Origin of the sequence: Endozoicomonas sp. SESOKO2 (assembly GCF_024606245.1) — a bacterium.
Classification (GTDB): domain Bacteria; phylum Pseudomonadota; class Gammaproteobacteria; order Pseudomonadales; family Endozoicomonadaceae; genus Endozoicomonas_A.
This window is the reverse complement of the sequence record NZ_JAHHPQ010000612.1, coordinates 1-54,405: the sequence shown is the minus strand read 5'-3', so window position 1 is coordinate 54,405 and position 54,405 is coordinate 1. Positions and strand designations below refer to the sequence as shown.

Sequence of the window (54,405 nt, the reverse complement as noted above, 5' to 3'; positions counted from 1 at the left end):
CAACATGGTTTGGATCGCAGAGGGTGTCCGATATGTTCAGCTTGTCGATGCCCGTTACGCAGACGATGTCACCTGCACGAGCCTCTTCAACATCAACACGCTCCAGACCCAGATGACCCATTACCTTGAGAATTTTGGCATTGCGCTCACTGCCATCGGCACCAATCAGACGAATCGGAGTAGAAGGTTTGAGGACACCGCGGGTGATACGGCCAATACCGATAACGCCAAGAAAGCTGCTGTAATCCAGAGCAGAGATTTGCATCTGGAAAGGCGCATCCACATCCACCTTGGGAGAAGGTACATTGTTGACGATCATTTCAAACAGTGGCGTCATATCCTGCGCCATGTTTTCAGGGTCATCACCGGCAATACCGTTCAGTGCAGAAGCATAGATAACCGGAAAATCCAGCTGTTCTTCAGTCGCACCCAGACGATCAAACAGGTCAAAGACTTCATCCATAACCCAGTCAGGCCGGGCTCCGGGACGGTCAATCTTGTTGATAACCACGATGGGGCGCAGACCCTGCTCAAACGCTTTCTGAGTGACAAAGCGGGTCTGAGGCATGGGGCCGTCCACCGCATCCACCAGCAGTAGAACTGAATCCACCATGGACATAACACGTTCGACCTCACCACCGAAGTCGGCGTGCCCTGGCGTGTCCACAATATTAATGTGGTAGTCCTGCCAGTTGATGGCGGTGTTCTTGGCCAGGATGGTAATGCCCCGTTCCTTCTCCTGGTCATTGGAGTCCATGATCCGCTCGGCACCCTGATCCTTGCGGCCCAATGTTCCGGACTGCTGAAGCAGTTTGTCAACCAGCGTTGTTTTCCCGTGGTCAACGTGTGCGATGATGGCAATATTGCGTAACTTTTCTATCACTGTCTTTCTCTCTTGAAATCTTTCAGAGGCGCTGCATCACAGCCTCGATCTTGTCCACATCAACACCCGCCAGGCTGGCGTAGGTGGAACAAAATGCCTGATCCTTAATCAGATACTGAACATCCTGCTCATATCGAGCCAGATGGTGTAAATTCCTGAGCCTTAGCGCTTCTTTCAGAGGACTCCGGCTAAAGCGCATATCGGCAATGTCTATCAGTCCAAGAGCACCGTCGGGCAACTTAAGAATATTGCCCATGTGCAGGGAGCGAAAATAGATACCCTGTTCATGCAGGTGCGCAATATATTGAGCGACCTGCTCTGCCAGAACTCTGGTTCCATCTTCATCCAGAGCAGGAAAAACCTGCCTGAGGGTCCGACCCGGCAATGGCCGATAATGGACAGCCGTGTTTTTATAACTTTCAAGACGGTAGCAGCTTATGATGTCCACCGTTTGAATACCGCGCGCCATGAGTTCGGAGGCATTTCTGACAAACCGTACAGAATATGGCCTCAGCCACGCCGAGCTGATAGTACTTTTAACCCGAAACAGTTTCAGAAAAGTTTTATCTTTCAGCTTCAGAACCTTGTCGCCGAAATGGTCCTGCTCTATCACCTCAGCACCTTCGATCAGAGCTTGATAGGCCGTGGAAGATAACCGCTGTATACCACTCATGTGTGTCGAATACTCATTATTTCCACTATAAAAAAGGCGGCCAATGATACCTTAGCCCGGAAAATTCATAAAGCTGCTTTGATCCGGGTGCAGGCTATATTGCTACTCATGCTCAGTATTCACACTCTCTCTGCTATGTAAGAAACTCAATCGGAGTGTGTACTCGGCAGTAAGGCCGACCTTACAGGGTAACAACACTTCAGATCATTTTCGTGACGTCACGAAAATGATCGAACCGGGTACAATTAAGGAGGGCAACGCAAGGTAGAGCTTTGCTAAAAACGTCATTTTACGGTAAAAACCATGGTTTTAGAGGCACTTTCCATTGAGCCTGCAGCCGGATTCATCCAGAATAGCCCCTCATTTTTTAACTGATTACAGTGGCCATGTCAGAACAAGCCAAGGCGGGGAGTCTGCAGATCTACCTGCGCCTTCTTAGCTATGTGAAGCCCTACTCGGGCTTTTTTGCCCTCAGTTTACTGGGCTATGTCATGTTTGCACTCAGCCAGCCTGCCTTTGCCCGTTTGCTGGAATATTTTGTTGAAGCACTTGAAGGCAGCTTTAACACCATAAACAAGGACCTTGGCAGTGTTCTCCCTGCTTCTATCATGACTTCGGCGGTCCTGATTCCCGTCGTCATGTTATCTATTGCCATATTCAGAGGGATTGGTTCCTTTTTGGGTAATTACTTTCTGGCTAAGGTGTCTTTATCAGTTGTGCACGATCTGCGCTGCCTGATGTTTAACCGAATGATTCAGCTGCCCAACAACTATTTTGACAACAATAACTCCGGTCACCTGATTGCCAGAATCACTTACAACGTGGGTATGGTGACCACCGCAGCCACCGATGCCGTCAAGGTGGTTGTGCGGGAGGGCCTGACTGTTGTTTTCCTGTTCGGATATCTGATCCTGACTAACTGGAAGCTCACTCTGGTATTCATCGGTGTTGCACCCATCATTGCCTTAGTGGTCAGCACGGCCAGCAAACGCTTCCGTAAGCTGAGCTCCAGGATCCAAACCTCCATGGGCGATCTGACCCACGTCAGCTCCGAGTCGATCAATGGCTACCGGGTAGTCAGAGGCTTTGGTGGTGAGAGCTATGAAAGCCACCGTTTCTTTACTGCCAGTGATCGCAATACTCGCCAGGGTCTGAAAATGGTCAAGGCTTCCGCTGTCCATACACCTACCCTTCAGTTTCTGGTAAACAGCGCCCTCGCCATCCTGTTCTTCCTGGTGTTGTGGTTAAAAGGAGATGCAACCACAGCTTCTCTGGTGAGCTTTGTCACTGCCGCTGCGCTGCTGCCAAAACCTATTCGTCAGCTGAGCGAAGTCAATGCCAATATCCAGAAAGGTATTGCCGCGGCAGAAAGCATTTTTGACATGGCTGACCAGCCATGTGAACCCGATAATGGCACCTTTGAGAAGAAAAGAGTTGAAGGCAAGCTGGAGTTTCGAAATCTGGTTTTCAACTATCAAAATGCCGACAAACCCGCTCTGAACAACATTAATCTCGTCGTTAATCCGGGTGAGACAATTGCCCTGGTGGGCCGCTCCGGATCAGGAAAAACCACCCTGGCCAACCTGATTCCCCGTTTCTATTCCCATGAGCAGGGTCAAATCCTGCTGGATGACACACCTATTGATGAATACGGTCTGAAAAACCTCCGTAGTCATATCGCTTTGGTGGACCAGAATGTCACTCTGTTTAATGATACCGTAGCTCGCAATATTGCCTATGGTGACCTGCGGGAAAAAGATGATGCTGACATCCATCTGGCTGCCGAAGCCGCCCATGCCAACGAATTCATCAAAAATATGGCTCAGGGCATGAATACGCTGGTCGGTGAAGATGGCGTGCTGCTCTCGGGTGGTCAGCGTCAACGTTTGGCGATAGCCAGGGCTATTCTGAAAGACGCTCCTGTTCTGATTCTCGACGAGGCGACTTCTGCCCTGGATACCGAATCCGAGCGTCATATTCAGGCGGCGCTGGATGAAGTCATGAAGAATCGAACAACACTGGTCATTGCACATCGGCTCTCCACCATTGAGAATGCAGACCGTATCGTTGTGATGGATAAAGGCGAAATTGTAGAGAGCGGCACCCATGCCGAACTGCTGGCCAAAAAAGGTCATTATGCCAAACTGCACCAGATGCAGTTTCAGGAAGAACAGGAAGAAGCCGTAGAGGTAACACCTCTGGCTTCTTCAAAGCCAGTATAAAACTGAACTCTTTGAAAAAGCGGAGGTCTTGCCATGATTACCCCTAAGGATAATTTCGTGGTAAACCTATCGGAAGCCCGGCCATCTCGCTTGGCAGGATTCTATGATACCCGAGTGGAAAAGACTGAATGAAACTGACTCTGCCACGATTCAATCAAGCCAGGGTACTGGTGATCGGCGATGTCATGCTGGATCGCTACTGGCATGGCGGCACCACCCGAATCTCTCCTGAAGCGCCAGTACCTGTCGTCCGCGTCAACCAGATAGAAGATCGACCCGGTGGTGCTGGCAACGTAGCCCTGAACATTGCCTCTCTGGGCGCTCCAGCCTGGCTGGTAGCCGCTACCGGAGACGATGAAGCAGCCGACTCCCTGCAGACCCGTCTGGAAGCGGCCGGAGTCTACTGCGATTTTGCCCGGCTGAAAAACATTCCTACCATCACTAAGCTCAGGGTCATCAGTCAACATCAGCAGCTGATTCGTCTGGATCAAGAGCAAGCTTTCTCCAGTCTGAGCAGTGATATTCTGGAAGAAAAAGTAGCGAACCTGTTAAAAAACATGGGAGCAGTCATTCTTTCCGATTACAACAAGGGCACTCTCCAGAACCACCAGCAGCTAATCAAAATGGCACGTACAAAAGGCATTCCGGTAGTTGTTGACCCCAAAGGTACCGACTTTAAGCGTTATCGTGGTGCTACGCTCATTACCCCTAACCTGCATGAGTTTGAAACCGTTGTCGGCCACTGCAAAGACGAGCATGAGCTGATCACCAAAGGTCATCAGTTATTGGACGAGTTGGAGCTTGAGGCCATGTTGATCACCCGCAGTGAGCATGGCATGACCCTGATTCGCAGAGACGAACAGGAACTGCACCTGCCAGCCAGAGCCCGTGAAGTCTTTGATGTGACCGGTGCCGGAGATACCGTTATTTCCACCTTGGCTACCGCACTTGCAGCCGGGGCTGAACTACCCAAAGCAGCCGCTCTGGCTAATATTGCCGCAGGCCTTGTGGTCGCCAAGCTGGGTACAGCAACGGTCAGCATGCCCGAGTTACGCCGTGAGGTGAACAGAGAACTGGGAGCAGAGCGCGGCGTTATAACCCCTGATCAGCTTAAGATTGCCCTCGAAGATGCCCGGGCCCATGGCGAAAAGATCGTCTTCACCAATGGTTGCTTCGACATTATTCATGCTGGCCACGTGGGCTATCTGGAGCAGGCCAGAAAGCAGGGTGACAGGCTGGTACTGGCGATCAACAGCGATGCTTCGGTAAAAAGGTTGAAAGGTGAAGGCCGCCCCATCAACTCAGAAGATCGCAGAATGGCCGTACTCGCAGGCCTTGAAGCAGTGGACTGGGTGGTATGCTTTGAAGAAGATACCCCTGAAAAGCTGCTCAAAATGGTGAAACCGGACGTTCTGGTCAAAGGCGGTGACTACAGCATCGATGAAGTGGTCGGTGCCCCAATCGTCTACGAATACGGTGGTGATGTGAAGGTTCTGGCGTTCCTGGATAACTGTTCAACGACGGCTATTGTTGAAAAAATCAGGAAGGACAAGACTTCTGAAGAAACCGCCTGATGCTTTCACGCTCAACTTTCACCGTAATATAATGGCATTGCCGTCAACTTTTCGACAGTTGGCGGCCATCTTCCCTAAAATCCGAGGACAATCATTTACCCGAACTTTGCCCTCTATAATAAGTTGAAAGCACTCAAAGATTCAGGGATAGAGTAATGGGTATTATCAGCGGCGGTGAAAAGGTTTCTATCAGCCCGACGTGGTCTGAACATGGTCAACAGAACGTTAATAAACCTGTTAATAAACCTGAGGGACGCCACAAGGGCGTCTCAGTCTCCTCCATGGAAAACACGGTTCCTCAAAACGGGAAAGGCAAAAAGCTTCCAAAAAAAAGCCTCTTCTCCCGCCGCATAAGCAACCCTGACAAAGCCGCGGCTAAAGAGAGAAAAGCCACAGAGAAAAAAGCCATCAAAGCGTTTAAATTAGCCCTGAATGATCTCAAAAAAGCGGTAAACAGCAAAGAAAGCAGTCATGACTCAGTATTGAGAGTCATTGCTAAACACGTCAAAAACCAGAGCGAACTGGAAGACCTGCTGGCAAATCTTACCAGCAAATCCGGACAGGAACCCTTGAAACCACACGTTAAAGAGGCTTTCAAAAAAGTTGGCTTTACCATGATGGTTCGGAATGCACGAGATGACGCTCATCAGCCCTTAAAACAGGCACCAGACCTCGGTCAGTCTTTCAGAGAGGGGCTGGATAAAAGCATGGAAAAGCTCAGATCTCAGCGAGAACAACTTGCCGGTAGCACTTATCCTGACTCTATCAAACACCAGCTAAACACTCAGCCTGCGCTGGCCTCATGTTTGGTGGATGAACTCCCGAACACAAGGGGATATGCGCCTTCTGGCAGTCCACACCCTATCAATCAGGCTCAGATCATTCTTACCTGCCAATGCTTTGAGCAAGCTCATAAAATTAAGCAAGATCTGGAAAGGGCTTTAAAGTACCCGCAACAACTTCCAGCTGAGACAAAAGACAAAATCGAGAGCTCATTAAATGAGATTCAGGAGATTTTAAAAGCGACGCCAAAAGAGCTCGAGAAACTGGAGAAAAATCACGTTATGAAGGGAGAGGGCCCTTTCCTTAATACAAAATACCAACAGTATATAGAGGAAAGAAGTCAGGAAAACACGATCCGACCTCAAACGGAAGCCAAAGCAGCTCCAGAGAAACGTAAAAAAAGAGTCGCACCCGCCATTCCTTTCCAGGCTTCCCTTGCGGCCCTGAAAAAAGAAAAGCCAGAACGGACGAACGAAGCAGATTTATTACAGAACTACCTGAACGAACTGCTGGCTTTCAGTAATTCACCCGATTTAGTCAACCTGTTAGGTAAAGAGTTCTCCACTCACATCGACGCAGAATGGAGTTTTGACGAATATGCCTCTCTGTGTCAGTACGCTGCTGAAGCCATTGCCGACACCCCATCGCTCACCCCTGTTAAAGCGATGGATGTGGCGTATGGAAAGCTGGGAACCCCTCGCTAACTTAACTGAACCGGCGAAGACTCAGCTTTTAAGATGCCTGATTGTTGAGATGCCTGATGACTCTGGCGCACATCTCGGCATTACTCTTTAAATGCCCGGAATGAATGGTGCCAATCACTGCCGCCGAAGTAGCAGGATGAGAAAAAACCAACTCCATACTTTTTTGCACCGGATCCTCACCTTCCAGACAGGCATGACCACTGGCCAGCGCCTTCTTGATCAAAATGCCCTTACGGTTCTCCAGGGCGTAATCAAGAACCGGTTTCTCAGCCTGCTCCTTCAGGTTATAAGTCACCATGGCCATATCCGACCTTTCCAGAGCCATAATGCCGCCTTCAACGGTTTTGGTGGACATGCCTGACGCCAGAATCTTGCCTTCTTTTTTCAATGCTTCCAACACTTCCAGACAGCCATACTGCTGAATAATATTGACGTCATCACCATTGGAGTGGACCAGTACCATTTCAATCCGATCGGTATTCAGCCGTTTCAGACTTCTCTCGATGCTGAAACGAATGTGCTCCGGTGTGAAATCAAAATGAGACTCACCGTTCTCAAACTCCTCGCCGACCTTACTGCAAATAACCCAGTTGTCTCTCTGACCTTTTAGCAATGCCCCCAATCGCTCTTCGCTGTTCCCGTACGCAGGCGCTGTGTCCAGCAGATTAACACCCAAAGATTGAGCCAGTTTCAGTAATTCTCTAGCCTCGCGATCATCTGGAATCTTGAATCCGGATGGGTATTTCACCCCCTGATCTCTACCCAGCTTCACGGTTCCGAAACCTATGGGAGAAACCGCAATATCGGTGCCGGCCATCGTTCTTGTCTCAAGCCTGTCATCAGTCATGATCGGAAAATGCCCCACTCCAGAATGGTTCGCAGATATCAGGATGCTGAACATCCTCTGGCAAAACAAAACCTTGATTGCCAGATGGGGAAAGTTCCTGTCTGTTCAACACTTTAATGACCTCGTCTGATAGGTTGGGTGCCAACGCCAGCTTGGTCGGCCAGGAGACAATGCCGTTTTCCACATCATGAATGAAAGCGGCATCCGGTCTCAGTAGTTTGGTCTGCCTGGGTTCAGCCCGGTTTACAAACAAGGTCGCCCATTGAGCATCATCCAGATTAACCCATGGCAATAATGCTGCCAGCTCACTTCGGGCCACCCGGATCTGTTCTTCTGGTGTGCGCTTCATCCCGTCTTCTGCAATTTCACCACCCAGATACCAAACCCAGTGATCTTCTCCATCCGGATGGCTGGTTACCGTCATTCTTGGAACAGGTTTGGTACCCAGACAGTGTGCAAAGAGCGGCTCAGGATGACGATGCCGAACCATCACCATATGGAGCGGCCTTCTCTGCATTTCTGGCTGAGAAAGCCCCCAGAGCGTCATCAGATCCTCGGTGCCTTCACCCGCTGCGGTAACAAACTTGCGCGCCTTGATGTGAAAGGTTTTACCTCCAACTATATGTTCAATGAAAGCTATTTTCTTACCTTCAGTGACAATACGGGTGTTTTCTGACCAGTCCACCTTGAGAATCCGCTCCTTAAGACCGTTTACCAGCGCCTTGATAACCGTACGGATATCCAGCACGATCTCATTGAGCTGGTAGACTTTGCCCCGAAACCCTTCATGGCGAAAAATATCCGGAAAATCTGCCGTTTTCTTCAGCTGCTCCACCCGGCCCCGCAGTGCTTTGCTGGCAAAAAACGTAGTAAGCCTGGAGCCTACATCGCCGGGAGACCAGAGATACTGAGACTGAGAGAGTATAGCCGCTCCCGACAGGTCGACCTCGCCTTCTCCCCTGAGCGCCCGGCGCCAGCGATCTGGCATGCCAGCAATACACTCGGCCGACTTGGTCAGGGTGCCGGTCAGAGTGTACTTGGTTCCGCCATGAACGATCCCCTGAGACTTGATAGTCTGACCTCCACCGAGAGTGGCATTTTCCAGAAGAAGTACTTTATAGCCTTGCTGATTGAGGGTATTGAACAGCCAGAGACCGGCAATGCCTCCGCCAATTACGACAACATCTGTTTCTATGGTCTGAGTCATATAGAGTGGATCAGAGAGTAAGACAGGAAAAATAGAGAGCCAGCAGTATACGCCTCATCTCCTTCAGACACCAACATCGCCTGAAGCCTCTGAAAAAGTTCATGATTATGCAGACAGCTATATAGAAAAAGAGGCTCTGGCAAGTGGCTAATGGATGACGTTTTCTAACTCAACCCTATGTTAGAATCGAGTGCAAACTTTATGAATATGACAATAATATGAACCATCCCTGTGAGTGCTTCCCTCTGGGTGACTCGGCTCTGCTGCTATGTTTTGGTGACCGGATCAGTCCCAAAATAAACTTGATCGTCCATACAGCAGCAAAACAACTTCTCGAATTGGCCTATCCTGAAATCATTGAGATGGTACCAGCTTACACAACTCTGACCATCTATTATGACCCGTGCCGGATTCAATCAGCGACACCTTATGAAGCTTTAAAAGAAAAAATGCTCAACACCCTGAAAATACTCAAGGTGGATGACACCAGTGCCGGGAATCATGTCGAAATACCGGTCTGCTATGAAAGTGACTTTGCTCCGGATCTGGAGCGGGTGGCTAAACATTGTCGTTTGAGTCCTGAGGAAGTGATTGATCGCCACACTTCAGCTACCTATGACGTTTACTTTCTTGGCTTTACTCCGGGTTTTCCTTATCTGGGTGGAATGGACAAAAAGCTAACGACTCCCAGACTTGATCATCCACGCCTGACGATACCGGCTGGCTCCGTTGGCATTGCCGGTGAGCAAACGGGTATCTACCCTCTTTCTACTCCCGGAGGCTGGCAGCTGATAGGCCATACCCCTATTCCTTTGGTGGACTTCAGTAACGACTCGCCCACGCTGCTCAAACCAGGCGACAGAGTAAAGTTCACCGCCATTTCCTTCAAGGAACATCAGGAAATGGAGGCGCAAAGGTGAGCCTGATCATCAAACAACCCGGAATGCTGACCACCCTTCAGGACCTGGGTAGATACGGCCTTCGAAATTTGGGCTTCTCAACCGCTGGAGCCATGGACACTCTCGCAGCCAGAGTCACTAACCTGATATTGGGTAACCCGGAAAATGCTCCGGTGCTGGAATTCACCCTGACCGGACCCACTCTGGAATTTAATAAACCCACGATAATCTGTCTCAGTGGAGGAAGCGCTGATGCCACTGTAGGTAATCATTTCGTCGCCCCCAACTGCGTAACCCCCATTAAAGCAGGGCAAACGCTGAAGATTTCTGGTCTCAAGACAGGCTGCCGAGGCTACCTGGGGGTTAAAAATGGCTTTCAGGCCCTTGAAGTTCTGGGAAGTTGCAGTACCCATCTGGCAGCTGGCATCGGTGGCCTTAGCGGCCGTGCACTCAAAGAGAATGACCGGCTTGGCTTTAACAGCTGTTCAGCAAAGAAAGGTTTCCAGCCTGATATCGCTGTGGGCCGTGAGTTTACGCAGTATCTTGAGAATCAGGCAGACAGTCAGCCTGTTCGTTTTATCCGGGGTCCACAAGCGTCTTGGTTCTCCAGACAAAGTCTGCATCACTTTTATAGCCAAAGTTACTCTGTCCACCCGGATTCTGACCGGATGGGCTATCGTCTGTGTGGTCAAAAGATCGAAAGCAGCTATTCTGAAAACCTGATCACAGAGGGGACAACCACTGGCTCCATACAGGTCCCTCCAGATGGCCAACCCATTATTCTAATGAGTGATTGTCAGCCCACTGGCGGTTATCCCAAAATCGGGAATATTATCTCAGCTGACTTACCCAGAGTCGCACAACTAAAGCCCTCGGACACAGTGACTTTTCAGGAAGTCTCTGTTAGAGAGGCTCAACGGGAACTGATAGAACAGAGAATCAACCTGAATCGTCTGGCCATTGCTGCTGAACATTACTGGAATCACAATCAAGATGAATACTGATAACACTCCGACACTGGATCTGAACTGCGACATGGGTGAAAGCTTTGGCCATTATTCGCTGGGAAACGATGCCGGAATCATGCCGTATATCAGTTCTGCTAACATTGCCTGCGGCTTTCATGGAGGTGATCCGAATATCATGGCCAACACAGTAAAGCTGGCTTTGGAACACAATGTCGCTGTCGGCGCTCACCCCGGATTACCGGATCTTCAGGGCTTTGGTCGCAGAAACATGGACATCAGCCCTGAGGACGCCTACGCCCTGACGCTTTACCAAACAGGCGCATTGAGTGCCTTTGTAACAGCACAAGGCGGTCGGCTTCACCATGTAAAACCTCACGGCGCTCTGTACAATATGGCCTCACGGGACTCTGGCCTTGCCAAAGCGATAGCCGAAGCAGTTTATCAATTTAATCCAGAACTGATTCTTTATGGATTAGCTGGCAGCTGCCTTATATCTCAGGCTCAAGCCATTGGCCTGATGACCGCCAGCGAAGTCTTTGCCGACCGCAGCTATCAGAGTAATGGTCAGCTAACCCCCAGAGATCAGGCCGGAGCAATGATTGAGGACGAGCAAAAGTCCCTCGACCAAATCAGAGAGATGGTGTTGCACAAACAAGTAACTTCAGTGGATGGTCAGACAGTGGCTATCAAGGCCGAAACTTTGTGCATTCATGGCGATGGTCCCCGGGCTCTGGACTTTGTCCGGGGCTGTGAACGATTTCTGCGGGCACAGGGCATCACAATTCAAACGATTCAGGTGCAGTAGTGAATATTTCTTTCCAAGCCTCGTTGCCCTTTCAGGGTCTCTTTTCGCCACTTCCCGGAGTGGTAGCAAGGACGATTGCTTTGCTCGATGGCTTTCCAGCCAAAGTAGCGCCCTACCGGCCTGTCTGCTGACCATACTCAAGGAAGGTGAACAGAGAACCAGTGCTCACGGACTGCGACAAAAGGTTCTTAAGGCCCAGGCCGATTGCCTGGGAACGCCCATTATTTAAATCATCTGCAGGGTTGGCACTAAGAACCAGGATGCCTGGACGCTGTGTTTATACTTATCCATTAATAGGGTTAAGGTGTTGCAAGAAAACAGGCGGATCTTTTTGTCAATCCTCTCTTTAGTGCTGCTACTCAGGGTAATAGCCATGACTCCTGAGCCGCTCATATACAGGGCGAGGGCGTTGCAACAGCCTCTTTTAAACGAGGGGATGAATCACTCAGGCCATAGATTCAACAATATGGCCAGAGAGGCTATGACCCCCAAAGCATTAGTCACTGGGGTTGTATCCGCTGATGAACTAGAAACCAGGTTGATACTGAAAGTCGCATTGGTAGTCGCATTGATAATAGAAGCAGAGGACTGAGGGTCTGTCATGCAAACAGCTGAGTCAAAGTAGAACTGACCCTCAACGTTGTTCAGTCCAGTCAAAGCAGTGGCTTTGGAATCATTGATAGGAGTCCAGCTATTCACGATCTGGCAAAGTGACGGTGCACTGGTCGTTTTCGGGCCGACGGTTGAACTCACAGACCTCGGGCACTCATCTGCCAGTGGCAATGGATCAACGGCTTTCAGGGGGAAATATTCGTTGTCTACTTTCCACAAAGTCATTCCCCGAAAGTGGTTACAGGTCAGTGCCAGATCAAGCTTGTAATAGATAGTTAAAGCTGTCGTTGTGACGTAGATATTGTTACCAGCCAGATTAATGAGAGGAGCTTTTCTATAGGCAAACACGGAAAGACCTTTTAAAACGACCCCACCCCTTCGGGTTTCAATTCCTGTACGAATTTCGCTATGTGTCTTGCCTTTATTGTCAATATCAACAGTGTTTCTGAAGATATTAATATTGCTTCCGGATCCAATTGAAATCTGAGCCAATTCCGAGATTTTGCCCCGGAATTTGTTCTCAATTATTTCGAGCTTATTTGACAGGTTATTGATGTTGCGAAAATTAATGAATATTGCTTCCTCGGGAATCATACTGAGTTTTGTCGTGCGGATGATTTCACCAATGACCTCGTTATTAGCGAAACGTAAGCCCGGGCCCGTGTGCGAATCATTGGTGGATGCATCCAGATTCGCAGAGCAATTAATGTTAACTGCGGCCCAGACAGGGAGATAAAAAACGTTGTTCTCTATAGATAATGTCCGGTTATAGCAGTTTGTGTGAATAATAGCGTCAGTTAGAGTGTCGGGATTAACTCCAGTTGGCCGGAAAGTAATATGTTTTATATGATTGTCTCCTGTTTCTCCAGAATTGAATTTGCGACTGTATCCAACTCCAACCCCGATCATATATCTATTTGTAAATTTATCATGAAGCTTGATAACAATTTCAAAACCTTCATCAGCAGCCCCGATGATGTCCTGGCCGCTCTTCAAAGCTATTGCACTGGCAATAAGATATTCAATAGTGGGCTTACCTGTCACAGGGGTAACGGTTGGAGCAGTTGTTTTGGAGGAAAGCAAGATAACAGTGTTATCAGGAATCTGTTTTATCAACTCACTTAAATCATCTGCAGGGTTGGCAGTGAGAACAACGCACTGTCGTCCGCTAACAAGATCACGGTATTGGTTAAGCCGTTGTTCAACCCCCGTCGTTTGATCTCTGAGAGAGCTGCATAATTCTGTTGGAATGGGAGGTGCAGTAGCAGGAGTTGCAGTAGTAGGAGCTGCAGTTGACGATTGAGCTGCGGCTGTCGGTTGAACAGTGATTGTAGATTGAGTCGCGTTTTGAGCCTGAAGGTTCAGGGCAAGTAACAGAAATACAGGAACGATGAACAGGGACGGATGGTGCTGCAACTTAATCATTTTCAGGACTCCCCGGAAAAGTCGATTGGAAGCCTAGACGCTGTGTTTATAATTATCCATTAATATGATTAAGGTGTTGCAAGAAAATAGATGGATCTTTCTGTCTAATCTCTCTTTAGTGCTGTTGCTCAGGGTGCAACAGACTCTTTAAACCGAGGCGATGAATCAGCTCAGGTTATAGTTGCAACAATATGGCCAGAGTGGCTATGACCCCCAAACCATTGTTCACTGCGGTTGTACCCGCTGATGAACTGGAAACCGGACTGTTACTGAAAGTCATATTGATAATGAAATCAGAGGACTGAGGGTCTCAGGGTCAGGAGAGTTGGGGTGGATCATATATGACACCAGCTTTTTAACCCGTTTCATTGGTTCCCTCATAAGCAACCCTGTTAAATGCCCTGGAGCGCAGTATGCTGGCCATTTTGCCCAGGGCTGGATTGGGGTAACTGTCCTGAAGACGCTCCAGAACATGCGTAAGTACAATGCCTGATACGGAATCGAGCTTTGGCTCTGAAGATTCAAGGGCCGCCAATACATTAATGCGCATCATTGCCATCAATGCACGATCAGGGCCAGCAGCCTGACCAACTGCCAGGTTGAGTTCGTCAATCATCATGGTAGTAAGTTGCCTGCTGTGCACCGGCTCACCTGAAGCCAGTATGGGAGAATCGTAAGACAGCAGGGTTGACGGGGCAGTGTCCATAGGGCTGATCAAGTCAACCACATAAACCCAGTCTTTCGTTGTATACCCTTCTTTTGAACAAAGAATGAGGTTGCAGAAATAACATTTTGTGCCGTAATAAAACGCCTCACCAATGTTAGTCATAAGCAGCTTACATTTCTCAGGCAAGTCACCGCGTGAAAGGGCAGCTTCCTCCAGACGATGATAGAACCGTTCTTTGATCTCACTGAATTGCTCTTTATTAAGTACCAAAAGATCTGTATCCCTTGGCATGACTGAGCGCTCAACAACTCCCCGGGATATTTCGCCCGGTAACAGATCATTGCCGGATACCCCATTTAATGCCTCGCTTCCCCAAAGTGACTGGACCTGCGTCTGATAAGCACGGCTTCCCAAATATACCACAGGCTTATTTTCACGATTCAACGCCTGTACTTCGCTGGCGATTTGCTCATGAAAATAAGCTCTTGTATTGAGAATATCCGGAGTATCTCCAGTAACAGATGTCTTTGCGGCAAAATCTGCCAGAGTATAACGGTTATTACTGGAGTTTTCTTTAGATCGGCCATTTTTAATCTGGCCTGGATTCGGTTTATGACTACCACCGGTTTTGACTAATGATAGTTTTTTAGAGTTATTTAGATCTTTTAAGTGGCCTGTTATGAAAGCAATATTTTTTTTCAATTTCTTCCCACAACTGACGGTAGCCTGTTCAAGCTTGAGAATGGTTGGAAATTCATTTTTGAGGATATCGATCCGTTTACCGCTAACGAGGACAAGAGCAGAATTCAAACGCTGAAGCTGTTGCAAACTGTAGTATAAAGTAGCATGAATCGACTCGAACAGCGCAATTTTCAGGCAAATATCTTGTTCATTAATGACGTGTTCTCTGATGTTGTTCAATTGCCTGAAAGCGTCTTTGAAACAGGTTTTGATGTTTTGGTTGATCTTATCAAATTGATCAATTTTCTCTTTAATCCCGGAATCATTCGCTTTGATTTTTTCTTTCCATTTCTCTTTGCTCATCTTAAGCGAGCGCGATGAATCACTGGTATGAATGCATGTAAGGCAGGCCTCGAGATCATTGAATATTGAAGCGCATTGAGAAACATGCTCAACGAGCATTGCACAGTAATAACTGCAGTGGAAGAACGTCAGCAATAATTCGGTGTGCCGCGATTTTACATTGTTTTCAAAAATATTAATGAGCCGTTCACAGGACTCTCTGTCCAGTTCTGAGATGTTAATGTCTGAATTGTATGCATCGCACTCTTTATTAATGAGTTTTAAAATATCATTATTCTGGATAAGTATTTGTGTCAGCTGGGATTTCAGGTATTCAGGAAGCTGCTGCGGATTGTCATTTGTTATCCCATCCGTGGTGGCATGTTGCATGATGACTTTTCTGGCCTCATGAATGCTATTCCTGATGGCGATCGCTTGATTATTGGTCAGAATCTGTAACCTATGCCAGGCGAGAGATAAACGACGACGGTATTTAAAGGTTTTCATTCCATCACTGGTCAATAAGCCAAGCTCCTGCAACTGATCTGCCCATGGATCCAGAACATCCAGTATTTGTTTCAGCTCCTCCGTCTTCATTACCTTTATTAACGGTGACTGGTTCTCAGTGGCACTCTCCTTGTGAGCAAGAAGGGTACTCAGGTAAGTAGAAGCAGCTTCAAGCCCAAGGATGAAATACATACTAAGTGGGTTGGGTCGGGATTGTGTATATTCTTTAACATCTTTATGCCAGCTTTCGATGTTGATTCCTGCTGTATTATTATCTTTAAGAGCTTGAATAACTGGCTCCAGTGAATACTCGTTATGGAAAACTATTCGAGTGGTTGCTTCAAAAGCCTTATCGGCTTCATCCCACCGTCCTGATAATACAGCTGCATGGAATAACTCTGCACAAAATAGATGTTGCCCAATCGCCTGTTGGTCAACGCACACTGGTTGGAATGTGTGATCATCCCCTTCTTCCCTGTATCGATCTATTGAGCTGAAAAGGCTTCCAGAAGCGATATTCAAGATATCTTGAGAATCTTCCCTGTTCAGGACTTCCAATGAACCCGTGGCAATGACAGTGAGCAGATTGCTGACCCCTTCACTCAGGATGTTAGACTCACGTAGCTTAAGTTCGGGGCATTCCCGAGGGGGTGCATGCAAAATTGAATGGTACTTCCTTGGTTCTACCGGTGCCCGAAGGGCGATATGGCTGTTGAAATCAGCGTATCTTATCATGCTCTCTACAACAGAGCGGACATATGACAAATGGCAAACAATAGATTCGCTCAGAAAACTGTTTGATTGCTGGCCCGGGGAATCAGCCATGGAGGCCCATCGACATAACATTCTATCGAGAACACGATAGTGCCTGGCGAGCCACACTGCTACGTTACACATATCATCGCTCAAAAAAAGCCGTTTGGACAATACGGCATATTGACTTCTGTTAGCCAATTTTCTTGCGTTATACCAATCGACCAGTTTGTATGAACTGTCTTTGAATACCTGATATTTATTAGCAAGACGCTTGAGCAAAGCCAGTCTGTTGTAGATTAAGCTATGGAACTGAGGACCATCTGTATCAAGAAACGTTCTATCAAAAAACTCTTGATCAAGTTTCGTTGTAAATTCGAGTAATTCACGCTTGAAGCTTTGGACAGCCGCTATCGTAATTTCTTGAGAAGGTGGGGACGGTGCTCCGTGGAAACAAGGCAGAGTATCCAAAATGATTTCATCACGCAGAGGCTTCAGGAGAATGTTTAAGGCAGGACTGCAGGCTGCTGAGTCCTCCGGCAAGCTCTGGTCAGAAGCTGATGTCAAATCAGGTGTATGATAGGTTTTTTCTACTGAACTGGTCGCAGCCTGTCTTTCTGTTAGAGAAAAATCGCTGGGTTCGGAGTATGCCGGGTCATTGGTTTTATCAATGCACGCTAAATGAGACTCTGGATTTATTGCAGAAGCCCTGGCAGTAGTTGAGTCTGCGTCCGCCAGTCTTTCTGAGCAGTCCTGAGTGGCGGTGCATCCTTCAGGGTCAGGCTGCTGGTAAGAAGGCGGAGCATAAGTGTTCTTGATATTTTGCATAATTGTTGCCTGATTCGAGTAATCATTATTTAAAGAACGGCATGTTCTATTGAGACATAATTACGCTGACTTAGTTCCCCGAAATTAATTACACTCGCTCCTCAAGGAGTAAAAATTTGGGAGTGAGTTCTATCTTTTTTAACATATTCAAGACCTTACACGGGTTATGATAGTTTCGAAACTTAAGATAATAAAAGTGGTCACATCACTGCAGCAAACCGGCTGACCAGAATGCAGCCTCCCAAAAGCCACTTGCTTTTAGCCCCTGAGTCCGGCATGTTGTGCAGGCTTTTCTCACCCTCATCAGTATAAGTTGCATAAGGGGATATCTATGCGCTCTCTTTTAAACGATTTTTTCAGCCTCTATGAGCGCTCAATGTATCATCGCCCATGGTTAAACAGATTCCTGGCGTCGACCCTCAGCTTTTTCATGGTCGCATCGGTCTCAGCTGCTGGATCCAAAGCTGAACAGGCCACCCTTCAGTTACCAGCCAAATCTGAGTTACTGGTTCTTGACGGTACCAATGCCAGAGACCTCGACTTCAAGGTGGAAGCTAACAAGCCCATTCCTCTGACCGATGAACGCCATCAGATTGTTTTTCAATTATCTGATGTCGTCACTAATGGCGGGGACCGGACGCGCTTCACCTCCAAACCTTTTGTTCTGACCTTCCATCCAGCAGTTGGCAAGCAATACACTATTGATACACCCGAACTGAGAAACATGCGTCAGGCAGAAGCGATCAACGATGACCCCACCAGCAAGATTTCATTGAAGGATGCAAAAGGCGAAGCCGTTCCTTTTAAATTTGCCATTCTGCCCAGCAAGGGTATCCAGCTCGGTCGCAACTATGCGGCAGACGTCCAAAAGTTTAATCGTTCTGACAGCCCGGCAGCGGCCAGTGAATTTTCAGGTTTGGGTGTCTTTGCAGAGCAAACCACGGGCTTTGCCAATGCAACTCAGAATGAGGAGATCTATGGTTCTGCTGCCAATCAAAATGACGATGCCAATATGAGCGCCAGCATGTTGCGCTACTGGTTTGAAAAAGCCGATCCGAAAACGCGGAAGGCGTTCGTCAACTGGGCCCGGGAACAAGTCAGCCAGTGAGACTCGACAAATTTCTTTGTAAAAGCACCGAACTGACCCGCTCAGAAAGCAAAAGACTTCTGAAAACCGGGTCGGTGAGTGTGGAGGGTGTTATCGTCAAAAATCCGGCCTGTAAGGTTACTGACGATGCTGAGATTCTTCTGGATGGCGCACCGCTGACGCTGGTGGGATCTCGTTACATCATGCTCAACAAACCGGTGGATACCATTTGTTCGACACACTCAGGAACAAGAGCCGAACTGTATCCATCCGTTATTGATCTGCTGGATGTCATCAAATCAGATCGTCTCAGGATAGCCGGTCGGCTGGATGTGGATACCACAGGGCTGGTGCTGATTACAGACGACGGCCAGTGGTCTCATAAAATCACATCACCGGTTAAAAAGTGTGGAAAACGTTATCGGGTAGAACTAGCCATGCCCCCGGATCAGTCTGCCATCGAACAGTTTGCACAAGGTATTCAGTTGCAAGGGGAGAAAAAACGGACCCGACCGGCGCAGCTTGAATTTATTTCTCATCAGGAAGTACTGTTGACGATTCATGAAGGCAAGTACCATCAAGTCAAACGCATGTTTGCAGCTCTGGGTAATCGTGTAACGGCCCTGCATAGGGAACAGATAGGCTCTATCACTCTCGACCCTGATCTGGAAGCGGGTGAGTGGCGCTATCTGACTGAAGACGAGATCAATTCCGTTCAGGAAGTCACCAGCTGACCTCTGTTAAAGGTGGAAGTAGCTGGAGCCATACCCACGGAAGGGTCAATTCTGTTGCCTGCCACTTTTGCGATCGTTGCCATCATTGCCAGGTGATGGATCAGATGGCTGCTGGCAAAGATCAACTCCCTTCCCAGTGTGGATTTCAATCGCACGCTGCTGCTTGCTGACAAAAGTACTTCAGTTTTCATTACAACCTCTAATGCCAGATCTTCGGCTTTCAATGCTTGCAACCATTGCAGCAAATCTTTCAACTCTGCCAGTCCCGCATTTTTTTCATGCTCCAGCAAAAGCCCCCTGCGTCTAATATCATAATCCACCAATTCGTCAGAAGAAGAACGGACAGCTTCATACAGATCCAGAACATGACGCAAGTGCTGGCCGATTGTGCTTTGAAAAAGGCCTGAATCACTGAAACGGTAATCATTAGCACTCATACCAGAAACAAAACCGATCATCTGCTCAACCGCTTCCTGATTGCCCAGCAGTACCTGCTCAAAATCACTACGCATGGTAAGAATCCCCTTTTTTCTCAATATCTATTGCGTTTTTTTTCAAGACAATATTTTTTCATTCATGGCGGCTCTATCCGCCCTGACAGTCCCGCTCTGCCAGCTGTAGCGGAAATAAACCAAAGCTAAAATGGAGGCAATAAAGTACACAGCCTGAAGCGCTTCCAGAGGTGGCTTTACCTGATGCAGAAACAGAGCTGTGACCATAAACAACAGAGCCACGCCCAATTGAGAGCAGTAACTTTTCAGTAAAAGGTAGGCATGGGTATTCGTTTTATCCGAACGATCAAAGAACACTTTGTTGAATGACAACCGGAACAGACTGGTCAGAAAAGCAATTACAAGAATGACTGCATATTGCTGCTGTGTTGACAATGTCTCATCGACCACCCCCCTCAGCAGCCAGCTGAAAGCGTAGAGAATAATGGCTAACCGAAACAGTCGGATAGCTGCCATCCGGTCAATAAAAGTTTGTACCAGCTTGAACAGGACAGCCACTGCAATCGCCAGAACCACCATCATCCCACCCAGCTCAAGCAGACTTTCCCTGTTGATGAAATAGAGTGACAGGGTCCAGAAATAACTTTCCAGAAAAAGAAACAGACCATCCGCAAAAAACACCCCACGGGAGCCAAAACTGTCACGAAATCGAAACACTTCTGTGAATCGGGTTAGCGGAGCAGAAAACGCTCGGTCGATTTCAACCACCACCTTCTTTTTCAGGGTGCGGGCAACACCGACTGATGAAATCAGCGCGCTGAGCATAAACAGAATTGAGAAACTTGACTGTTCCAGCAAAACTGCACCCGCCACAATGCCTATTTTAAGCATCACAGCGACCAATATCTGGAAGTTGCCAAAGTGTTGACCGGAATTCCAGCTATGGCTGATGGATTTGAACAACAGTCGTTGAGCCATCCAGTAGAAACAGCCATAAATACCATTCAGAATGGCCAGCAGAATGAGCCCTGTGACTCCGCTCCCTGCTTGCTGCTGAAAGAAAAGTAATCCTGCTACCAGCAGAAGCTCAGTCAAAAACGAGGCCCTGACAGCCCAGACACTCCCTTTGCCAGATCTCAGGTTTTCCCAAACCCGGAGGGTAAAAAGATAAGCTAAACCTGACAGGGCAATAAACAAGGCTATTTCAGTCAGCCGATAACCCTGTTGCCACAATAGAGTAGGCATGAAGAACGGCAACACGCCCACCAGAAACGCGTGGATACCTGAGAACTGAAAAAAGTAATGCACTCCCATCTCTGCTGTCTCAGAAAATATCAGCCTGGGCCACGTGGAGCTTATCGAGCTCCTCAAACACCCCGGAAATATCTTCTTTTTCCCCATATCTGGGGTAGTCGTGCATTTTCACGTAAGGACGGGAGTTCACCTCCAGAAGAATACATTTCTGATCTTCATGACTGTGCTCTATGCCTTTTTCCATGATGATATCGATACCAAGAATATTGGCATCAAAGGTATTCAGCACTTTTTCCATCAGTCGTATATTCTCTTTGGCCACACTGTTGACCGGAATGGTTTCAATGACACCGCCGGGTGCCAGAGCAATTCTATGGAAAAGCTTTACTTGCTGCTGATCAGCCGGAACCGAATTCAGATCATAGCCCTGATTGGCTAAATAGGTTCTGGTTTGTTCGCTTTTCTGAAGCGGGTACATGCAGTCCAAAAGCCCCATCTCCTTTCGAATAGCATTCTCCTGATCGATCAGTGTGTTGATCGAATCCTGACCATTTCCGATCACAAAAGGGGCATAACGCTGAATCACAGACACCACTTCACCTTTCGCCACCAGCACCCGATAGTTTTTTCCTTCCAGATACTCTTCTACAACAGTGGCAGGCCACCAGATTTTGGCCAGCAAAGCCGCTTTCCACAACTCCCGATAATTTCGAATGGGAAAATAGCTGCCTCTTGAGAAACCGCCCACATTGGGTTTAACCACCAGCGGAAAGCCATGCTGCCTGGCAAAACGAACGGCATTCCATGGATTGATGAAGATCTCACCACGGGCATGGGGAATGTCATTTTTACTGAACGCCGTTCTTGCCTGGGCTTTTGAGCGACAGCTCTTGCGTACTTCCAGAGAGTTATACTGAGTGCAGCCATTCATGAATTTCTGGCTGATGTAGCTGTATACCGTTTTCTTGATAAACTTCACAGCACCATCTCCTCTTCGGCCTTGGCTGGCAGCTTTTTAAAATTCAGTCGGTTCAGGAAAAACAGCTTCCTGAAGAAAATGGATTTTCGTTTTCGGGCTTCCGGAATTTCACCGGTCACCAAGGCCAGTTGACGGGTCAACTGACCTGTAAGTCGCAACTTCTCGAAAGCCCCCAGATTCTTGCTCAACAGCACCAGAGGCATAGGCAGGAAGAGATTGATTTCAAAAATCTTGAACTCCCCCTGGACCAAAGCTTCGATGCTGTCAGCCCGGAGACCATAGCGAGCCACTCTGAATGGCCCGGTCTGGCTCAAATGCAAAGCCAGCTGATCGACCTGCTCTCTGTTCAGCTCTCTGGTTTTGTCCAGATAAAAGGTTTCACTGTTGTAAATACCGTTGACAGGATGTGAGTCGTTACTGGTGTTCAGAACCTGAGTCACGGAAAGTGTTTTGAGACACTTTCCAGATTCCAGAGAACAAATCACAAACACTTCAAACTCTCTTTTCCCCTGAGCACTCTCCTGAATCAGGTAGGGCACACTGTCCTGATCACGATTCGCTCTTGCAGCCTCCAACTGAATCTCATTATCGATCCTGATAACCCCGGCAGAGTTCTGTCCCCATTCAGGTTTCAGAAAAACCGGGTAGTGTTCCGGTTTTATGCCGTCAGTATCCAGGCTCTGCTTCAAACGCCACCGTCTGGGAATGAACTGATCCATATCAAGCTTCGAATACAGCCCTTTGGCATCATTGAAGTAATCCGCATTCAACTGAAAAAACAACCAGGGCTTTACTCTTCGTCTCAAGGCTTGCCAGATAAATCCCAAGACCAACAACGTACGAATTATCATAATGACCACTTCCAGTTATAGTGTCCCGGGGAGTTAAGCGTTAGATCTTGCCAGTTGTTCTTCCTGTACCAAAGAGAAGTTGGCTATCGCCATGATCAACCCTAACACCAGAATCGATACAGCGGCATAGAACAAGGAGCCTCCGTCACTTTTTCCCTGATGCAATACCTCAATTCCCAGGGGTGTAGCAAGGTGGAAGAAGACAGCTCCCGCCATGATACCGGAGGCTGCCAGTCCACCCAGACTGTGAATCAGACTCTGGCTGATCTTGCTTTCATGAGTACTCAACTTATTGTTAATAAACAGTATGACAGGCAGGAACAGCAGTAAACTAACGGATAATTCTGCAAGTCCTACGGCAATGGCCCCATAACTGCTGAACCATTCACCCACGGAGGCACCAAAAACCCCCTGCATCCATTGACCGATGGTTCCAAAGATATGCTGAGTATCCGGGTGCCCACTGAACTTGTAAGGCAGGGAGAACAGAAAAACCTTGGCTATCCAGAGGACAGTTAACCAGCTAAAAATGTATATAACGTGCTTTTTCATGAGATCAATTCCATTTCTCAAAGAGCAAGAAGTCCAGTCACCGGGTTGAAAGTGATTTGACTCAACGTATCTATGGGGTAGATGAGCAAAGTCACAGACCACCAGTGAACCGGACTTTACTCAGGATTTGATAAGAAACCAGCGGGTTTAATTGATCACTTTCGGCCAGTTATCATCAGCTTCATTGATCAGGTTTTTCTTATCCTTGAGCCATTTCTTCTGAACAGACCCATTGTAATTCAGGTAAAGCTTGCCATCTTCGATGGTCCACTGATTGGGATCAGCACTGGCAGTATTACCATGAGCTACAGCCCAGGCGCAATAGCCGCCGTACTGTGGGGCATACTTTTCCGGGTTATCCAAAAACAGCTTTTTATGCTCTTCACTCTTGAAGTACCAGTTAGCACCCTTATAACGAGTAGTAAATTTATCCGAACCTTTTACCGACTGGCCTTCAGTAAAGTAAGCCACGGGGTCATAGCCGCTGACAGCCTTATCGCTGAAAAGCCCGGTATAGATCTCGTCTTTGGCCATAACCTGCACCGAAAACATCAATGTCAGTGCTACGATTAAACTGCCCCATATGCCTGTAGCTAAAGATAAGCGATTTGCCTTGGTCATGCACTTTTCCTCTCTGAGCTTCGAAAAAAATCATTGTCCTTTTGACTCTATATACGGCAGGCAAATTAAATAGTTTCAGAGCGAGGAAATAAATATTTAATGCATTAAAACTATCAATTGGTTTTCACTTGGCGAGGGTTTCAAGGGATGTGGCAAGGAAGAGGTTGCGGGGTTCTACAGGCTCAGGAAGCCTGTAGAATGGCCTGATAAACTTGCTTGGCAGTGATCATTCGGGTCTGTTCCGGATTCCGTCCGGCAAGAAGTGCGACAGAAGCTCTGGCTTTGCCAAAAGCCTTTACGGCATCCAGCAAAGTGCTCTGCTCCTCCAGGAAAACAACCTGCCTGGCCAATTCTCCGACCGTTTTATCGGCACGGCCATTAACCAGACAACTGGTTATATGACGGTAGTGTACGATCCCCACTACCACACCATCACATACAACCAGATAACGTTTGTAGGAATGTTCGCAGATAAAGGCTTGAATATCCTGCACCTTTGAGTCGGAGGCCAACCAAACCATAGGACCATTCTCCGTAGTCAAGGCTGCCAGAGTCTTCTGGTTCATTTTCAGAGCCAGTTCTGCCATTTTACGCTCTTCACGCTCTATCACACCGGACTTATTAAAGTGACGGATGATGCCTTTCAACTCGTCCCGGCTGGGCTCCTGTGTGTTCTCGAACCTGAACAGCCTGGCCCAGACCAACGTCATCTTGAGCATTGGTCGAAGCAGGAAACAAATAATTCTTACGAAGCGGGCAGAATGATTGAGTACAGGCTCTGCCATCTGAACCGCAAAGAGTTTCGGCAAAATTTTGGCAAATACCAACATGCAGTAGGTCAGAAGAGCAGTAAAGATGGCCAAACCGGTGTCATTAAAATGTTTGGCAGCAATGGCTCCTATCATCGAGCTTCCGGCAATGCTGATTAGCGTGATCAACATGACCATGGAGGATAAGTGGGCCTCCTTGTTCTTGATAACGTATTTAATATCAGCCTTGTTCACCGGTTTTTTTCTGAGAATAGTGGCTAGCCTGAGGTCATCAACGTAAATGATGGCAGATTCAATGATCGAAAGAATAGCAGTAACAGCAACAATCAGGCAGGCAACAGCAACAACAAGAAGCATCCTTGCTCCTCCATCTTTTTATTTGTGGGAATAAACCTTTATCGGTCACCTCAGTGATAAGTTTATATTAAAATTTCACGATGGCAGGTTGATTTCACGACTTGAAAAAACCTGCCTTACTCTGAAAATGAACGTCTGAATGGCCATGAGTGAAAAGACAACTGTGAGCGAAAAAAACAGTGAAAAAAAGGTCCCTTTCTCATCATGGCCTCCTATTTTTATTATTATATTGAGCCTTATTTCTATCCTAAATCGAACTTTCCTGATTACACAACCTTTTTCGCAGACTCTTGCTTTAACTTTGAAGGTGACTTGGACTTATAACTCTTGCTCACATACTCAGGCTCCATGATCCCCAGTCGTCCATTGATCACCACCGTTAATCTGAAAAACAGATTGCAAAGCATGTTGGCAAAGCGATGCAGAACATCTGGAACTTCTATGCCTTCAGCATCCACCAAGACCATAGCTCTGATCGCTTTTTTACTGAGAGAACGACAGGAGTGAAGTAACTGAACGGGTCGTGGTCCGCGGGGCAAGACAAAACCCTTTATTCGCCCGGCGATCTCTTGCTGATAACGATCAAAATACCCCGCAAGCCATTCTATTTGCTCTTCAAATATGGCTTGTTTTCCCCGGATAGAAGCATTGAGATGAAAAATTTTCGGTTGCAGCTCACAGAGAAAATCGTAGATATCCCTGAATCGTTCATCACCTTCAAGCTCATAGATGGCTCCACCCAGTGTCGTACAAAGCTCATCCGTAATAATTTCGTGATCACACAAAGGCGAACGCTCGTAGATAAAGGGGTAGCAGAGCTCGCGGATGTCTTTGGATTTTTTGAGTGTCATATTGACTACCTTGTAGAAAAGCTCTCACTCCGGGATAAGAGAGTGAGAGCTTACTTAACACATGACAGACGTTAGTCGTACGAGAGAAGACTTACAATTCGGGAGTCCAGGTCAGAGTGACAAATGCCCCCAGTGGCTCGCCCCTGTAGCCATTAACCGGCTGATACTCTTTATCGAAAAGATTCACCACTTTCAATCCTGTCTTCACCTCAGAAGTCAGTCTATAGCTCATGCGCAAATCAACTGTTCCGAAACCTGCAACTTCTGTCGTATTGGCCGCATTAGCATAAGACTTGCCTTGCGCACGGAAAGTAGCACCCAGGCCCAATTGATTGAACTGCTTGTCAAAGTCCAGGGTAAAGAGCTCTTTAGCTCTATAAAGTAGAACCTTACCCTTATTCACTCCAGAACGGTTTTCCGGATTAAGGAAAGAAACGCTGGAATTGACATCCCAACCCATAGCGCGGGTCTTGACTGTCAGTTCAATCCCTCTGATGCGAGCCTGATCAATATTAATGGGCGTGTAGGTGCTGTCTGTAGCAATCATATCTTCCATGTTGTTCTGGTAAAGAGAAACTGACCAGTCAGCAACAGCCAGAACACCTTTCAAACCCACTTCTAAGTTCTCAGACTTCTCAGGTTTCAAATTGGGGTTATCATAGCCAGGGTAGTAAAGGTCACCAAATGTTGGAGCTCTGAAGGCAGTGCCATAGGAAGCCGTGAAACTCATCTCATTGGACAGAGCCAAACCGTAGGAAGCACTACCGGTTGTGTTATATCCATACGCCTCATTCTTGTCTCTTCTAAGAGCTACCTGAACGTCCTGGTTACCGAATGAGGAATGGTTTTGAACAAAAACGCCTGCGTTGTATCTTGAATCTTCCAGATAAGCAGTACTGCCATCGTATCTTTCATCAGAATAATCAATGCCTGCTGTCAGCAAATGGTTTTCATGCCAGGCAATATCATTCTTCCAACTGGTTGAAAAACGCTCGCTCTCACTCCAGTAACTGTCTGATGTCGCACCTGTGCTGTAGCTCTCTGTCTTACCTTGCGTGTGTTCTTCTGCATAGCCCAGATTAATGCCTGAACTCCAAATCTCATTAACGGTAAGATTAGCGAAGCTGCTTGCATTCGTTACCCGGAACAAGTTAAAAGGTTGAGTCATACTTGATGGATATGATGGATTATTGTCGTATTCAGATTTTCCTTCGGAGTGTGAAAAAGCTATACCGACCTCCAGGTTGTCGGAAAACAGGTGGGAAATACTGCCAAATGCTGACTTGTTTCGATAAGCATCATCTTCATCACCATTCTCTTTAGGAATCGTGAAGTTGTAACCGCCTGTCTCGTAGATATTCATGCCGAGATTGTAACGGAGACCGTCAGACTTTCCATTCAAGCTAATACCATACTCCCCTGTATTACGACTGCCCCCAGCCGCTTTGATCTTCAGATGAGGCTTCCCTTCTCCTTTGCGAGTGAAAATCTGAATCACCCCGCCCACTGCATCCGCGCCGTAAAGGCTGGAGCGAGGGCCTCGGACAATTTCAATTCTTTCGATATCTTCCGGGTCGAGATATTGGATGGGAGGGACACCCAAATTAACTGAGTTGATCTTCTGTCCATCGACCAGAACCAGTGTTTGAGCGGTATTTGTACCCCTGAGATAAATACTGGATAGGCTGCCTGCACCACCATTTGTTGCAAGCTGCATACCCGGTGTTTTGCTGAGCAACTCCGGCACACTGGTCGCCTGACTCCGCTCAATATCTTCCCGCGTAATCACGGTAACCGGAGCCAAAGCCTCATCAACCGACTGAGCGGTTCTGGAAGCTGTCACAACCACTTCCTCGAGCTCGATGACTTCTTCACTGGCCTGAAGCGAGCCAGCCAGTCCTGCTGTCGCCAGTGCGACTGCAATGCGCAATGTATTAGGCATGGGGGGTTATTCCTTGTGTGTGTTTTCTGGCGTCTTTGAAGCCTTGGCAAGACTTTCTTTTCTGACGCTCTCAAGTTGTTGACAAAGGGACTCGGCAGCATCCAGCGCCCGGGGTGTCGGTCTGGATATCAAATGGCCTTGAACAGTCAACAGATGGTGCTTTTTCACCGCCTGTAGATCGCTCCATTTCGACCAGCGCTCTTCGATGGTTTTGCCGTCTTTGAGATTGTTGGAGCTGACAATGACCTCAGGATTCTTGACCAGAAGGGATTCCATGCTGACTTTGGGCACCCGTATTTTTGAGTCAGCATAAATATTCTGTCCGCCGCAGAGTTCTATCATCTGCCCGATAATCTGCTTCCTGCTGATGCTCATCAGCGGTTTGTTCCAGATTTCATAAAAGACAGTGACAGGCTTGTTGAGCCGGTATTTGTTCTTGATAGATTGGTAGCGCGCCAGAAACCTTTTTGCTTCTTTATCTGCTACCACAGAGGTACCAAACAGTTTCCCCAATCGCCTGATAACCGATGCAATCTCAGAAAAACTCAGTGGGTCAATATAGAAAACACTGACGCCCAATGATTCCAGCCTTGACGTCACTTTTGGACTGTTGCCGCCTGCCCAGGCCACCACTATGTCCGGTTTCATGGCAGCGATGGCTTCAACGCTGACATTGGGAAAGCCGCCTATTCGGGGAACTTTAGTAACGGCGGGTGGGTAGTCACTGTGATCGTCAACCGCAACAACCTGTTTGCCCGCCCCTGCAGCATAGATCAACTCAGTTGAGCCCGGAGAAAGACTAATTATTTTTTTGACGGATTCGGGAACACAGACTTCTCTTTTGAGGTCGTCTTCTACGCAAACCTCTGAAGCCTTTAACAACGTCGTATAGCCAGACAATATGAAAACAGTCAGCCAGATTGCAGGCTGACGATACCTCTCAAAAAAGCGCAGCACTTTTGCGACAGTCTTCTTGAGAGGTGAACGAATTCGTTCCCGACTTGTTTGATGCAGATGCCTCATGGAATCCCTGAGATCGATGTTTCTCAGGGCGGCAGACAGTTAGCCGGACGCAAAGCTCCAGCCGCAGGACAGTGATGACCGATCTCTCCTGTCAGAGACTTGTCAGTATCCGGGGAAGATATGAATATTCCCAACCGCCAGGTGACCCGCCCGGTTAGAAAGCTCGATAGCATCGAGCTTCCATGGTTGCTTTACTGAAGGCAGGTCTCCTGGCTCCGGGATCAACATGCTTTTCTCACCTTCCCGGATCTTGAATCCAGTGGTTTGGAAAGCCCGTAGAGGCTTTCTTGAGAACGCATTACTCCGTCACAGTTGCGGGCACAGCCGGGTTTAAAACCCCGTTCCCTATCGTTTGCAATCGGATAAACAGACCGTTTTGCAAACAATCCACAGCGTCTTAAAGGGTCAGCACTTTCTAAGCGCAGGCCATTGTCACCGTGGAACCTTCGTAAAGGTCGGGCATATTACCCGAACTTTCGTTTTAATTCACCCCTCTTTCGAAAAGCGAAATTACTCTTCGATCTTTGATTTGGGAGAGGCCAGCCAGAGCACTTCGCCTTCGTTCTTTCTGGCACAATGCCTTGAGAGCACATACATCACATCGGACAGCCTGTTGAGGAAAGTAATGAGAGGGGCATTAATGTCCGCACCGGATTCACGCAGTCGAATCACTGCACGTTCGGCCCTGCGGGAAACGGTTCTTACCATATGACAATAACAGGCGGCTGTGCCCCCACCAGGCAGTGTAAAATTTTTCAATGGTGGTAAGTTTTTATTCAATTCGTCAATCAATACCTCCATTACTGTCGTATGTTCTTCCTGAATCAATTGATATCCAGGCATGGCCAACTCACCACCCACATCAAAAAGTCTGTGCTGAATCTCGCTCACCCGACTCAGCTGCATCCCGGTCAAATCATCGGATTGCCTGAGCACATTGAGCAACATCCCCATCCAGCTGTTCGTCTCATCAACAGAGCCAATGGCTTCAATTCGATCATCGGCTTTCGATAATACGTCACCACTGCCAATCCGGGTGGTTCCCCTGTCACCGGTACGGGTATAAATTTTGGTCAGGCGATAACCTTTGCGTTCTTCTGTCATTTTAAATATCCCCTCAGTCATCACTCTTTGGAACAGTCAAATATTTTTCACTGATCAACAGCTAACAATGTATTCAAATCAATATTCTGCTCGGCGGCATCCGCCATTCTATTGATACCTTCTTCTCTGAGTGCTTTGTAGTCCAGTGTCGCTAATTGCCTGAGACCCGACCAGGTTAAAAGAGCATTGCAGGCCTCCGTTGTTTCGAAGACGCCATGCAGATAGGTACCAAAAATCTGACCGTTTTCAGACATGACACCGTCCACACCCTGTTTCAGATGAATAAGAGGATTGTCCAGAGCCGGCCCATGGGTGATGCCCGCATGAATCTCGTAACCTGTCACTGAAACTTTTTCCATATCAGGAAGCGAGAGGCTGCCCACCACCTGTTTCAGCTGTTTTTGGGGGGCTATTGTGGTTTCCAGATTCAGTAAACCCAACCCCTCAGTACTACCCGGATCCCCCTCAATACCCTGAGGGTCATGCACGGCATTGCCAAGCATTTGATAGCCTCCACAGATGCCCATCAGTTTACCGCCGTAGCGGAGGTGCCTGAGAATATCCCTGTCCCACTGATTCTCTCTCAGATAGACGAGGTCAGTTCGGGTATTTTTGGAACCGGGAATGATAATCAGATCCACTGGAGGAATAGGTTCACTTTTGCCAACAAAGTGAATCTGAACATCAGGTCTCAGCCTGAGGGGATCAAAATCGGTATGATTACTGGTACGGGTCAATATAGGAATCGCTATTTTTAAAACCACATCGTTATCATGGCAGACCTGTTGTGACTGAATCGCATCTTCAGCTTCCAGGTGCAGACCATGGAGATAAGGAAGAACCCCCAGCACCGGTTTACCGGTTTTTTGCTCAAGCCATTCCAGTCCCGGTTCCAGCAGTTTGATATCACCTCTAAAGCGATTGATCACAAAACCGGCCACACGCTTTTGCTCTGATTCCGACAGCAGGGCCAGTGTCCCGTAAAGGTGGGCAAAGACTCCACCTTTATCAATATCAGCAACAATGATGACCGGACAGTCGGCTGCTTCTGCAAAACCCATATTGGCAATGTCTCTGTCTCGCAGGTTGATTTCTGCCGGACTTCCAGCCCCCTCAACCAGCACAAAATCGTATTGAGCTACTAACCTGCGCCAGGACTCCAGAACCGACTTTAGCAAACTTGGTTTCAAGTCGTGATAGGTTTGGGCATTCATTTCCCCGATAGAACGTCCATTGACGATCACCTGCGCACCAATATCGGAGTTAGGCTTCAACAAAACAGGATTCATATCCGTATGGGGCTCAAGACCCGCCGCTAATGCTTGCAACGCCTGTGCTCTGCCAATCTCACCTCCATCCTCAGTCACTGCACTGTTCAGAGCCATATTCTGTGGTTTGAAAGGTGCTACTGAAATACCCCGTCTGCTGAGCGCCCGGCAGAGTCCGGTAACCAACGCACTTTTACCCGCATCGCTGGTAGTTCCCTGGACCATGAGAGTTCGTTGCCCTGGCGGTATTGAGTGATTCATAAATTTAAGAATGGCAGTCCTGAAAATAAGATGAAGCAGTTTGATTGTGTTCAGTGGATGGATGCAAGCGCTTTTTTGCTGTCCGATATCATTTCTTCCCGGAATGTTCCACTGCTCGGAAGCCCTCTGGCATTGAGAGCCATAGAGATTCCATTAATAAACCTATTTCGGGTCAGGCTCTATCTGTTAACATAGCTGGTAGTCCAATTCCAAACGAATCCAGCCCTGACATGAGTCGATTCTTATATTCATTTTTATTGTACCTGGCGGTACCCGCTGTTCTGATCAAGCTGGTTCTGCGCGCTAGAAAATCCCCAGCTTATGCTCATCGCTGGTGTGAACGCTTTGGTTTTATCAAAAAATTACCCAATGACAAGCCCATCATCTGGATTCACTCTGTTTCCGTCGGTGAGACCATAGCCAGTGCGCCCATGGTTCATGCTTTGATGAATCAATACCGAAATCATCACTTTCTCATCACCACCATGACTCCCACTGGCTCTGAGCGTGTTAAAAAGATATACGGTGACCGTGTTTCTCATGTTTATTGCCCCTACGATTTGCCAGACGTCCAAAGCCGGTTTCTAAATCGGACTCACATCAAAATGGCTTTAATCATGGAAACAGAACTCTGGCCCAATACCATTGCCGCCTGTAAAGCCAGAAACATTCCTGTCGTGATCATAAATGCCCGGTTATCAGAGAAGTCGGCCCGTGGTTATGCAAAGCTGGGCTCACTGACTCGAAACATGATGCAGAATATCCATCGGGTAGCCTGTCAGACTGAAAATGACGGTGAAAGATTCAAACAATTGGGTTTACCTGCTGAACGTCTGACAGTAACAGGCAGCGTCAAGTTTGATCTGTCTGTGGATGATGAAATCCACAAAAGTGCTGCCTTGCTCAAATCCACATGGGAATCAGGATTAGGCCGTACCACTAAAATACTGATCGCTGCCAGTACCCACGATGGCGAAGATAAACCGGTTCTGGATGCTTTTCGCAAAATACAGGAGCAACTCACCGATACGCTATTGCTGATTGTTCCCCGACATCCCGAGCGGTTTGACCGTGTTTTTGAACTGTCAGAAAGCCTGGGATTCAACACCATCAGACACAGTCAGGCGACCGAAACTTCCAGAGATACCGAGGTGATCATTGGCGACACTATGGGTGAGCTGATGAAGCTGTACGCAACCTCCGACATAGCCTTCGTCGGAGGCAGTCTGATTGAGAATGGGGGCCATAACATGCTGGAACCCGCAGCCCTGGGAATACCGGTTTTATCTGGCCCCAGCATTTACAACTTCATGGACATCAGTCAGCAGCTAGAAGACGCTGGCGGTATGAAAACAATTCAAAACTCAGATCAATTGGCAGAAGTCGTATCCGATCTGCTGACTGACGATGCTGCCAGAAAAAAGATGGGGAGCCAGGCTCAAACCTTTGTAGAAGGTAATAAAGGATCTCTGCAAAAGCTTTTGAAACAAGTGTCAGAAACCATTGATCATCTTGGCTAAGCTACCCAGCTTAGTCTGTGCAATTTCAACAAAGAGCTTCATGACAGATGCAGTAGACTCTATTGCAAGATTTTTTGTTGACTCCCGTTGCCAAGGGGGAGTTATTTCCCCTTAACCGGATTACGGCTCATATTTGTTATCTTTTGTTGATTCTGCAATGTTAATGCAATGCTGTACGAATTAAATCAATGGTTATTTCGTAATCACTTTTCAGGTTAAAATTAGTACAGGTTGTTAAAAATACTTTATCATTTTCCAATGACCCGAACATTTCTGATAAATGTTCTTTTGCCTTTTTGTTAATTTCTTCGTCTTCTAATTCGTCCGTGTCAGAAAAATCCACACATACCGCATCACTCAATAATCCTCCACTGCCATCGGATGAATAGTAAGCCACCCCATCACTGGCGGACAACAGCGTAGCCAGCATTTGCGCATTAGGATTGGCAGAACCTCCTGGCATACAGCGTAAGTTTCGTTTTTTAATTCTTGTCGTATAGGTACGTTTTGAAGAAACTACACCCGGCTGCTGTCTGGCAAGCAATGATGCGTGATATAACCTTAGCAACCGGACACTGTCTTTTAACGCTGAATCAGAAAAAAAAGGTTCTCCCCGTTGATCAAATTGATATTGTTTTATAATTATCTCATCAAAAAGGGAGATTAAACTATTGATCGCATTATAGAGTGGTGATGCACTAGCATCATGTGGTGATGCACTAGCATTATATAAATACAAAACAGAAATAATAAAAATAATCCGAGTTATTACAATTGCTCTATGATTTTTCATGCGCTTTAGGTTTACTTACATTGAAAAGTAACGTAAGAGCTTAGCACTTTTTTATTATTTGTCAGGATGATAAAGCTATGGCACTGCCTTGGACCATAAAAGAATGGCGCTGAAGCCAGCGCTATTCCTCTGTCACTCAAAGCTGCTTACATCAAAAAGTATCTATCAGTTTGCACGACATTGGGCTGGAATGGACATCTCTTCTGATGAAACAATCCAGCTATTCAGCTGAGAGAGATCTTCCGGGCTCAGGGTACCTGCGGTCTGCTTCAGCTTCAATGTGTTCACAATGAAGTCATAGCGGGCATTCAGGTAATCACGCTGGGCAGCAAACAATGTTTTCTGGGCATCCAGAACATCGGTAATGTTGCGGGTACCGACTTCATAACCGCTTTCAGTCGCTTTCAACGCACTTTCAGAAGAGACGATTCCCTGACAACGGGCTTCTACACGAGAGACATCCGAATTGACGCTACGGAACAGGTTACGGGTACCGGAGTTTATCTCACGCAATGCTTTGTCGTAATTCTGCTGAACCGATTCCATCTGATAAGTAGCCTGACGCACCTGGGAGCTGGTTGCACCACCGGCAAACAGAGGCAGTGTGAATTTAACACCCACTACTGTCTGGTCACCATCACCGGTCAATCTCCCGTTAGCGGGATCAGTGATCGTTCTGGCAGAGTCTGCATCACTGGAGTTGTAGTTATAGCTGGCAAAAGCATCAACAGTCGGTGCATGACCTGACTTCTTGGCCTTGATATTGCTCTCTGCTGCCTTCAGGCCTTCACGTGCTGCCTCAAGCTGAAGGTTGCTCTTGATCGCGTTGTTGACCCACTCATCAGAGATAGCAGGCGTGGGAGCACTGACGGGCATGGTTTTATCCAGCTTGCCAACGTCCTGAATATCCTGATCAGTGATTGTGCGCAGAGCCTCGTAAGCCACTGAAAGGTTATTTTCACCATCAATCCGGGCCACTCGGGCATCGTCATAACGTGCCCTGGCTTCGAGAACATCAGTCTCCGCAATAAGGCCTACATTATAGCGTTCACGAGCCTGGTCCAGCTGTTGTTTAACCGCTTTCTCTTCGGCTGTAGCAGTGATCAGACTGTCTTCAGCTCTGAGCACATTGAAGTAGGCTTCTGAAACCCTGAGAATCAAATTCTGTTGCTCGTAACCAAAAGTAGCTTCCGCCTGAGCACTCTGAAACTTGGCAGAATCATAACCAAACCAGCTGGCCATATTGAACAATGGCTGGCTTAGAGTGGCTCCCCAAGTATGAGAGTTATAGTCATCTTTGATATCACGGGCTGCTGCTTCAGAGGATGTTTTGTTGTACTGTGTTCCAGCTGACAAAGATAAATTGGGCAGCAAGAGGGCCCTTGCCTGGCTGCTACCTTCCTGAGTCGCCATCATATCGGCACGTGCAGCGGCCAGCTGGGCATCATTTTTCAGCGCCAGATTGTATACTTCCAATAAATTATATTCTGTCTCGGCCGCTTGGGCTGACATAATTGAGCCGACCAGGGCTGCCAGTAAAAAGCCTTTACGATAAGTTTGTGGCATATCTCCAGTTCCTTGAAAAATGGGCCCGAAAGCCGAACGATGATGTCGGTTCACCCGTTGTAACTCAAGCGCAACTCGCCGAATTTACACTAGTTTACCTGTCGTCAAAAGCAATAAACCGAATCTGAAAAAATTTTAACTGACTTCTTCATACGAGCGACAGACTTTAAGTCATCCTTTAATCAGTAAACCAGCATCGAAACATCAACCACTGTCTTATAGTTAGATAGTGATCATTCCGGATCTGATCAGCTTCCTCTATCATAGGATCATGCACTACGATTGGCTTATGAACACTAAAACAGACAAGGCTCGCTACAAGGCCGACCTGATCAAACAGCAAAACCTGTGTGAGAGGAATTTCCACAAACTCATGCTTCTACTGCCCGATCTGGAGCACAAAGATGACGTTGTTCTCTCATTTTATTTCGCTGGCCGGGAGGGACGGGTATGGTTTCAGGTGTTGGAGCGGGCTCCTTTTACCACTGTTCTGCAAGTTGATCTGGATGCAGCCTGGGGTGAGTGGCTGAAGCTGCCCGAGTTCCGAGTCCGGATTTATCTCGATGTCAGAATGGCCGAGATCATCAGTTTCAATAAAGACCGGCACTTCAAGGCTATTTACCCTTATCCCAATGAGAAGATGCTCATGCCTGATGAAAAGGGACAGTTGAATCAGTTTTTTTCTGAATGGCTGAACTTTTGCCTCAGTCATGGTTTAGGCCAAATCTGAAATGAACCTGAAAACGTGCGAAGAATCACTGTTGTATTATGATCTCCCTGATAAAATTATGACGAATACTGCCTGGCTTCAATAATGAATTGCGGAACAGCCTATGACCGGAATACGCATCATCCAGTTAACAGACCCCCATCTATTCGGCTCTCCTGATGGCAGGCTAATGGGAGCAGACACCCATCGAACTTTACTGAACGTCTGGGAAAAGATTCAGTCCACACCCTTTAATCCAGACGTTTTCCTTGTCACCGGTGACCTCTCCCAGGACGAAAGTCTAGAATCCTACCAATCGCTGAAAGCAGTTCTGGATACCAGTGATAAACCTTATCTCTGGACCTGTGGAAATCATGACAATGCCCACCTGATGCATCAGGTCAGCCCGGAAGCCATGAACCCTTATCTGGATTTAGGGCCCTGGCAGATCATTATGCTGAACTCCCAGATTCCAGGTCAGGTTCCGGGCTTTTTATCCAACAAAGAGCTCCGGCTTCTGGAGAAATACCTCTCTGAGACCCCCGATAAACATACGCTGGTGGCTTTTCACCATCCTGCATACACCATTGAGAGTCAATGGCTGGACAAGATCAGCCTGAAGAACGCCGATCAGTTTATGAACCTGATCCAGTCCTACTCCAGTGTCCGGGTGGTCATCAACGGTCATATCCATCAGGAGCGGGATCAGTTCATCCAGAATGTCCGCTTTCTTTCTACTCCTTCTACCTGTGTCCAGTTCAAGCCTGAATCCGATCATTTTATGCTGGATGACCGCTGGCCGGGTTATCGAGAGCTTGAGCTAATGCCTGATGGCACCGTTGATACCCTGGTGGTCCGACTGGAAAGCGACTCCCTGAAACTGGATCTGACTGCTAATGGCTATTGATAACCCTCTTCGATATCAGCATTTCTTATTAATACCCTGACTGTTTTTTTCTAGATTGGAAAATAGGAGTAGTAAAAAAGGAAGTAAGGTTATGTCCAGGGTAAGGGCAATGCAGTACGATGACCAGGATAAGATCTTTTGGGATTCAGGTCAGGAATACAGAAAAAGACAAACTGCTAAAGAACGCTGCAAGAAGAGAAAGCAAAAATCCATTCGACAGGGCATTGATGACTACTGGGATAAGAAGTCCCTCCGACAAAATCTCGCCGATTCCTACGACGATTTTGATGACGACGATGATCTCAGTCAATTAGATGACATCCAAGGTCAACAGCCCAGAAATTAGATTTGATGCAGAAAAGCCACACAATACAGGTGGCTTTTCTTATAGCCTCAAGACTCCAGAAAGCGCTGCAAAGTACGAGCTACCAATTCTGGTTTTTCAGCATGCAGCCAATGTCCCGTTCCGGCAATCTCTCTCATAGTCGCTTTCGGGAAACGTTTCAGAACTTCTTCCCGGTGTTTTGCGAGAATGTAATCCGAGTTACCGCCCTTCAGGAATAATACATCACCTTCAAAAGCCTCCTCCCCGGAATGACCTGCCAGTATCTCTAAATAGTGATGATGAATGGCTTCCAGATTCATTCTCCAACGGTAACGTCCCTCGCCATTGCGATAAAGGTTCTTCAGCAGAAACGATCGAACAGCCGGCTCTTCTATGTGCTGGCGCAGCGCATGATCAGCATCAGCCCGCTTCCGGATAGCCTCCAGATCAACAGCAAACAAACCTGCAAAAACATCGTCATGCCGACGTACCTTGTATTGCACCGGAGCTATATCCATGACAGCCAGTTTGTTTACTCGTTCGGAATAAGTCAGAGCCACTTCCATCACGACTTTGCCGCCCATGGAGTGTCCGAGCAGGTGTGCCTTCTCAATTTGTTGATCATCCAGATATTCAATGATATCTGCTGCCATGACGGAATAGTTCATGGCGTCATCATGAGGAGAGCGACCATGGTTGCGCGCATCCAGACCGTGTACTCTGAACTTCTGCGCCAACTGACGGTTGATAGCCCCCAGATTTTCCTGCGATCCAAATAGTCCGTGCACACTGATCAGGTGCTCACCCTTTCCCTGCTGTCTGGCATACAATTTCATGGGTTGTTCAATCTCTTCTCTCGCCTTACAACGGTTTTCGTAGAATACGGCATCATGCCGGTTAGCAAGATGGACACCTTAATTCCGAAAGATACTGTATCAGAATGCTCTTGCCACCGGGATACGGAAAAAGCCTATGACCCGGAGGCATAAAAACCCCTTCATTGATGCTGCTACTCTGAATTGTATAGCTTCATTTTTCAATAAGGACTCCATCATGAAGGGATCTCAATGGATCATCAGCCTGTTGATCTCAGTATTTTGTCTGTCTGCCTGGTCGACGCCCCCCTTAAAACCCGAGCTGCTTTCCGAGCAGGTGCAGGCAGACGAGGAAGGATGGTGGAGAACCGGCTTCCTGGTTGGCACCGTTTCCTCAAAAGGTTGGCAGATGGGCTTTATCTGGGAATCCGGAGAGCTGGAATTTCTGGCAGGGGAAGGCGCCTTGACTGGAAAAAACTACCCTGCCAAAACCTACGAGATATCAGTACAGCCTGAGTATTATTACCTCTGGGACAAACTGAAAGTTTCCAACAGGCCTCTGGTGATCAAATACAAATATCCATTCTGGTATAACACTTTCGCTACTCACAGTCGTTATCGAGTGATTGATGTTCAACCGGTTGAGAGCAGCTTTTCCAAAACACCTTCATTTACTCAACACCCCAATGGCATTGATTTAGATCCGGTGGTACAAAATTCAAGGGTCTTCAGTCAATGGCAAACATTCGGGCTGGTGCTTCATGTAGCCCGTTGGTCAGTGAGCCACAACTGTTTGGTATACCTTCATTTGGGTGGCACCGCCAGGATTATGAAAAGCAGACCGGTTTACACACCCTCTCTTGAATACAATCCTGATAATCGTGAATATGAATTCACAACGGTTTCAACTTATGAAACTTATGAGGTTGAAGTACCCAATGTTGTAAAACTGAGCACGAGCGACGAAGCCATTTGTCGCTATGCAGAAGATGCCGCTATATCGCAGTCAGAAGTCTATGTCGAATACACTGGAGTAAAAGCCCGGCCTGATACCGAGATGTTTCATGTTCTCCACTCTATCCAAGTTGAAGCGCCTTATGGTAATGAAGAAAAGTAATGATTCAAGCTGACGCAACAACAATCCTTGGTTTGATACGTCAGAGCACCTGAAAAGCACGAAAACCGCTTAAACAGAAACAGCCGCCTTAATGTGAGGGTGAGCCTTATAATCAACCAGTTCAAAGTCATCAATGGTAAATTCGAAAAGATTCCTGATGGCAGGGTTCAGCTTCATTGTTGGTGAATGAAAAGGCTTACGGGTCAGCTGTTCTTCTGCCTGCTCCAGATGGTTGGAGTAAAGATGGGCATCACCAAAGGTATGAACAAAATCCCCCAGCTTCAGATCACATACCTGGGCAATCATCATCGTGAGTAACGCATAAGATGCGATGTTAAAAGGCACACCCAGGAAAATATCAGCACTGCGCTGATAGAGCTGGCAGGAAAGCTTGCCATCCAGAACATAGAACTGAAACAGACAGTGACAGGGAGGCAAAGCCTGTTTACCCATAGCGGCATTGTCTTTAGGGCTGAACTTTACATCGGGCAGCACACTGGGATTCCAGGCACTGATGACCAGCCTTCTGGAGTCTGGATTGGTTTTTATTTCATCCAACAGCCATTGAATCTGATCAAACGTTTCGCCGTTTGCATTTTCCCAGCTTCGCCACTGCTTGCCGTAAACAGGGCCCAGTTCTCCTTCATCCGTCGCCCACTCATCCCAGATTCTGACACCGTTTTCCTTCAGATAGGCAATATTAGTGTCACCCTTCAGGAACCAGAGCAATTCATGAATAATGGAGCGCAGATGACACTTCTTGGTGGTGACCAGTGGGAAACCTTTCGACAGATCAAAGCGCATTTGATAGCCAAAAACACTGTATGTTCCAGTGCCGGTTCGATCCGATTTGAAAGTACCTTGCTCTTTCACATGACGCAGGAGATCGAGATACTGTTTCATGGCATTGATCCTTTATTTATTTGCTCATGGCTTTTAATTCCGCTCACGGCTGCTCTTTCCACTCATGGCTGCTTTCCTACCAGATTTGACCGCATGTTTTTTCAACCAGACCCGATCATCCTGATTTTGACCATCTACCAGTGGAAACTTTTTATAGGCTACCACCATAAGTCCCGCACCCAGAAGGATCATGGGCACCGTCAGCAACTGTCCCATCGTCAACCAGTCAAAAGCAATGAAGCCCAGCTGCTGGTCAGGTTCCCGAACAAATTCTACGCAGAAGCGCCCAACACCATAGATCAACAGGAATAGACCGGACACGGCCATACGGGGACGAGGTTTGGCCGAGAACCACCAGAGCACTCCAAACAGGATGACCCCCTCAATAACGAACTGGTAAAGCTGTGATGGGTGTCTTGGCATCCGGGAGGGATCCGTCGGAAATACCATGGCCCATGGAACATCTGTTATCCTTCCCCATAGCTCACCGCCAATAAAGTTACCCACACGACCCATGCCCAGTCCCAGAGGAACGAAAGGGGCAACGAAGTCTGTCATCTGAAAGAAGTTCTTATCGATCTTGCGGCCAAAGAGGAATACGGCCAGCAAAACCCCCAATAAACCACCATGGAAAGACATGCCACCTTCCCAGATACTAAACAGCCAGAGTGGGTTTTGCAGAAAATAATCAAAGTTATAAAACAGCACATAGCCCATGCGCCCGCCCACTATGACCCCAACGGCGACATAGAATAATAAATCCCCAATTTGTTCGGAATTCCATAAACCGTTTGATTTTTTGGCTCTCTGAACAGCCAGCCACCAGCCTCCGGCAAAACCCACCAGGTACATTAGACCGTACCAGTGGACTTTGAGAGGTCCAAGGCTGATCGCAACGGGATCAATTTGAGGATATGGGATCACAGGAGGATTCCGGATAGTTCTCAAGGTTAACTGTTACGTACTCTTCTGTTTCAGTCAGAGAGAAGTACATTTGGCGGACCAGTGTATCAGCTGGATAGAGGATTGAGCCAGCTGACCAGGCCCTTTTACATTGAGAAAAGAAACTTACACCCTACTATCAATAACAGGACAACGAACAGTTTTTGCAGCTTTTCAGAAGACAGCTTGTGGGCTAACTCAGCTCCAAAGCGAGCAAACAGTACACTGGTCAGGACAATGCCAAGAAATGCCGGCCAGTAGACGTAACCGGTACTCATCGTCGGCAACAGCTCGTTTTCATGACCCAGAAACATGTTAGCCGCGGTTCCCATTAAAGCAATCGGCAACCCACACGCAGCAGAAGTCGCTACTGCCTGGGTCATAGAGAGGTTGTACTTGCGCAAAAGTGGTACCGACAGGGTTCCACCACCGATTCCAAAGATGCTGGAAGCCCAGCCTATGACGCCTCCGGCTGCCACCAACACAGGTCTTGCCAGCACCCTACTGCTTTCAGAAGGCTTGAAGCCAAACCACATTTTTGCGGCCACTGCCAAGGCAAAAATCCCAATGACTTTCTGAAGCATCGGACCTGACATCTGGATGGCAGTATGAACCCCCAGCCATGACCCCATCAGAATTCCGATAGTCAAAACACTGAAAACAGGCCACTGCACAGCCCCCTTGACATGATGAGCACGAATCGAACTGAGCGAAGTGACAACAATAGTGGCAAGAGAGGTACCCACAGCGAGATGGGTGAAAATATCAGGAGATAACCCCTGCAGCTTGAAGCTGAAAACCAGTACCGGAACAATTATCAGCCCGCCACCGATCCCGAACAGGCCAGCCAGAGTCCCGGCCAGAGCACCAAGCAGAAGGTAAGAAAGAAAAATCATTAAACAGCAATCCAACTAAGCAGCCTCAAATCAGGAATCCTGTCATGATTCTCCGTGGCTGAGGCCATCAAACATTATCAGCGCAGCATCCCCTAAAGGATGAAGATCGATCCTTATTCTAAACAAAATTAACACGTTAATTGACTAGAAAATCACTATTTAGCTCATCTCTTTTAAGAACATAACCCGCCAGGAAGCTCATTTAACCTCACTACAATAGCATCATGGAATACAGCATCGAAGCATCTTCCCTGAAACCGGGACGTTGTAGGACAGAAACAATAACGTACAAATTTTGCCTATCAACTAGCAAGAAAGTCTTCCGTATCCTAATCTCATTGTTACAATTTTTTTGCACAACAAAAATAAAAATGTCGATACTCATAAAATCAAGCTGGAAGGATTCAACGGTGGATCTTTTAATCGGGTTCTTATCCCGGACACCTCGGGTTTTCTATTCTGTCATGGGCCTGATATTTTCCTGTGCCCTACAAGCTAAAAAGAGCCATATTGCCAGGGCGTCAGTGCAAATGGCTCTGTTGTCTGTTTCTGAGAAGAGGCAGAAACAAATCATTCGCCAGTCTGCTCGTTATACCGTTGATTATGTTCTTGCTCTTCCTTCACTTAATAAAGTGGTTTACCTGCTGCATAATCAGGACGTCATTGCCCAGGCCCTTTCAGAAAACAAGGGCGTGGTCATACTCTCTCTCCATATGGGTCCACCCGATCTGGGAACATTGGCACTCTCACAACAGGGTTTACCAGCAACTACCCTGATTGGTTCAGGAAAACAGTCGCCATTAACCCATAAGCTCGGCAAGGCATTTCTTCTGAAGGCCGGTATTGAACCTACTACAAAAGGAGACCCCACAGCGGTATTTCAGGCTCTGAAACAGAAAAAAGCCGTTTTTTTATACAGTGACCTCCGCTCAGAAGAGATGCCTGTGACATTTTTTGGACAGAAAACCCGAGCCCCTGCGAGCGGCATCATGACGGCTCATCTTCTGAAAGCGCCCGTTCTTTTTCATCACTGCACTTTTGAAAATAATCAGTGGCAGTTGCATTTTGAGCCTCTGCCACTAACCCAAACCGGTAACAGAAAGCTGAACACTCAGCATGACCTCCAACGACTGATGCACAGAATGGAGCAGGTGATCAGGGAGAACCCTCAGCTCTGGATATGGCATTACGACCGCTTCAAGTTGAAAAACAAGATTCAGCGCAACACAGTCTTCTAATTATTTTCAACCTGAGCCGTATGCATAACAAAAACTCCTGACGAGAGTAAAGATGGCTCAAGATCAGGCTATTAAGCGACAGACACCCTCAACGACTCCAACGTTCAAAAAATTTCACTGGCGACTGCCTGAAAACCCCTTTAGGATAGGAGGATTGCCCCTCCCAAAGATTTGTTTTTTTCCTTTTATATCAATAAGTTACCCTTCTCGACCCACGCAAGAAAAAGTCCGAAAATAAGTAGACATTTATACAGATAGCCTCTATAACATTTACTGTGATATCAACATACAGACACCTGCATAAGTAGAGTTCCTGCAACATGAATTCTTAAAAACCGGAGTGTCGTGTGGTTCACAATAACCATTTGCATTAACAATACAGTGCCCAGACCAACAATAATATTAGTACGCCGGTGATCATGGAGGTCATGGCGAGGGGGAGCCTGATATGTCAATTTTTTCTCATTACCAGGAGAGGTACGAATCGACTCGGCAAGAGGAGATGAGTCTTCAGGAGTATCTGGATCTTTGCAAAACCGACCCTGGTGCTTACGCAAATGCGGCAGAGAGAATGCTTTCAGCCATTGGCGAACCAGAGATTGTTGATACGTCTCGTGATCCGCGTCTGAGTCGTATATTTTCCAACAAGTTGATTAAGTGTTATCCCGCTTTTGAGGAGTTTTATGGCATGGAAGAAGCGATCGAACAGATTGTTTCTTACTTCAAACATGCCGCACAGGGTCTCGAAGAAAAGAAACAGATCCTTTATTTGCTGGGTCCTGTAGGTGGCGGTAAGTCATCTCTGGCAGAGCGCCTCAAAGCTCTGATGGAACTGAAACCTTTCTATGCTATCAAGGGCTCTCCGGTGTTTGAATCACCACTGGGTCTCTTTAATCCCGAGGAAGATGGCAAGATTCTGACCGAAGAATACGGTATTCCCGGTCGTTACCTGAAATACATCATGTCTCCATGGGCGGTTAAGCGCCTACACGAGTTTGGAGGTGATATTTCCAAGTTCCGTGTTGTAAAAGTTTACCCAAGTCGTTTGAACCAGGTGGCTATTGCCAAGACTGAACCAGGCGATGAGAACAACCAGGACATCTCCAGTCTGGTCGGTAAAGTAGACATCCGTCAGCTGGAAGAATTCTCCCAGGATGACCCGGATGCTTACAGTTTCTCAGGAGCACTTTGCCGTGCCAATCAGGGTGTGATGGAATTCGTAGAGATGTTCAAAGCCCCTGTGAAAGTACTACATCCTCTACTGACTGCTACTCAGGAGGGTAACTACAACTCCACAGAAGGCATGGGTGCTATTCCTTTTGAAGGTATCTTGCTGGCGCACTCCAACGAATCCGAATGGCAGACCTTCCGCAACAACAAGACCAACGAAGCGTTTATTGATCGTGTAAACATTGTTAAGGTTCCTTACTGCACACGCATCAAAGAAGAGGTGGGTATCTACGAAAAACTGCTGGAACACAGCTCTTTGAAGAACGCACCATGCGCACCTGATACTCTGAAAATGCTGGCCCAGTTCTCCGTTCTGTCCCGCATCAAAGAGCCCGAAAACTCTTCAGTTTATTCCAAAATGCGTGTCTATAACGGTGAGAACCTGAAGGACACCGACCCTAATGCGAAACCACTGCAAGAATATAAAGATTCCGCAGGTGTTGATGAAGGCATGGACGGACTCTCTACCCGTTTCGCATTCAAGATTTTGTCCAAGGTCTTTAACTTCGACTCCACCGAAGTCGCAGCCAACCCTGTGCACCTGATGTACGTTCTGGAACAGCAGATTGAACAGCAGCAGTTCCCGGATGAAGTGACTGATCGCTACATGCGCTTCATCAAGGAATATCTGACACCCAAATATGTTGAATTTCTGGGTAAGGAAATTCAGACCGCTTATCTGGAGTCCTATTCAGATTACGGTCAGAACATTTTTGACCGCTACATCACTTATGCTGATTTCTGGATTCAGGATCAAGAATTCCGTGATCCCGACACCGGTCACATTCTGGATCGCAGTGCCCTGAATGATGAACTGGAAAAAATTGAGAAGCCTGCCGGCATCGCTAATCCGAAAGACTTCCGTAACGAAGTGGTTAACTTTGTCCTGCGTGCCCGGGCCAATCACGAAGGCAAGAACCCAAGCTGGTTGAGCTACGAGAAAATGCGTGCAGTGATCGAGAAGAAGATGTTCTCTAACACAGAAGATCTGCTGCCAGTAATTTCCTTCAATGCCAAGGGCTCCAACGAAGACCAACGCAAACATGCAGACTTTGTTAAGCGTATGGTTGAGTATGGATACACAGAAAAACAGGTTCGCCTGCTGTCCGAGTGGTACATCCGGGTTCGCAAGTCTCAGTAACTCATGAGCCCCTGCGCTGCCGTTCAATACCCGGCAGCGTTCATGATGAGTCACCACGGCGCCTTCGCGGGCGCTTCTACATCATGTTTTATCAGACAAGACATCAGTGTAGAAGTATGTCGTTTATCAAGAAAAATGGTCATTTTTCAGGAAAAAACGACATTGCCATGACAGTAGCAAAATAGTCCTGGATAGAACAAATAGCCAGGTCTGAGTACCCAAGGAGAGCGTCCTATGAGCATAATAATTGACCGACGCCTCAATGCGAAAAAGAAAAGTACGGTCAACCGTCAGCGTTTCCTGAGGCGCTACAAAGGTCTGGTAAAAGAGGCAGTACAGGAGGCTGTTGATCAGCGCTCTATTACCGACGTTGATAGCGGCAGTGACATCAGCATTCCCAAAAAAGACGTGTCAGAACCGGTTTTTCATCACGGTCAGGGTGGCCGGGTGGAACAGGTTCATCCTGGCAACAAAGAGTTCACCACCGGTGATCGTTTCCAGCGCCCTCAAGGCGGTGGTGGACAGGGCAGCGGGGAAGGCGAAGCCAGCAACAGCGGTTCCGGTGAAGACGACTTCATTTTTTCCATTAATCGCGAAGAGTTCCTTGAATATCTGTTTGAAGATCTTGAGCTGCCTAATCTGGTTCGCAAAGAACTCAAGGACTCTACCGACTTTAAACTGAAAAGAGCGGGTTACACGACGGCGGGTTCTCCTGACAGGTTAAACGTAGTACGCTCCCTGAGGGCAGCTCACGCCCGCCGAATAGCGCTTTCCGGTAAAGAAAGAAAAGAGATTCGCGCCCTGAAACGTCGACTCCGTGAAATGGAAGTGAGCCCTGAAAGCAACGATGAAACTCTGAGAAAAGAGCTGAAAGATCAGATTAATGCGCTGAACAAAAAGCTTAAACGTCTACCCTTTATCGACGAGTTTGACCTTAAATTCAACAATCTGGTGAAAGTGCCTCAACCTTCCAGTAAGGCAGTCATGTTCTGTGTCATGGACGTGTCAGGCTCCATGACCCGGGAAATAAAGGACATTGCCAAGCGTTTTTTTCTGCTGCTCTATCTGTTCCTGGAGCGCAACTATGAAAAAATTGAAGTTGTGTTCATCCGTCACCATAGTGAAGCCCGTGAATGTAATGAGCACGACTTCTTTTATGCCCGGGAAACCGGTGGCACTGTTGTATCGTCAGCACTGACACTGACAGACGACATTATTACTGAAAGATATTCCCCCAATGAGTGGAACATCTATGTAGCTCAGGCATCTGACGGCGATAACTGGGAAGCAGACTCTGCCAAGTGCCGCAATATTATTGTCGACAAACTTTTGCCACTGACTCAGTATTACTCCTACGTAGAAATTACTGATCGTCACCACCAAAACCTGTGGCATGAATACAAAATGATCGAAAAGAATCACGCAGGTCATTTTGCCATGCAACAAATACGACATCCTGCAGAGATCTATCCGGTCTTCCGTAAACTGTTCGAAAAGAAGGAGGGCCAAAATGCCTGATAAGAAACGCTTTGAGCAGGACATTGATCCGCATAAAGCAGAGCCTTCCTCCAAAACAGCCGATTGTCAGAAGTCATCTCGCCGTGCAGAGCCTATTTCCAGAGGCTCAGAATGGACCTTTGAACTGCTGGAAGAATACGACAGAGAACTGGCAAAGCTGGCAAAACGCTACCAGCTGGAAACTTACCCTAACCAGATAGAAGTCATCAGTTCCGAGCAGATGCTGGATGCCTATGCTTCTGTGGGTATGCCACTGATGTATAACCACTGGAGCTTCGGTAAACAGTTTCTGAGCAACCAGCAAAGCTACCAGCGCGGACAAATGGGTCTGGCTTATGAGATTGTAATCAATTCCAATCCGTGTATTGCCTACCTTATGGAAGAAAACACCATGCCCATGCAGGCACTGGTTATTGCGCACGCATGTTATGGACACAACTCTTTCTTCAAAGGTAACTATCTGTTCAAGCAATGGACGGATGCAGACTCCATCATTGACTATCTGTTGTTCGCTAAAAACTACATTGCCGAGTGCGAAGAAAAACACGGTGTTGATGCGGTAGAGGAGCTTCTCGATGCCTGTCATGCTCTTATGAATCAGGGGGTAAATCGCTATGAGCGTCCTCGCCCTATTTCACCAGAAGAAGAAAAAGCACGGGTCAAAGAGCGTGAAGAATACATTCAGCGCAACCTTAATGACTTGTGGCGAACCATTCCTCTTCGTGAAGACCATGAAGTTAAGCAGACTGAGCGTTATCCAAGGGACCCGGAAGAAAATATTCTCTATTTCATTGAGAAAAATGCCCCTCTTCTGGATATCTGGCAGCGAGAACTGATTCGGATCGTCCGCAAGGTAGCTCAATACTTCTATCCACAGCGCCAGACCCAAGTGATGAACGAAGGTTGGGCAACTTTCTGGCACTATCACCTGATGCATGAAATGTACAACGAGGGGCACATTACTGAAGGCTTCATCATGGAGTTCCTGCATTCGCACTCCAGCGTGGTGTTTCAGCCTGATTTTGATGATCCCCGTTACAGTGGCATTAACCCATACGCTCTCGGTTTTGCCATGTTTCAGGACATCCGCCGGATCTGTGAAAACCCGACGGAAGAAGATCGTCGCTGGTTCCCTGACCTGGCAGGTTCAGATTGGCTGGAAGCTGTGCACTTTGCCATGAAGAACTTTAAGGATGAAAGTTTCATCATGCAGTATCTCTCACCCAAGGTAATGAGAGATCTGAAGCTGTTCTGCATCGACGATAATGAAATCAACCCATACCTTGAAGTCAGAGCCATTCATGACGACTCCGGTTACCGCAGGGTAAGAGAGTCTCTTGCCGCTCAATACAATCTGGGCAACCGTGAACCTAACATTCAGGTTTACAACGTAAACACACGTGGTGACCGCTCCATTACCTTACGTCATTTCATGCACCAGGGTCGTCCGGTAGATTCCGACAGTACTCGTGAAATCATCAAACATATCCACAGACTGTGGGGCTTTGATGTGCATATGGAGTCTGTTGATGAGTGGGGTGGCGTAAAAACCATTTATGGCCTGCCCAAGCAGGAAGAAAATGAAGAGACCGAAGCAGCCTGACTTTTAACCATTAGCCGGATCTTCCAGAGAGGATCCGGTTTTTTATGGCTCTGATGCCGATACCTGTAAAGTCAGAATAATGCCGTCTGAGTTCAAATAAAATGGTTAACCCTACAACTGAGAAAACAGCATGACCGATACCACCCGGCCTACCGTTGTTCTGGCTGGTGGGGGCCATACACATGCACTAATACTGAAAAGACTTCAGAAGGGGCAAAAACCTCCAGCCCATTTTGTTCTGGTTTCTGCCTCCCGCTACACCGCTTATTCAGGGATGCTTCCCGGTGTCATCTCAGGGCATTATACTGCTGAACAATCCCACATTGATCTTGAGTTGCTGGCCAATGAATCAAAGTGCACATTTGTGAGAGCGACTCTCTCTGGGGTGGATACTGAAGCGAATGAATTGATTCTTGAGAATGGCAACCGCCTTCAGTATGACATACTCTCCATCAATACAGGCTCGACACAAGCCCGTGTCATTGATGCAAAAGACATTATCAGCATAAAACCTATCGGATCCTTTCTGTTCTGGTTGAATCAACTTTTGCCTGAACATATTAAGCAGAACGATAGCTTTACTCTGGTCATTATGGGCGCCGGTGCAGCAGGTATTGAGGTAGCTCTGGCCCTCCACCAACGCTTCGAACATCTTCACTCCCTCAAAATACATATTGTCACAACTCGCGGCATCATGCCGGGTCATCCTATAAAAGTTCAGAAAATGGTTATAGAGGAAATTGAACGAAAGCCCATTAAAATTCATACTAACTTTCGGGTAACCAATGTCAAAGACAAAACGCTGACCAGTGATCAAAATGAGCATCTGCGATATGACGCTCTGATACTGGCCACACCCGCTGCTCCTGCTCGCTGGCCATCTGAAAGCACGCTTGCTACCAGCTCACAGGGGTTTATCCAGGTTAACTCCACATTGAGATCCATCAGCCATGACAATGTCTTCGCTTGCGGTGATATCGCTGAATTCATTCACTCAAAGTTGGTCAAGTCCGGGGTTTATGCGGTTCGGCAGGCTCCGGTCCTGTTTCAAAATATAAGTAATTTGTTAGAGAAAAAAACGCTGGAACCTTACCGTCCACAGAATCAATTTCTTTCCTTACTAAGCTGTGCCGATGGTCGGGCCATTGCATCAAGAGGCTGTTTTACTGCCAGAGGACGTTTAATATGGCTTTGGAAAGACTGGATCGATCGGCGATTTATGGCTCAATTTCCCCTGCCAGCTCCTGGCTCCATGGAACTCAGTGCTTCCATTCAAAGCTAAGCCTTATAGCGATTTTATTGCCTTGCAAGAAGCCTCTGGCTCATCTGATCTTACTGTTATCTATTGTAATGACAGTGCGAGTCTATTCAAACGCGCTCATCAGTCTTGATGATCTGGAGCAAAAGATCCGGTTGAGCACTAATCTGCTGATTCTGGACGTACGCCCCAGGGTACGCTACCAGCTGCTAGGCCACATTCCCGGTGCTCACAATATCTGGCGCCCTGCTTTTCAGGCTGATGAACATGATTACCCCTTCTCGGGAATGAGAGCCAGCAGACAGAAACTCTCTCAGCTATTGAGCCAACTGGGCGTTACTCCGGAAACGGAGATTATCCTCTACGATGACCAGCAAGGCATGAATGCAGCCCGTCTTTGGTGGTTACTGAAACTCTACGGTCATGATCGGGCCTCTATCCTTAATGGTGGCCTGTCAGCCTGGGAAAACCACAAGAAGAAGCTCAATTTCAAATCACCTGAAACACCCAAACAATCCCAATACCAATTTACGGGTACACCCCATCCTCAATGGCTTGCTGAGATTGAGCAGGTAAAGTCCATTCAAACAAAAAAAGAGAACGCCCTACTAGTGGACGTCAGAAGCCTGGATGAATTCACCGGAAAAACCAGAAAGTCAGGAGCCTATCGCCATGGCAGGATTCCTGGCAGTATCTGGTTTGAGTACAAGCAGACAGTCAATGAAAATGGATTCCTCGACAAAGAACGATTAAGACGTTTGTTTCAATCAGCGGGTATCACACCGGATAAAGAAATCATCGTTTACTGTCAGTCCGGAGTGCGTTCCGCCCATACGCTTTTTGTTCTTTCCGAGCTGCTGGGATACAACAGGATAAAAAACTATGACGGTTCCTGGATTGAATGGTCCTGGATGAGAGAGTTACCAGCCGTTCAGGGACCACCCAAAAAAAACAGATAAACCTCACGAATCCTGAACAGCAAAATTAATTCTCAAAAATACTGTCGTATCTATTCCTGAATATCAAAATAGGCTGTTATCTCGCGTCAATATGGTCTTATAATAGGTTTAGCTCTATATGGAAATGTAGGCTGTATTCTCGGCATGAAAACTTTCTAGCCAAGAAGACATCACCAAGAAAGAGCTCTGTGATATGGACGACGCAGAATAGACATGTGACTAAAAATAAAACAACAAAGGGTTGCTGTTTCCCGGCAGTTCCTTCAATGTTAATAATGTAGGAATCGTGCTGTATGGAAGCGACCAAGAAGGAAATGGAAGCTATGCTGGAAGGTACAGTAAAGTGGTTTAACAACCCCAAGGGTTATGGATTCATCCAGGCTCAGGAAGCCACTGAAAATCAAGACGTACTCATACATTACTCCGTTATTGAAATGGACGGTTTTAAAACTTTGAAAGCCGGACAACTCGTGCAATTTGAAATTGGCCAGGGACCCAAGGGGCTGATAGCTACTCGTGTCATTCCTGGCGGTGGAGAAGGCACAAGCCAGAGCACACAGACTTCCCGGGAAGAATCCCTGCCAGCCTGACAGTTATTGTCAGTCTGTCCCCAGAGTCCATAAGGCAATGTCACCCGGAACTTCGCCTTGTCGAAGATGTACGGGTGGCATCAGCCTCACAAGGGCCTGGAATGGAATGCACCTGTCAATCGGGTATCAGATTACGTGCGTATGAAAAACTGCACGATTGACGATCTGAATATCACATTGATGAGGGCAGGGAAGTGTTGTGTTTTGATGAATGCCATAGCTAACACTTATCAAAACACACTGCTTTTTCTTTTGTGCCCATTACTGCCCGGCACAAGAGGCATTAATAGCGATCTTAGACCGCTAACTCTTCTTTTTCCGTCACTTTATCAGTGTGAGTTTCTGGCTGGTTTTCACGAAGAATCAGATCTGCAGCTTTTTCAGCAATCATCATCACAGGCGCATTGGTATTCCCGCTGATCAGGGTTGGCATAATTGAGGCGTCAATCACACGTAAACCTTCCAGCCCCCGGACTTTCAGACTGGTGTCGACTACTGCCATGTCATCATTTCCCATTTTGCAGGTTCCCACCGGGTGGTAGATGTGATTGCCATTATTTCTTATATAAGACTCAAGCTCATCATCATCCTGTATACCCGACCCTGGCAGATACTCCTCCCCAGCATACCGGGACATCTCTGGTGACTGGATAATCTGCCTAACTCTTTTGATACCACGTACCATAAGATCCATATCAGCCTGTTTTTCCAGAAGATTCAGTTCGATCGCAGGGTGATCCATGGGGGATGCACTTTTAAGGGATACACGACCACGGCTTTCCGGCCTCAGGATACAGACATGAACCGAAAACCCGTATTGGAAGTATCTTGAGAGTTTACGACCATGATCTTCCATAGCCGCAGGGATGAAATGCAGTTGCAGATCAGGCCTCTCGACTTCCGGTGAGGATTTTATAAATCCCCCCGACTCTGCAAGACTGCTTGTCAGAAAGCCTTCTTTCTTGTGGAAATATTTCACTGCCTCCTTAATACCTCTGGCCATTCCCAATGGTCTGGCGAAAGCCATTGATGAGGCAGTCTTGTCACTGGCGACAACCAGAACATCAGGGTGCTCCTGAAGGTTTTCGCCAACGCCTGGCAGTTCATGTAAACAATCAACGCCGTGGGGCTCGAGTCTGTCTCTGGCACCGATACCTGAAAGCAGCATAATCTGGGGAGAACCGAAAGCTCCCGCGGAAAGAATCACCTCTTTTCGGGCAAAAAGTTTCCTTCTGGTAACACCTCGAACGACTTCAATTCCTATAGCCTTTTTTCCCTCAAGGATAACTCTGGCAGTATGACTGTTGGTCATGACTGTCAAATTGGTTCTATCATTGACAGGATGCAGATAGGCAGCCGCTGAACTGCATCTTTGGCCGTCTTTCTGTGTTACCTGATACCAGCCTACACCTTCCTGCTCAGCACCATTAAAATCAGGATTGTCTTTTTCTCCGATTTCTATTGCACCATTGATAAAAGCTTCACTCAAGCAGTGCTTACTTCTGGGGTCAGCAACATTCAGTGGACCACCGGTGCCGTGAAATCCAGAAGCACCTCGTTCCTGGTTTTGGGATTTTAGAAAATAGGGCAAGACATCATCGAAAGACCAACTGTCATTCCCCATAGCAGCCCACTGATCGTAATCTTCTTTTTGCCCTCTGATATAGAGCATGGCATTGATCGAACTACTACCACCCAGAGTCTTTCCCCGGGGACAGTATATATCCCGGTTATTCATGGTGGACTGAGCCTGGGCATTCAGCTGCCAGTTATGCAAACCGTGAGGCACAGTGATTGCTGCGCCGGCAGGTATATATATCAATGGAGACTTGTCACTGCCTCCTGCTTCTACCAGGCAGACCTGATGGTCATTATTCTCAGACAGGCGGTTGGCCAGAACACAGCCTGCAGAGCCACCCCCTACAATGATGTAGTCGAACTCTGTCATATAAATCACTTTATTATTATAGGTGTTTTTCAGCTGATAGCTGCTGAATACGTTTTCGCAAAAGCTTCTTGACTAGCCTGCTATCGCTCCAAATTGCTTCTTCTGTTCTGGCAGTTAATCATCAAAGAGTTTTGCAGCCCTCTTGATACCAGAGATTTATCCATTTTGATAGCCTGCCTGAGCACAAAAAACAAAATCTCAACAGACCCAGTCGAGAGTGTTTGCAACTGATAACCGCCCTTAGCACCAGTCTGAAATAAAGTTTACTGATAATTACAAAGATAGGTATGTTGGCATAAATTGCTGAATCTGCATCAACTATCCCAACTGCAAAGGCGCTAAGCTGGTCGGAGCATCAATATGCATCAGTTCCCGCTGAGGATCAAACATAAACCCAGACATAAAAGACGATGGATATATGGTCATAACTATTAGACTTCAGATTGCCGAGACACCTCCCTTTCCAGCAAACACTGCCGGAAAGGTGTTTGGAGACAGTGAAGAAAAACGTTTAACTGGCAGCAAATAGCTCAGAAACCACAGCTTTAGCTTCTTCCTGAATTTGCTTGAGGTGATCAGGGCCGACAAAACTTTCGGTATAGATTTTATAAACCGCCTCAGTACCAGAGGGTCTGGCAGCAAACCAGCCTTTTTCAGTAACGACCTTCAGGCCACCAATAGCAGCACCGTTTGCCGGGGCATGGGTCAATTTGGCAGTAATGGGATCACCCGCCAGAGTACTTGCTTTAACCATATCAGGGGTCATGGCTGACAGAACTTTCTTCTGCTCATCAGAAGCAGTAGCTTGTAGTCGTTCATAAACCGGAGAGCCATACTTTTTAGTCATTTCCTGATAATGCTCACCCGGATCCTTGCCAGTAACAGCAATGATCTCAGCAGCAAGAAGCGCCAGGATGAAACCATCCTTGTCTGTGCACCAG

Annotated in this window: 46 protein-coding genes, 1 pseudogene and 1 riboswitch; of the genes and pseudogenes, 21 read left to right on the top strand and 26 right to left on the bottom strand. The window is 47.3% G+C overall.

Annotation, left to right across the window (positions count from 1 at the left end):
- On the bottom strand, nucleotides 1–883 hold an 883-nt coding region (locus KDK17_RS15135), incomplete at its 3' end, for a GTP-binding protein (RefSeq protein ID WP_257288420.1).
- A 22-nt stretch (nucleotides 884–905) separates the two neighbouring features.
- The gene (locus KDK17_RS15130) at nucleotides 906–1,556 is read right to left on the bottom strand and encodes a hypothetical protein (RefSeq protein ID WP_257288419.1); all 651 of its coding nucleotides are present in this window, start codon (nucleotides 1,554–1,556) and stop codon (nucleotides 906–908) included.
- 386 nt (nucleotides 1,557–1,942) lie between these two features.
- On the opposite strand from KDK17_RS15130, the gene msbA reads away from it, so the two are divergent.
- The 3 genes from msbA to KDK17_RS15115 all read left to right on the top strand — a co-directional run bounded on the left by msbA (nucleotide 1,943) and on the right by KDK17_RS15115 (nucleotide 6,839).
- A complete protein-coding gene (msbA, locus tag KDK17_RS15125; RefSeq protein WP_257280176.1) occupies nucleotides 1,943–3,778 on the top strand; it encodes a lipid A export permease/ATP-binding protein MsbA in 1,836 nt (611 codons plus the stop codon).
- 128 nt (nucleotides 3,779–3,906) lie between these two features.
- Complete coding sequence (hldE, locus tag KDK17_RS15120) at nucleotides 3,907–5,352, top strand: bifunctional D-glycero-beta-D-manno-heptose-7-phosphate kinase/D-glycero-beta-D-manno-heptose 1-phosphate adenylyltransferase HldE (protein ID WP_257280177.1); 1,446 nt, start codon at nucleotides 3,907–3,909, stop codon at nucleotides 5,350–5,352.
- Nucleotides 5,353–5,507: 155 nt separating this feature from the next.
- A complete protein-coding gene (locus tag KDK17_RS15115; protein ID WP_257288418.1) occupies nucleotides 5,508–6,839 on the top strand; it encodes a hypothetical protein in 1,332 nt (443 codons plus the stop codon).
- A gap of 28 nt (nucleotides 6,840–6,867) precedes the next feature.
- Here KDK17_RS15115 and KDK17_RS15110 read toward each other — a convergent pair whose 3' ends face one another.
- Together KDK17_RS15110 and KDK17_RS15105 are read right to left on the bottom strand one after the other, a co-directional pair.
- Entirely contained in the window at nucleotides 6,868–7,686 is an 819-nt protein-coding gene (locus KDK17_RS15110) for an aldo/keto reductase (RefSeq protein ID WP_257288417.1), read from the bottom strand.
- Nucleotides 7,679–8,893: an FAD-dependent oxidoreductase gene (locus KDK17_RS15105; protein ID WP_257288416.1), complete on the bottom strand. Its 1,215-nt coding sequence runs from the start codon at nucleotides 8,891–8,893 to the stop codon at nucleotides 7,679–7,681. Before KDK17_RS15105 ends, KDK17_RS15110 begins: the two co-directional genes overlap by 8 nt.
- Before the next feature lie 218 nt (nucleotides 8,894–9,111).
- Here KDK17_RS15105 and pxpB point away from each other — a divergent pair, with 218 nt between their 5' ends.
- From pxpB to KDK17_RS15090, 3 genes are read left to right on the top strand one after another with little or no spacing between them, the layout of a single operon-like run.
- Entirely contained in the window at nucleotides 9,112–9,813 is a 702-nt protein-coding gene (pxpB, locus tag KDK17_RS15100; protein ID WP_257288415.1) for a 5-oxoprolinase subunit PxpB, read from the top strand.
- Nucleotides 9,810–10,796, top strand: a complete 987-nt coding sequence (locus tag KDK17_RS15095) for a biotin-dependent carboxyltransferase family protein (protein WP_257288414.1) — start codon at nucleotides 9,810–9,812, stop codon at nucleotides 10,794–10,796. Before pxpB ends, KDK17_RS15095 begins: the two co-directional genes overlap by 4 nt.
- On the top strand, nucleotides 10,786–11,565 hold the full coding sequence (locus KDK17_RS15090; RefSeq protein ID WP_257288413.1) for a LamB/YcsF family protein: 780 nt from the start codon (nucleotides 10,786–10,788) through the stop codon (nucleotides 11,563–11,565). The genes KDK17_RS15095 and KDK17_RS15090 overlap by 11 nt, the downstream gene beginning before the upstream one ends.
- Before the next feature lie 441 nt (nucleotides 11,566–12,006).
- Here the strand turns inward: KDK17_RS15090 and KDK17_RS15085 are convergent, their stop codons facing one another.
- Both KDK17_RS15085 and KDK17_RS15080 read right to left on the bottom strand, forming a co-directional pair.
- Nucleotides 12,007–13,602: a hypothetical protein gene (locus KDK17_RS15085; RefSeq protein ID WP_257288412.1), complete on the bottom strand. Its 1,596-nt coding sequence runs from the start codon at nucleotides 13,600–13,602 to the stop codon at nucleotides 12,007–12,009.
- Nucleotides 13,603–13,957: 355 nt separating this feature from the next.
- Nucleotides 13,958–17,380, bottom strand: a complete 3,423-nt coding sequence (locus KDK17_RS15080; RefSeq protein WP_257288411.1) for a hypothetical protein — start codon at nucleotides 17,378–17,380, stop codon at nucleotides 13,958–13,960.
- 430 nt (nucleotides 17,381–17,810) lie between these two features.
- Here KDK17_RS15080 and KDK17_RS15075 point away from each other — a divergent pair, with 430 nt between their 5' ends.
- Complete coding sequence (locus tag KDK17_RS15075; RefSeq protein WP_257288410.1) at nucleotides 17,811–18,488, top strand: DUF2057 domain-containing protein; 678 nt, start codon at nucleotides 17,811–17,813, stop codon at nucleotides 18,486–18,488.
- Nucleotides 18,485–19,201, top strand: coding sequence for a 16S rRNA pseudouridine(516) synthase RsuA (gene rsuA / locus KDK17_RS15070; RefSeq protein ID WP_257288409.1), 717 nt, complete (start codon nucleotides 18,485–18,487; stop codon nucleotides 19,199–19,201). The genes KDK17_RS15075 and rsuA overlap by 4 nt, the downstream gene beginning before the upstream one ends.
- Here the strand turns inward: rsuA and KDK17_RS15065 are convergent.
- From KDK17_RS15065 to KDK17_RS15010, 12 genes are all read right to left on the bottom strand, one after another.
- Nucleotides 19,183–19,713, bottom strand: coding sequence for a DinB family protein (locus KDK17_RS15065; protein ID WP_257280188.1), 531 nt, complete (start codon nucleotides 19,711–19,713; stop codon nucleotides 19,183–19,185). The genes rsuA and KDK17_RS15065 overlap by 19 nt on opposite strands.
- 42 nt (nucleotides 19,714–19,755) lie before the next feature.
- Nucleotides 19,756–20,961, bottom strand: a complete 1,206-nt coding sequence (locus tag KDK17_RS15060) for a hypothetical protein (RefSeq protein ID WP_257288408.1) — start codon at nucleotides 20,959–20,961, stop codon at nucleotides 19,756–19,758.
- 16 nt (nucleotides 20,962–20,977) lie between these two features.
- Nucleotides 20,978–21,886 (bottom strand): cyanophycin synthetase, encoded by a 909-nt coding sequence (locus KDK17_RS15055; protein ID WP_257280190.1) that lies wholly within the window; start codon nucleotides 21,884–21,886, stop codon nucleotides 20,978–20,980.
- Nucleotides 21,883–22,737 carry a hypothetical protein gene (locus KDK17_RS15050; protein WP_257288407.1) on the bottom strand — a complete coding sequence of 285 codons (855 nt, stop codon included), beginning with the start codon at nucleotides 22,735–22,737 and terminating at the stop codon, nucleotides 21,883–21,885. The genes KDK17_RS15055 and KDK17_RS15050 overlap by 4 nt, the downstream gene beginning before the upstream one ends.
- 33 nt (nucleotides 22,738–22,770) lie before the next feature.
- Nucleotides 22,771–23,289, bottom strand: a complete 519-nt coding sequence (locus KDK17_RS15045) for a hypothetical protein (protein WP_257288406.1) — start codon at nucleotides 23,287–23,289, stop codon at nucleotides 22,771–22,773.
- A 147-nt stretch (nucleotides 23,290–23,436) separates the two neighbouring features.
- On the bottom strand, nucleotides 23,437–23,910 hold the full coding sequence (locus tag KDK17_RS15040; protein ID WP_257288405.1) for a YHS domain-containing (seleno)protein: 474 nt from the start codon (nucleotides 23,908–23,910) through the stop codon (nucleotides 23,437–23,439).
- 182 nt (nucleotides 23,911–24,092) lie between these two features.
- Nucleotides 24,093–25,037 (bottom strand): CNNM domain-containing protein, encoded by a 945-nt coding sequence (locus tag KDK17_RS15035; RefSeq protein WP_257288404.1) that lies wholly within the window; start codon nucleotides 25,035–25,037, stop codon nucleotides 24,093–24,095.
- Nucleotides 25,038–25,303: 266 nt separating this feature from the next.
- Nucleotides 25,304–25,888: a cobalamin adenosyltransferase gene (locus KDK17_RS15030; RefSeq protein WP_257288403.1), complete on the bottom strand. Its 585-nt coding sequence runs from the start codon at nucleotides 25,886–25,888 to the stop codon at nucleotides 25,304–25,306.
- 91 nt (nucleotides 25,889–25,979) lie between these two features.
- On the bottom strand, nucleotides 25,980–27,830 hold the full coding sequence (locus KDK17_RS15025) for a TonB-dependent receptor domain-containing protein (protein ID WP_257288402.1): 1,851 nt from the start codon (nucleotides 27,828–27,830) through the stop codon (nucleotides 25,980–25,982).
- A 6-nt stretch (nucleotides 27,831–27,836) separates the two neighbouring features.
- Nucleotides 27,837–28,853, bottom strand: a complete 1,017-nt coding sequence (locus KDK17_RS15020; protein ID WP_257288401.1) for a cobalamin-binding protein — start codon at nucleotides 28,851–28,853, stop codon at nucleotides 27,837–27,839.
- Nucleotides 28,854–29,034: 181 nt separating this feature from the next.
- Nucleotides 29,035–29,244, bottom strand: a riboswitch (cobalamin riboswitch).
- 119 nt (nucleotides 29,245–29,363) lie between these two features.
- Nucleotides 29,364–29,957 carry a cob(I)yrinic acid a,c-diamide adenosyltransferase gene (locus KDK17_RS15015; protein ID WP_257288400.1) on the bottom strand — a complete coding sequence of 198 codons (594 nt, stop codon included), beginning with the start codon at nucleotides 29,955–29,957 and terminating at the stop codon, nucleotides 29,364–29,366.
- 47 nt (nucleotides 29,958–30,004) lie between these two features.
- On the bottom strand, nucleotides 30,005–31,450 hold the full coding sequence (locus tag KDK17_RS15010; protein WP_257288399.1) for a cobyric acid synthase: 1,446 nt from the start codon (nucleotides 31,448–31,450) through the stop codon (nucleotides 30,005–30,007).
- A gap of 27 nt (nucleotides 31,451–31,477) precedes the next feature.
- Here KDK17_RS15010 and KDK17_RS15005 point away from each other — a divergent pair, with 27 nt between their 5' ends.
- Nucleotides 31,478–31,681: a hypothetical protein gene (locus tag KDK17_RS15005; protein ID WP_257288398.1), complete on the top strand. Its 204-nt coding sequence runs from the start codon at nucleotides 31,478–31,480 to the stop codon at nucleotides 31,679–31,681.
- Between the two features lie 35 nt (nucleotides 31,682–31,716).
- A complete protein-coding gene (gene waaA, locus KDK17_RS15000) occupies nucleotides 31,717–33,006 on the top strand; it encodes a lipid IV(A) 3-deoxy-D-manno-octulosonic acid transferase (protein ID WP_257280200.1) in 1,290 nt (429 codons plus the stop codon).
- 160 nt (nucleotides 33,007–33,166) lie between these two features.
- Here the strand turns inward: waaA and KDK17_RS14995 are convergent, their stop codons facing one another.
- The gene (locus KDK17_RS14995) at nucleotides 33,167–33,799 is read right to left on the bottom strand and encodes a hypothetical protein (RefSeq protein WP_257280201.1); all 633 of its coding nucleotides are present in this window, start codon (nucleotides 33,797–33,799) and stop codon (nucleotides 33,167–33,169) included.
- A gap of 165 nt (nucleotides 33,800–33,964) precedes the next feature.
- Entirely contained in the window at nucleotides 33,965–35,365 is a 1,401-nt protein-coding gene (locus KDK17_RS14990) for a TolC family outer membrane protein (protein WP_257288397.1), read from the bottom strand.
- Nucleotides 35,366–35,654: 289 nt separating this feature from the next.
- On the opposite strand from KDK17_RS14990, the gene KDK17_RS14985 reads away from it, so the two are divergent.
- The 3 genes from KDK17_RS14985 (at nucleotide 35,655) to KDK17_RS14975 (ending at nucleotide 37,327) form a co-directional block, all read left to right on the top strand.
- The gene (locus tag KDK17_RS14985) at nucleotides 35,655–36,095 is read left to right on the top strand and encodes a DUF1249 domain-containing protein (RefSeq protein ID WP_257280203.1); all 441 of its coding nucleotides are present in this window, start codon (nucleotides 35,655–35,657) and stop codon (nucleotides 36,093–36,095) included.
- A 103-nt stretch (nucleotides 36,096–36,198) separates the two neighbouring features.
- Nucleotides 36,199–36,981, top strand: coding sequence for a 3',5'-cyclic-AMP phosphodiesterase (gene cpdA, locus KDK17_RS14980; protein ID WP_257288396.1), 783 nt, complete (start codon nucleotides 36,199–36,201; stop codon nucleotides 36,979–36,981).
- Nucleotides 36,982–37,072: 91 nt separating this feature from the next.
- The gene (locus KDK17_RS14975; protein WP_257280205.1) at nucleotides 37,073–37,327 is read left to right on the top strand and encodes a hypothetical protein; all 255 of its coding nucleotides are present in this window, start codon (nucleotides 37,073–37,075) and stop codon (nucleotides 37,325–37,327) included.
- A gap of 47 nt (nucleotides 37,328–37,374) precedes the next feature.
- Here KDK17_RS14975 and KDK17_RS14970 read toward each other — a convergent pair whose 3' ends face one another.
- Nucleotides 37,375–38,142, bottom strand: coding sequence for an alpha/beta fold hydrolase (locus KDK17_RS14970; RefSeq protein ID WP_257288395.1), 768 nt, complete (start codon nucleotides 38,140–38,142; stop codon nucleotides 37,375–37,377).
- A 217-nt stretch (nucleotides 38,143–38,359) separates the two neighbouring features.
- On the opposite strand from KDK17_RS14970, the gene KDK17_RS14965 reads away from it, so the two are divergent.
- Nucleotides 38,360–39,238: a hypothetical protein gene (locus tag KDK17_RS14965; RefSeq protein WP_257280207.1), complete on the top strand. Its 879-nt coding sequence runs from the start codon at nucleotides 38,360–38,362 to the stop codon at nucleotides 39,236–39,238.
- A 69-nt stretch (nucleotides 39,239–39,307) separates the two neighbouring features.
- Here the strand turns inward: KDK17_RS14965 and KDK17_RS14960 are convergent, their stop codons facing one another.
- The 3 genes from KDK17_RS14960 to KDK17_RS14950 all read right to left on the bottom strand — a co-directional run bounded on the left by KDK17_RS14960 (nucleotide 39,308) and on the right by KDK17_RS14950 (nucleotide 41,994).
- Nucleotides 39,308–40,141, bottom strand: coding sequence for a thymidylate synthase (locus KDK17_RS14960; protein ID WP_257254350.1), 834 nt, complete (start codon nucleotides 40,139–40,141; stop codon nucleotides 39,308–39,310).
- Nucleotides 40,142–40,174: 33 nt separating this feature from the next.
- Complete coding sequence (gene lgt, locus KDK17_RS14955) at nucleotides 40,175–41,065, bottom strand: prolipoprotein diacylglyceryl transferase (RefSeq protein ID WP_257254349.1); 891 nt, start codon at nucleotides 41,063–41,065, stop codon at nucleotides 40,175–40,177.
- Between the two features lie 125 nt (nucleotides 41,066–41,190).
- Nucleotides 41,191–41,994, bottom strand: a complete 804-nt coding sequence (locus KDK17_RS14950) for a sulfite exporter TauE/SafE family protein (protein WP_306671302.1) — start codon at nucleotides 41,992–41,994, stop codon at nucleotides 41,191–41,193.
- Between the two features lie 395 nt (nucleotides 41,995–42,389).
- Between KDK17_RS14950 and KDK17_RS14945 the strand changes: the two genes are divergently transcribed.
- The 7 genes from KDK17_RS14945 to KDK17_RS14915 all read left to right on the top strand — a co-directional run bounded on the left by KDK17_RS14945 (nucleotide 42,390) and on the right by KDK17_RS14915 (nucleotide 51,516).
- Nucleotides 42,390–43,217 (top strand): hypothetical protein, encoded by an 828-nt coding sequence (locus tag KDK17_RS14945; RefSeq protein WP_257280208.1) that lies wholly within the window; start codon nucleotides 42,390–42,392, stop codon nucleotides 43,215–43,217.
- Between the two features lie 448 nt (nucleotides 43,218–43,665).
- Complete coding sequence (locus KDK17_RS14940; RefSeq protein ID WP_257280209.1) at nucleotides 43,666–45,588, top strand: PrkA family serine protein kinase; 1,923 nt, start codon at nucleotides 43,666–43,668, stop codon at nucleotides 45,586–45,588.
- Nucleotides 45,589–45,822: 234 nt separating this feature from the next.
- Nucleotides 45,823–47,106: a YeaH/YhbH family protein gene (locus KDK17_RS14935; RefSeq protein WP_257280210.1), complete on the top strand. Its 1,284-nt coding sequence runs from the start codon at nucleotides 45,823–45,825 to the stop codon at nucleotides 47,104–47,106.
- The gene (locus KDK17_RS14930) at nucleotides 47,099–48,709 is read left to right on the top strand and encodes a SpoVR family protein (protein ID WP_257280211.1); all 1,611 of its coding nucleotides are present in this window, start codon (nucleotides 47,099–47,101) and stop codon (nucleotides 48,707–48,709) included. Before KDK17_RS14935 ends, KDK17_RS14930 begins: the two co-directional genes overlap by 8 nt.
- A gap of 130 nt (nucleotides 48,710–48,839) precedes the next feature.
- Nucleotides 48,840–49,991 (top strand): FAD-dependent oxidoreductase, encoded by a 1,152-nt coding sequence (locus KDK17_RS14925; RefSeq protein ID WP_257280212.1) that lies wholly within the window; start codon nucleotides 48,840–48,842, stop codon nucleotides 49,989–49,991.
- Nucleotides 49,895–50,926: a sulfurtransferase gene (locus KDK17_RS14920; protein WP_257288394.1), complete on the top strand. Its 1,032-nt coding sequence runs from the start codon at nucleotides 49,895–49,897 to the stop codon at nucleotides 50,924–50,926. The genes KDK17_RS14925 and KDK17_RS14920 overlap by 97 nt, the downstream gene beginning before the upstream one ends.
- 293 nt (nucleotides 50,927–51,219) lie before the next feature.
- Nucleotides 51,220–51,516 (top strand): cold shock domain-containing protein, encoded by a 297-nt coding sequence (locus KDK17_RS14915; RefSeq protein ID WP_306671300.1) that lies wholly within the window; start codon nucleotides 51,220–51,222, stop codon nucleotides 51,514–51,516.
- Nucleotides 51,517–51,811: 295 nt separating this feature from the next.
- Here KDK17_RS14915 and KDK17_RS14910 read toward each other — a convergent pair whose 3' ends face one another.
- Both KDK17_RS14910 and KDK17_RS14905 read right to left on the bottom strand, forming a co-directional pair.
- Nucleotides 51,812–53,464, bottom strand: coding sequence for a GMC family oxidoreductase (locus KDK17_RS14910; RefSeq protein ID WP_257288393.1), 1,653 nt, complete (start codon nucleotides 53,462–53,464; stop codon nucleotides 51,812–51,814).
- 511 nt (nucleotides 53,465–53,975) lie between these two features.
- A pseudogene (locus KDK17_RS14905) lies at nucleotides 53,976–54,405 on the bottom strand (phosphoglucomutase, alpha-D-glucose phosphate-specific); the annotation flags it as partial.

Excerpts from the sequence above, each read along its gene's own strand:
- KDK17_RS15035 (WP_257288404.1), bottom strand. The coding sequence starts at position 25,037 with ATGCTTCTTGTTGTTGCTGTTGCCTGCCTGATTGTTGCTGTTACTGCT.
- KDK17_RS15020 (WP_257288401.1), bottom strand. The coding sequence starts at position 28,853 with ATGAGGCATCTGCATCAAACAAGTCGGGAACGAATTCGTTCACCTCTC.
- KDK17_RS15080 (WP_257288411.1), bottom strand. The coding sequence starts at position 17,380 with ATGCAAAATATCAAGAACACTTATGCTCCGCCTTCTTACCAGCAGCCT.
- KDK17_RS15075 (WP_257288410.1), top strand. The coding sequence starts at position 17,811 with ATGGTCGCATCGGTCTCAGCTGCTGGATCCAAAGCTGAACAGGCCACC.
- KDK17_RS14925 (WP_257280212.1), top strand. The coding sequence starts at position 48,840 with ATGACCGATACCACCCGGCCTACCGTTGTTCTGGCTGGTGGGGGCCAT.
- KDK17_RS14940 (WP_257280209.1), top strand. The coding sequence starts at position 43,666 with ATGTCAATTTTTTCTCATTACCAGGAGAGGTACGAATCGACTCGGCAA.
- pxpB (WP_257288415.1), top strand. The coding sequence starts at position 9,112 with ATGAACCATCCCTGTGAGTGCTTCCCTCTGGGTGACTCGGCTCTGCTG.
- KDK17_RS15015 (WP_257288400.1), bottom strand. The coding sequence starts at position 29,957 with ATGACAGAAGAACGCAAAGGTTATCGCCTGACCAAAATTTATACCCGT.
- KDK17_RS15065 (WP_257280188.1), bottom strand. The coding sequence starts at position 19,713 with ATGCGTAGTGATTTTGAGCAGGTACTGCTGGGCAATCAGGAAGCGGTT.
- KDK17_RS15040 (WP_257288405.1), bottom strand. The coding sequence starts at position 23,910 with ATGACCAAGGCAAATCGCTTATCTTTAGCTACAGGCATATGGGGCAGT.
- KDK17_RS14960 (WP_257254350.1), bottom strand. The coding sequence starts at position 40,141 with ATGAAACAGTATCTCGATCTCCTGCGTCATGTGAAAGAGCAAGGTACT.
- KDK17_RS14930 (WP_257280211.1), top strand. The coding sequence starts at position 47,099 with ATGCCTGATAAGAAACGCTTTGAGCAGGACATTGATCCGCATAAAGCA.
- KDK17_RS15030 (WP_257288403.1), bottom strand. The coding sequence starts at position 25,888 with ATGACACTCAAAAAATCCAAAGACATCCGCGAGCTCTGCTACCCCTTT.
- KDK17_RS14965 (WP_257280207.1), top strand. The coding sequence starts at position 38,360 with ATGAAGGGATCTCAATGGATCATCAGCCTGTTGATCTCAGTATTTTGT.
- KDK17_RS15025 (WP_257288402.1), bottom strand. The coding sequence starts at position 27,830 with ATGCCTAATACATTGCGCATTGCAGTCGCACTGGCGACAGCAGGACTG.
- KDK17_RS15090 (WP_257288413.1), top strand. The coding sequence starts at position 10,786 with ATGAATACTGATAACACTCCGACACTGGATCTGAACTGCGACATGGGT.
- KDK17_RS14975 (WP_257280205.1), top strand. The coding sequence starts at position 37,073 with ATGTCCAGGGTAAGGGCAATGCAGTACGATGACCAGGATAAGATCTTT.
- msbA (WP_257280176.1), top strand. The coding sequence starts at position 1,943 with ATGTCAGAACAAGCCAAGGCGGGGAGTCTGCAGATCTACCTGCGCCTT.
- KDK17_RS14915 (WP_306671300.1), top strand. The coding sequence starts at position 51,220 with ATGGAAGCGACCAAGAAGGAAATGGAAGCTATGCTGGAAGGTACAGTA.
- KDK17_RS15045 (WP_257288406.1), bottom strand. The coding sequence starts at position 23,289 with ATGAAAAAGCACGTTATATACATTTTTAGCTGGTTAACTGTCCTCTGG.
- KDK17_RS15085 (WP_257288412.1), bottom strand. The coding sequence starts at position 13,602 with ATGATTAAGTTGCAGCACCATCCGTCCCTGTTCATCGTTCCTGTATTT.
- KDK17_RS14935 (WP_257280210.1), top strand. The coding sequence starts at position 45,823 with ATGAGCATAATAATTGACCGACGCCTCAATGCGAAAAAGAAAAGTACG.
- KDK17_RS15050 (WP_257288407.1), bottom strand. The coding sequence starts at position 22,737 with ATGATAATTCGTACGTTGTTGGTCTTGGGATTTATCTGGCAAGCCTTG.
- KDK17_RS15105 (WP_257288416.1), bottom strand. The coding sequence starts at position 8,893 with ATGACTCAGACCATAGAAACAGATGTTGTCGTAATTGGCGGAGGCATT.
- KDK17_RS15115 (WP_257288418.1), top strand. The coding sequence starts at position 5,508 with ATGGGTATTATCAGCGGCGGTGAAAAGGTTTCTATCAGCCCGACGTGG.
- KDK17_RS14920 (WP_257288394.1), top strand. The coding sequence starts at position 49,895 with ATGGCTTTGGAAAGACTGGATCGATCGGCGATTTATGGCTCAATTTCC.
- hldE (WP_257280177.1), top strand. The coding sequence starts at position 3,907 with ATGAAACTGACTCTGCCACGATTCAATCAAGCCAGGGTACTGGTGATC.
- KDK17_RS15110 (WP_257288417.1), bottom strand. The coding sequence starts at position 7,686 with ATGACTGATGACAGGCTTGAGACAAGAACGATGGCCGGCACCGATATT.
- KDK17_RS15130 (WP_257288419.1), bottom strand. The coding sequence starts at position 1,556 with ATGAGTGGTATACAGCGGTTATCTTCCACGGCCTATCAAGCTCTGATC.
- cpdA (WP_257288396.1), top strand. The coding sequence starts at position 36,199 with ATGACCGGAATACGCATCATCCAGTTAACAGACCCCCATCTATTCGGC.
- KDK17_RS15010 (WP_257288399.1), bottom strand. The coding sequence starts at position 31,450 with ATGGTCCAGGGAACTACCAGCGATGCGGGTAAAAGTGCGTTGGTTACC.
- KDK17_RS14910 (WP_257288393.1), bottom strand. The coding sequence starts at position 53,464 with ATGACAGAGTTCGACTACATCATTGTAGGGGGTGGCTCTGCAGGCTGT.
- KDK17_RS14985 (WP_257280203.1), top strand. The coding sequence starts at position 35,655 with ATGAACACTAAAACAGACAAGGCTCGCTACAAGGCCGACCTGATCAAA.
- KDK17_RS14990 (WP_257288397.1), bottom strand. The coding sequence starts at position 35,365 with ATGCCACAAACTTATCGTAAAGGCTTTTTACTGGCAGCCCTGGTCGGC.
- waaA (WP_257280200.1), top strand. The coding sequence starts at position 31,717 with ATGAGTCGATTCTTATATTCATTTTTATTGTACCTGGCGGTACCCGCT.
- KDK17_RS14970 (WP_257288395.1), bottom strand. The coding sequence starts at position 38,142 with ATGAAATTGTATGCCAGACAGCAGGGAAAGGGTGAGCACCTGATCAGT.
- KDK17_RS14995 (WP_257280201.1), bottom strand. The coding sequence starts at position 33,799 with ATGAAAAATCATAGAGCAATTGTAATAACTCGGATTATTTTTATTATT.